Raw genomic sequence first — 57,671 nt, forward strand, 5'->3', positions numbered from 1 at the left:
TCCTGTCCTTGACCAAGCATTAGAAACCGCAGGTTTAGACTGGTCGGCCATTGATGGGGTGGCTGCCACCTGTGCACCCGGACTGGTAGGGGCGTTAATAACGGGTATTACCACAGCTAAAACCTTAGCCTTGGTGCATGATAAACCCTTTTTAGGGATTCATCACCTGGAAGGTCATATTTATGCCAGCTATTTAACCGAAACCAGTCTTCAGCCACCGTTTTTATGTCTGTTGGTATCGGGGGGTCATACCAGTTTAATTCATGTTAAAGATTGTGGGGTCTATCAAATCTTGGGACATACGATGGATGATGCCGCCGGGGAAGCCTTTGATAAAGTATCCCGGTTGTTAAATTTGGGCTATCCTGGGGGGCCAATTATTGACCAGTTAGCAACTCAAGGCAACCCCAAAGCCTTTGCCTTACCCGAAGGCAAGATTTCCCTCCCTAATGGGGGTTATCATCCCTATCATTCGAGTTTTAGCGGGTTAAAAACGGCGGTATTAAGGTTAGTTCAAACCTTAGAAAAAGAAAAAAGTACCTCGTTACCTGTTGCCGATATTGCGGCGAGTTTTCAAGATACCGTTGCTAAAATTTTAACAAAAAGGGCGATCGCTTGTGCCTTAGACTTTGGATTAGATACTATTGCTATTGGGGGAGGAGTGGCGGCAAATAGTGGGTTAAGAAAACATCTGCAAGAGGCGGCTAAAATCCACGATTTGCGGGTATTATTTCCGCCTTTAAAATATTGTACCGATAACGCCGCCATGATTGCTTGTGCGGCTTCAGACCATCTTAACCGAGGTCATATTTCACCCTTAACTTTAGGGGCGCATTCCCGAATGTCGTTGGAAGATGTGATGCTGTTATATAAAGGGTAATTATGAATTACGAATTATGAATTGGTGATGATGATGGATTTTTGTGATCTTATCCTTTAGAAATAGAGATCGAGGATTTTCCAATAAAAACATCATTTCCAAAAGATGTAGATTGTGTTTCTTCCTGGGATACTAACAAATCAAACCAGAATGTTGTTCCGATGCCCAACTCACTCATTAAATGAACTTGACTTCGATGTTTTTCAATAATATTTTTCACAATAGACAACCCTAAACCCGTTCCTTCTAGGGTATGAACGCGATTTTCTACACGGAAGAAACGAGTAAAAATAGCCTCTTGGTCTTCTAGTGAAATTCCGGTTCCCGTATCAGAAACTTCAGTTCTAATATAACGATTTTTAGGTCGATTTCCAGCTAAATGTAAATCTACAGGGCGAGGGGGAGGAGGGGAAATAATCCAGCCTCCTTTTTCAATTTCCTCTACTTCTTGATTTTTCTTGAGATTATCTTCTTCTAATAGATAAACTCTGATAATTACCCGGCCCCCCAAAGATGTAAATTTCAGCGCATTTCCGACTAAATTGGTTAAAACTTGCAACAATAAATCATAATTTCCGACAACTAAAGGTAAATCTGGTTCTATTTCTCGACTAAGTTCAATTCCTTTATCCTTAGCATTCAATTGATAGGTTCTCAAAGTCTGTTCTACCACTTGCGCCATATCAACGGGTTCAAAATTGTAGATACGACAGGATTCTAAGCGAGACAAATCTAACACATCATTAACTAAACGAGTTAAACGGTCTGTTTCATGGTTGGCGGTGGCTAAAAATTCCTGTCGTTCTTCTTCGGTTAAATCTTCTCCATAATCATGGAGGGTTTCAATAAAGGATTTAATATTAAATAACGGCGTTCTTAATTCATGGGAAATATTACTAATAAACTGACTCTTAGCATCATTTAACTCTACCTCACGAGTAATATCCTGAATGGTCATTGCAATCCCTTTTAAACTTTCCCGATAATTGTCTTCCCCAGGAGAATTTGACATCGGATTATAGTCATATAAAGTACATTCCTGAACGTTGGGACGTTCTGATAATTCACAAGTATTTTCCGCGTCGTGAATACAGCTATGACACAGGGGTTCAGCCCCAGGAGATTTATGTAATAAAACCGTGGTTAATAAAATTCGTAATGTCCGATTTGTGGGTTCTCCCAAGGAACAACGAAACTCTCCGCCATCTAAAGTTCCACTGGCAATTTTTTGTAAAGGTTCTGATAATTCTTCTGTAACCAAATTGGGTAAAAAGTTGAGAACATTATTACCAATAACCGTTGTACCTTCCCAGCTAAATAAACGTTTTGCGGTGGGATTAACTAAAATTAAATTCAGTTCAGCATCAATTAAAACGGCTCCATCGGCAATAGTTGAAACCAAGGTTTCTAACTTGGCTTTTTCTGCGGTTAGTTCTTCAATATTTTGTTCTTCAAAACTTTCTAGGCGTTCTGCCATTTCATTGAAACTGGAAATTAATTCCCCTAATTCTCCTCCAAAGGGTAAATCAACCCGTTGATTAAAATTTCCTACGGCAATATTTTTAACTCCTTGAACTAATTCTTTAATCGGTTGAGTAATAGTTAAAGCATTAAATACCGCCCCTAAAATTACCATCACCCATATTGAAACAAATACCGCTAAAGTTACATCCCTGGTTAAATTTGATGATACAACAACGGTAGGATTAGGATTAATTCCAATGGCTAAAATCCCTAAATAATTTCCATTGTGCATCATGGGAACAAAAACATCCGTCACCTCTCCAGCTGGAGTTAAATGTTGTCTTACCATCGGCAAATCCGCAAAATTTCCTGACTGCACACTGGCTAAAAAATTATCAGGTAACTGCATCCGCCGCCGTAGGGTTAAGGAATTTTGTACTGCCGAATCGGAAAAGGGTAAACCTAGATAAATTTCCCCCTCTTGATCCGCATATAACATATAACGGACACTAGATGTACTGGTGTAGAATTGACGGGAAAACCGTGCGACTTCATCCCTTTTTTCTTCAGCAATTAGGGGGGCGACATTGGCGGCTAATAGTAATCCTAAATCTCGACCGTAACGGGTATCGTTGATGCGAGCATCTTCTTGAATCGTGTTGACGGCCCAAAATGTTAAACTACTCATCAATAGAGAAACTACCAGGGTCGCCCCCGCCATTAACCGAGTTTGCAGGGTAAACTCTGACCACCATCTACCAATAATCTCAGCTATTTTTTTGAGGAGTCTCAGCATTTGTTGAGGATTAGGGGGTTGACGGTTGGGTAATTCTGTGTTCATCGGCAATACGGTAATGGTTTGATAATTCCTCCATGTACTATATTGGCCTGTAGAGACCCAGAGTTGTGTCTAACAAAAGCGTTAAGTTTTGTTAACACATACTATACATGGTAACAGGAGATGGGAAAAGCGGGGGAGCAGCAGTACAAGCGTCCTCCCTCGGTGACAATAACAGAACTTATGCAGGCGTAGTAGCGTCGCCCTGTTTGGGAAATTGCGTTTTGAAGTTTGATAGGAGTCACTTATTTTTAAAGATTAAATTGGCAATTAATTAGATTCATTTCGGCAGTGGAGTCAGCTTTAACAGGTAAGGAAAGCGAAATTAAGGTGGTTAAGAGGGAAAGGGAAAGAAGAAGGCGAGATTTAATAATTGCCATGGTTTGAGAGTTAATAATATTGGCATAAATGATATACTGATATAGCATAATTTACCAAAAAAATCTTAATCTTTTGGTTAACGGCAATATCCCTACAATCTCTAAAAAACTGATAACTGATAACTGATAACTGATTATGTCTCAAACTATTGTTGTTAAAATTGGTACATCGAGTTTAACCCAGTCGGCGACGGGACATTTAGCCCTATCGACTTTAGCCACATTAGTAGAAACTTTAACCCGACTACAAAAGCAGGGTTATCGAGTGGTTTTAGTGTCTTCGGGTGCGGTAGGAGTGGGATGCGATCGCTTAGGATTAACCGAACGTCCCCGCACCATTGCTTTAAAACAGGCCGTAGCCGCCGTCGGTCAAGGTCGTTTGATGCGGGTTTATGATGATTTATTTAGTACCTTAAAACAACCCATTGCTCAAGTTTTACTCACCAGGGGAGACTTAGTACAACGCAATGGTTATGTGAATGTTTATAATACGTTTCAACAACTTTTAAAATTAGGAGTAATTCCGATTGTTAATGAAAATGATACTGTTTCTGTCGATGAACTAAAATTCGGGGATAATGATACGCTTTCGGCTTTAGTTGCTAGTTTAGTGGAAGCGGATTGGTTATTTTTATTAACCGATGTAGATCGATTATATTCGGCCGATCCCCGTGAGAATCCCGATGCTCAACCGATTAGTTTAGTGACTAATATGGAACAATTAGAACAATTCCAAGTTAAAACGGGAGATTCTCGCAGTGGTTGGGGAACCGGAGGGATGATTACTAAAATTGAAGCCGCCAGAATTGCCACGGGGTCAGGGGTGAGAACAGTGATAACAGAGGGGAAATTCCCCCAAAATTTAGAAAAAATTCTGCAAGGGACGGAACTCATTGGCACGCAATTTGAACCCCAGAATAGACCCGTTAATGCTCGAAAACATTGGATTGCAAATGTATTAGTTCCTACGGGAAAAATATATTTAGATGCCGGGGCAATTCGAGCAATTTCTCACGGAGGAAAATCTCTATTGGCGGCGGGAATTACTCAAGTTGAAGGTGAATTTAATCTTCAGGATTCTGTCCAAATTTGTAATTTAGATGGACAGGAAATTGCTAGGGGATTAGTGAATTATAGTCAGGGAGAATTGCAAAAAATAAAAGGTTTACATTCGGATAAAATCCCTGAAATTTTGGGTTATGACGGAGCAGATACGGTAATTCATCGTGATAATTTAGTCGTATCATCTCCATTATCTATAACTTAAAACCCTGAGTTCAAATTCTCAGGAGGATTACCCGATCCCCGTTCCGATAGTTGAAGTGATTCATAATAAACTTCAAGACAGCTATCCCCTAAAATCTAATGAACTTACAGATAGCTCACCGGATTTCCAGATTTAGGATAAAATAGTAAAACCCTTAGCAATTGAAGATTTTTTGACCCCTTAAAACCTTAAATGACCCTAGCAGAATCTTGGACAAATCAGTGGCGTTTCCAACTGGAAAACGATTACCCTAACTCCAGTCAAGACAAACGAGAAAGTATCATTAATTGGTTACTGGGAGAGCATTTTACCAGCTTAGATTCCCTCCCTACTAACCAACAGGAACGAATCAAATTAGGGTTAAACTTTCGCTATCAAATTCTACAACAGCGCTATTTAGATACGCCTCCCGAAAAAGCCTATCGAAATTTAATGCAGCGATTAGGGAGTTTAATGATCCTACGCCAAAAGGTTCGTCTTTGGGTGTCAACCAGTCGCGATCGCCAGCGTCAAGTGGTGGATGTTTTACAAGAAGTGGTACAGGAAATGTTGAATAGCGATCGCTATTTACAACAACAAATTCAATGGATTTCTCAATGTACAAACGATCGCCAATTAAGTAATGCTTTACTATTCACAACATTAGAAGAATATTGTCTCCGTCCAATTCGGAATCAACCCCTATTAGTTTATAGATTTGTTAATTATTTACGTCGTTCTCAACGGGGCGGATTAACCCAAGTTCCCGCCGGAGAATGGATTAAACAATTATCCGATGAAATTCTATCCGATGAGACAGATGACACTATTAGTTTATTAGATAATCAAGCCATTTCTCAATACGAAGACGACCAATATTTTCAAACCCAACAAAACCAAAGGTTAAAAGTACAAGCAGAATTTGAAGACTATTTAATTAAAAATGTAGATTCAAAGGCGGCGGAATGGTTGCGACTGTATTTACAAGGATTATCCCAAGAAGCGATCGCTCAAAAGTTAAATTTACCGATTAAACAAATCTATCGACTCCGAGAAAAAGTTAGTTATCATGCAATTAAAAACTTTACCTTAAAACAGAATCCAGAATTAGTTACCAGTTGGTTAGGAACCTCTTTATCCGAACATCGTTTAGGATTAAATTCCGAACAATGGGAACAATTTTGGCAAAGTTTAAACGATAACCAACGTCAAATTATTGAACGATTAAAAGCCGGAGAAACTTTAGAAACTATTGCTGAAACCCTAAACTTAAAACTCACCCAAATTCAACAGGAATGGACTACAATCTATTTAATGGCTCAAGATATTAGAAATTAATTACGAATTGGGAATTGGGAATTGGGAAATATCTTCGTAAACAGCAGTCAGAGAACAAGAGAAATTAACACTGGTTAACTCTAGTTCTTGATTTCCTCGATAACTATAAAGCTCCCATCTCCCCTCTGCATTCCCTCGAAAACAATCAACACGCTGGCGGTTTTGACTAATTAATACATATTCTTGTAAGGTTTCTAATTCTTGATAGTCGATAAATTTATCCCCTCTATCAAAGGCTTCCGTCGAGGATGAAAGCACTTCAATAATTAAGCAAGGATAGCATTTAAAGTATTCAAAATTGGTATCGCGGGAGTCGCAAGTTACAATGATATCTGGATAGTAGAAAATATTTAAAGTTTCAATCCGGGCTTTCATATCTGCAACATAAACACGACACCCAGTTCCACGAATATGATTTCTTAGCATAGCCAGTAAGTTAGCGGTAATGGTGACGTGAGCATCACTCGCCCCAGCCATTTCATAAATTTGTCCCTGGATATATTCATGTTTAATCGGGCTATTCTTTTCGACTTCTAAGTATTCTTCCGGTGAAAGATAGGGATGAGCTTTGCTAAATGTCATAAATTAATCATCCTGAAAATCTAATTCTAACTGTATTTCTGTATTTTGAGTTTTGCTAGAATATTATTAATCATAGACGTTGTAGGTTCATGGTACTGATTATATACTTTTGTTGTAGTCCCAATAACACAAATTGCGTTAAAATAAGATTGAACAATACAGCAACCTCCCAAAAATTCCCTATTTCCAGTTTTGAAAACCTATGATTCCCCAAAAACTGACCCTAAAAAATTTCCTGAGTTATCGAGAAGCGACCCTAGATTTTAGTGGATTACATACCGCTTGTATTTGCGGTTCCAACGGGTCAGGAAAGTCATCTTTATTAGAAGCAATGGCTTGGGCAATTTGGGGGGAAAGTCGGGCAGAATCGAAGGATGATATTATCTATATGGGAGAATTAGAAACCCAGGTCGATTTTATATTTATTAGTCAGGGAAACTTATATCGGGTGATTCGTAACCGCCGCCGTGGTCAATCGGGAACCTTAGAATTTCAAGTAGCAACCACCGTTTTACAAGAAATTGAAGATTTAGATCAAATTAAGTTTCGCACCCTTACAGAAAAGGGAATAGCCCCCACTCAACAGAAAATTATAGACTACTTAAAACTAGATTATGATACCTTTACTAATTCCGCCTATTTGCGTCAGGGAAAAGCCGATGAATTTATGATCAAACGTCCCGCCGAACGTAAAGAAATTCTGGCTAATTTATTAAAATTAGATCAATATGATGGCTTATCAGATAAAGCCAAAGACTTAGCCAAAAGTTATAAATCCCAAGCGGAAATTTTAGAACAAACCTTAACCAGTAATCAAGTCCAAATCGACCAAAAAGGTCAACTGGAACAGGATATTATTCAACTACAAAATACCATTGATCAGATTCAGGAAAAACAAGCCCAAGATCGAGATCAATATCAACAACTACAAGCCCAACAACATCATCGTCAATCTTGGGAAAAGTTATTAACAGGACAACAACAACAGCATCAAACCTTTGCTCAAGACTATCGCAGATTACAACAGGAATTAGTTACTACTCAACAGCAACGTCAAGAATTAGAAGCAGTATTAAAACAAGAAACGGAAATTCAAACCGGATATAATAATTTTATCACCCTACAAACCACCGAAGAAACCCTATCGGTTCAATTTAAAATCTATCAAGATTCCCAACAACAACGCCAACAATTACAAGAACAACAACGCCAACATCTAAACACCTTACAACAGCAAATTCAAAGTCTACAAGCTCGTTTAGAAGCGTTAACCCAACAGGAACAAGATTACTTACAAATTTTAAGCCAAAAAACTGATATTGAAGCGGGATTAGAACAGTTACAAACCGCTCGTAATCGTTTGACTCAGTTTGATCAATTACAATTAGAAGTTACTCCCATTTTACAACAGCGTCAACGCTTACAAACGGAATTAGATCGGGCTCAATCTCGTCAACAAGCACGGTTAGACGAATTAAAAACCTCCGTCGGAAAATTGCAACGTACTATCAAACATCATCGCCCCCAATTAGAACAACAATCACAAACTATTGTTAATAAAATTATTGAACTGGATAAGAAAAAAGTTTATCAAATACGAGTTCGAGAAAAAGGACAGGAGCGCCATAATTTTATTGACCGTTTGAATACGGTTAAACGGGATTATGAAGAAAAATTAGTCGAACTAGATCAGAAGATCAAACTATTATCAAAATCGGAATCCGAGGAAACAGAAACCGCCGAATTACCGTTATTGCGATCGCAGTTTCCCCCTTGTCCTCTTTGCGATCGCCCCCTAGACGAACATCACTGGAATTTAGTTATTTCTAAACAGCAAAATCAACAACAGGAATTCAGAAATGAAATTTGGATGATCCATGAACAGTTAGTAGTTGCGGATCGAGAAATTAAGATTTTACAGGAAGAATATCGACAAATTCAAGAGGATTTATTACCCTATGAAGAATTGCGAGAACACCGAGGAAAAATTCAAGCTCAGTTAGAAGGATTAGATCAAGATGAACAGCAATTACAACAATTAATTTTAGAAGAAAAAGCCGTTCAAAATATTTTAGATACGGGTAATTATGCAACGGATTTATATGCAGAATTACAGGATCTAGAGCATAAATTAAGCCAACTCAATTATAATGAACAAAGCCATGCGTTAGCTAGGAATGAGGAAAAACGGTGGCGTTGGGCGGAAATTAAATATAGTCAAATTCGAGATGCTCAAGACAAATTAACCAAAATTAATACTCAAAAACCAGAATTAGAAACCAAAATTCAATCCTTAACCCAAAGTTTAACTGAAGAAAAAAACAACTCTAAAATTCAACAAAAAATTATAATTTTAGAGCAAAAAATTAACCAAATGGGTTATAATGTTGAGGAGCATAATCGCATCCGTACAGAATTGCGTCAAGCTCAAATTTGGTTAACTAGAACCGAACAATTAAACCAAGCCAAACAACAATATCCTATCCTGCAAAAACGCCTTCAAGAGTTAGAAACCATCACCCAAGAACGGGTAAAAAACCTACAAGCAATCCAAGGACAAATTGAACTATTACAAGAACAATTAAAAGAAACTCCCGACCCGACAGAATCATTAAAACAATTAGAGCAATTAATTCAACAACAACGACTAAAATTAGATCATTATTTAGGACAATTTGGCAGTTTACAACAACAACAAACTCAATTAGATAATTTAAACGCTCAACAAATCGAAATTAAAACCCAATTAGATACCACCCGCCGTCAATATCGAGTTTACGATGAATTAGCAAAAGCCTTTGGTAAAAATGGAATTCAAGCCCTAATGATTGAGAATGTTTTACCCCAATTAGAAGCAGAAACCAATCAAATTTTATCTCGATTATCCTCAAATCAACTCCATGTTCAATTTGTTACCCAACGTACTAGCGGACGGGGTAGTAAATCCTCAAAAAATGCTCCTAAAATGATTGAAACCTTAGAAATTCTAATCGCAGATGCGCGGGGAACTCGCTCCTATGAAACCTATTCTGGAGGGGAAGCCTTTAGAATTAATTTTGCCATTCGGTTAGCCTTAGCAAAACTATTAGCACAACGGGCGGGAACTTCTCTACAAATGTTAATTATTGATGAGGGATTTGGAACTCAAGACGCTGAAGGTTGCGATCGTTTAATTGCGGCTATTAATGCGATCGCTTCTGATTTTGCTTGTATTTTGACTGTCACCCATATTCCTAGTTTAAAAGAAGCTTTTCAAGCTAGAATTGAAGTTAATAAAACTAGCCAAGGTTCTCAAATTTATCTCTCAATTTAATTACATAACTAGCAAATCCTGAAAAAAGTGCTTGGAAATTTAGGTCAAGAATATGCAATTAATTTTGTTTAGGTACTTAACAAAACGAGGTTTTTATGACTTTGGATGACGAACTTAATACAACCCTACTCAGTTTCACTGACCTACAAGCGGAATTAAATTTACGTCATGCTCAAGACGCCCTCCGCGATATTGTAGACCATCTTGACTTAACTCCCACGGAAAGAGAAGGTTTAGAACCTGATATTGGGGGTTTGCAAAGAATGATGGATAAATTAGACCGTACCTGTGTACAAATTGCGGTATTTGGAATGGTTGGAAGGGGAAAATCTTCGGTATTAAATGCTTTATTAGGTCAAGAAGTATTTATTTCTGGCCCAATTCATGGTGTTACCCAAACCACTCAAATTCAGCCCTGGGAAATGACCGATAACCAAATATCTAATATTCCTACGGTTTCCTATAGAATTTGTCAAATTGAACTGATTGATACCCCAGGAATTGACGAGGTAGATGGGGAAACCCGCGAAAAAATTGCTCGTCAGGTAGCGCAACAAGTTGATTTATTATTATTTGTTATTGCTGGAGATATTACCCAAGTTGAATATGATGCGCTTTCGCAATTACGAGAAGCGGGAAAACCGATGTTATTAGTATTTAATAAAATTGATCAATATCCCGAAGCTGATCGACAGGCAATTTATGAAAAAATTAGAGATGAAAGAGTCAAAGAATTGTTGTCTCCCGATGAAATTGTGATGGCGGCGGCTTCTCCTTTAATCGCTAAAGCTATTCGTCGTCCCGATGGAACTTTAATCGCCGAAATTACTCGAGGAGAACCTCAAATTGAGGAATTAAAGTTAAAAATTTTAGAGATTTTGGATCGGGAAGGGAAATCATTAGTCGCCTTAAATACGATGTTATATGCCGGGGATGTGAATGAAAAATTAGTCCGGCGAAAAATGGAAATTCGAGAAGCAAGTGCTAATCGAGTAATTTGGAATGGGGTGATGACTAAATCAATTGCGATCGCCTTAAACCCAATGATGATGATTGATTTATTCAGTGGGGCGGTAATCGATGTGGCCTTAATATTGACCTTATCTAAACTTTATGGAATTTCCATGACTCAACAGGGGGCGGTAGAATTATTACAAAAAATTGCCCTAAGTATGGGAGGAATTACTGCTAGTGAATTAGTCGCAAATTTTGGTTTAAGTTCTTTAAAAAGTATATTAGGATTAACGGCCACAGCTACCGGGGGATTATCATTAATTCCCTATCTATCTGTTGCTATTCCCCAAGCTGCGATCGCCGGGGTTTCTGGTTATGCGATTGGACAGGTAACAAAAGCCTATTTAGCCAATGGTGCATCCTGGGGAGAAGAAGGGCCAAAAGCTGTGGTTCAAAATATTTTAGAAACCTTAGATGAAACTTCAATTATGAACCGAATTAAACAGGAATTATGGAAAAAAATTAATCTTCAAAAAAAAATTAAGGAAATTTAATTCTGTTGGGAATTAAAATTATATATTTTAGCATTTTCCCCAGTAGAGACTTTGCCTGTAACGTTTCTACTGGGGGGTTAGGGATTGTCCCTGATCGCTTACAATAATTAAAGGATTACGCAGATTAACACAGATTAAAATCCGTGAAATCCGTGAAATCCTCTTAAATCCGTGATCCCTATTCCCTTCTAATATGTCTTTGGATACTCCAATCTCTGAATCGATCATAACTAAATCCGAATCTCCTGTAATTTCACCTGAGATTGATCCTAATTTACAAGTTCGGTTTAAAACCGAAGCCGGACGATTATTGTTATTTTTACCACCGGAAAACAACCGTGAAGATATCGAGACCAATGCCAACCTTAATAATACCTGGACAGAACTCTGGCAACAGTTAAAACATCGCCTCAACGGGGGTGAACACGCAGAACAAGATTATACGGAAGTTTATCTAATGGCAGAAAATCGGTTATTAGATGGGCGTCAACTCCAAGATATTGCTGAGGCGCTAACGGAAGTTCAACTGCAACTGAAACGGGTTAAAACCAGTCGCCGTCAAACCGCAGTAGCAGCAGCTATGGCGGGCTATAGCGTCGATCAGGATGTGGAACGGGAAACCTTGGCTCAACCAGTGTTAGAGACGACTACAGCCCCCTTAGCAGAACCGTTATATTTGAAAATGACCGTGCGCTCTGGTGTGGATATTCGTCACCCAGGAACCATTGTAATTGTCGGGGATGTGAACCCGGGTAGTTCGGTGATTGCCGATGGCGATATTATTATTTGGGGACGGTTGCGGGGAAATGCCCACGCCGGGGCTAAAGGAAATCCCAATAGTTTAATTATGGCTTTGCAAATGGAACCTAAGTTAATTCGGATTGCGGATCAGGTGGCGCGGGGGCCAGAAATCACCCCAGAACATTTTTACCCGGAAGTCGCCTATATCAATACCACCGGGATTCGGATTAGTCCGGCGAAGGAAGTGGCCAAGGCTAGAGTGTTGACCCTGGATATAAATGGGTAATGGGTGATGGGTGATGCGCCAGGTGTCAATAAAATAGGTTATTCTGAACACCGGATCGATTATTGCTGAATACAAATTTTTAAAATATGAGTCGTGTTATTGTGATTACCTCTGGAAAAGGAGGGGTGGGAAAAACTACTTGTACCGCTAATGTGGGTATGAGTTTGGCAAAACGGGGCCACAGTGTTGTGGTAATTGATGCGGATTTTGGTCTGAGAAATTTAGACTTACTCTTGGGTTTAGAAAATCGGATTGTTTATACAGCAATGGAGGTTTTATCGGGGGAATGTCGCCTGGAACAAGCCTTAGTGAAAGATAAACGAGAATCCCGTTTAGTGTTATTACCTGCGGCTCAAAATCGGATGAAAGAGGCTGTTACCCCCGATCAAATGAAGCAATTAGTAGCGATGTTGGAAGGCAAATATGATTATATTATCATTGATTGTCCGGCGGGAATTGAACAGGGATTTCAAAATGCGATCGCCCCGGCAAAAGAAGCAATTATTGTCACCACTCCCGAAGTTTCAGCCGTTAGAGATGCGGATCGAGTGATTGGTTTATTAGAGGCAAATTCGGTTAAAAAAATTCGGTTATTAATTAATCGGATTAAGCCTTTAATGGTGGAAGCCAACGATATGATGTCGGTACAGGATGTGGAAGAGATTCTAGCAATTCCTTTAATTGGGGTGGTTCCCGATGATGAAAATGTGATTGTTTCCACCAATAAAGGAGAACCTTTAGTATTAGCAGAAAATCCTTCCCAAGCGGCGCAAGCGTTTACGAATGTGGTGCGTCGAATTGAAGGGGAAAAAGTCGCATTCCTTGACCTTAACCCCCGTCCAGAAGGGTTTTTCGCTAAACTGCGTCGTTTGCTTTCATCTAAAGTTCGCTAAAAGTATATCTTGAAATTGTTGATCTGACTGCTTCTGTATTTATCCTCCAAACCCCCATGAAAATTAATGAACTCATAGAAAGACTTTTTCCTCGAAATCATCAAACCAGTCGAGAGGAAGCTAAACAACGCTTGAAGTTGGTCTTAGCCCATGACCGGGCTGATCTATCGGCGGAAATGGTGGAAGCCATGCGAAAAGAAATCATGGAAGTGGTATCTCGTTATGTAGAAATAGATACCGATGATTCAGAATTTAACTTAGAAAGTGATAACCGAGCTACCGCATTAGTGGCTAATTTATTAATTCGTCGGGTTAAACAAAGGGGATTATTCATGGCTGAATCTCCTCCTCCAGAACTTAAAACTGAATCTCCTAAAGACGAGGAGACTGAGGAAACCTCACCCCAACCGTCCCCAACCCCAACCCCCAAACCATCTACTTCACTTAAATCCGAGTTAAAAGCTCCTCCTCCTCCACCGGAGAAAAGCACAGAAAATCCAGATTGACATCCACCCCACCGTAAAACGGGCAACAACCCAGTTTTTGTAATAGGATAGCTTGTATTAGAGTCCTAAAGGACTCACTACGGTTAATTAAGGGGGAGTTCGGGACTGACCATCAGGGTTAATACTTCGTCCCCAATGCCTTTTAATTTATGGAATTCTTGGCTGATAATTTCCCCCCGAGGGAGATAGTTAGCCACTTCCGTAGAGACTAAAATACTATTGGGATGGGCAACCTCCTGTAACCTGGCCGCCATATTCACCGCCGGGCCAATGGCGGTATAATCGGAACGATCTTGAGATCCGAACATCCCGACAACCGCCGTCCCAATATGAATTCCGCACCGGAAACGCACGGGGACAACCCCATTTTCCCCGACAATGCCCTGTTCTCGCCAGTGTTGATTTAACTTATCAAGCGATCGCAACATTTGCCTCGCTGAATTCACCGCCTGTTTTACCTGTTTTTCGGCCGATAACTCCTCCGGGGCGCCATATAAAGCCATCACCGCATCCCCGACAAACTTATCCACCGTCCCCCCATTAGCAAAAATCACCCGGGTCATCTCTGCTAAATACTCATTTAAAACCACTGCAATTCCCTGGGATTGTAACTGATTCGACATTTGGGTAAATCCGACAATATCACTAAATAAAATCGTAATTAACCGAGGTTCGGGACTCATATCCAAAGATAACTCCCCGGTTGCGGCTTTTTTAACCATGGTTTCGGGTAAAAATCGCTTCAATACTGACTCTGTTAAATATCTATTTAACTCAAATATACGCCTCTCATTCTCTTTTAAAGACTGTAAGTTTCTAACTTCTGCCAACAATTCCCGATCATTAAAGGGTTTTGATAAATAGGCATCTGCCCCCCGTTCCACCCCTTCTAAACGGGTATCTTCATCGGCTTTAGCCGTTAATAAAATCATCGGGGTTCCCTTCAATTGCGGGTTATTCCGAATTAACCGAATTAAATCTAACCCTGAGACTAAAGGCATCATTAAATCCGTAATAATCACTTCTGGGTGATATTTTTGGGCAATTTCAAACCCTTCCACCCCGTTACAAGCTACTACCACATTATAACCCGATTGACGCAGAATTTTGGAGACATAACGGCGTAAATCCGGGTTATCATCCACCACTAAAACTAAATTAGTCAGGGAACCATTTTCAGGTAAAATCATATTCTCCTGACGGGTTTCTTCCCCATCAAAATCATCTCCATCGGTTACATCCACATCAATATCGGCAAACTCCACCGATGCCCGACTTGAATTTAATTCAGCCTGAATTTCTAATATTTGTTCCCCTGGTAAATGGGAAGTTCCCTGTTGTAACCAAACCGTAAAAGTTGTGCCTCTCCCATACACGGATTCTACGGAAATTTGGCCTTTGTGCAGTTCGACTAATTCCTTAACTAAAGCCAACCCTAAACCCGAACCTTCATAGGAACGATTAGCCGAGCCTTCCGCTTGTCTAAACCGTTCAAATAAATAGGGAATTTGTTCCGGTTTAATCCCAATTCCAGTATCCGTAACCTGCAAACGACAATGATTTCCCATCGGTTCCACCCTGAGAGTAATTGTCCCTCCGGCGGGAGTAAACTTCATGGCATTAGACAATAAATTATAGATAATTTTATCAAACCGTTCTAAATCCAAATACAACAACGGACAATGGTTTAAATTAGTTTCCAGGTAAATTTCTTTCTTTTGACAATAGAGTTGAAAAGACTCAACGGTACTATGACAAAAAGCAATCAAATCACAGGGACGAAAACTTGGCTGCATTCGTCCAGCATCAAATCGTTGTAAATCCAATAATTGATTGACTAACCTCAATAGTCGTCGGGAATTTCTTAAAGCTATTTTTGCCTGTTCCTGGGGTAAATCCTGCTGTTGATTAATCGCCGATTCTAACGGCCCAATCATTAAAGTTAAAGGAGTACGAAACTCATGGGAAATATTCTGGAAAAATTCCGTTTTCACCCGGTCGGCTTCTAACAATCGTTGCGCCTGTTGTCGAGTTTTTTGATATAAACGAGCCTGTTGTACCGCCAGAGCAGCTTGTACGGCCACTACTTGGACTAAATTAATTTCCGACTCCTGCCATTTACGAATCCGATTATTTTGTCGCAGGGAAATACTACCAATAATCTGACCTTCTGACTGCAAAGGAACTAACATTAGGGCTTTAGAAGCAGAACGTAGGGGTAATTCAGCAATCTTACATTCCGGTTGCAGATCTAAGTTATCAATAACAACGGGTTGGCGGGTGCGTAAAAGTTTTTGTAATACTGGATTTTCTCGAATCGGAACGGCCGACTGAGGTAGGGTTTCTGGGGAGAGCTTAGGGGCGGGAGTAGACGCTTCCGATGACCATTCATCACTAACCATCGAAGCCTGTCGAGTTACATCATACAACCCCACACACTGAACATATTCATCATCCCTTGTCCAGAGGGATAAGGCACAGCCATCCACCTGTAGGGCTTCTCCCAATTGTTGGGTAATGGCGCCGAAAATTGTGCGCGGATCGAGACTCGAACGAATGGCCGATGTAATGGTATTAACTAGGGCCTCCCGTTTCGCCAGTTCCCGCACCTGTTCATAGGCCCGAGCTTGGGAAAGGGCGAGAGCCGCTTGGTCAGAAACCGTAATCACTAACTGCACTTCGTGGTCAAGCCAGATATGGGGTTCTTGGCAGTGATGCAGGGCTAAAACGGCCATTAAGTCCAGTTTGTAGAATAGGGGGACGACTAAACTTGACCGAATTTGAGTTTGATCGTAGGCCTGTTGACGTTCTGTTACCGATAAAATCCGTTCATCCCTAACTGCATCCTGAATCACTTCGACGTCTGTGGTTTCCCAGACTAATAATTGTAATAAATTCTTGGAAGGCTTTTGACTATCGGGGGTTTCTGTGGCATCTAGCCGTCCCGACTGATACATAAACCATTCATCCACCATTTGCCCGTCTTGAAACGGCCGCAGCAGGCAATAGCGGGCTTCAAACATTTGGCCAACGGTTTCCACGATCCGTTGCAGCATTTCCCGATAGTTGGGGGCGGAGCGAATGGTATTGGTAACGGCGTAGAGGAGGGATTCTTGTTGGAGGGCGCGTCGTAATTCTTCGGTACGGGATTTGAGAACCCCATGGGTTTCTAAGGCCTGTTTAACGATGGCTTTGAGTTCTTCCGCATCCCAAGGTTTGGTAACGTATTTAAAAACTTTACCGGAGTTAATTGCTTCGACTAAATCCTCGACGTCGGTATAACCGGTGAGGATAATTCTAATAATATCGGGATATTGGGCCGCGGTTAAACTCAGAAATTCCGTCCCGCTCATTTGCGGCATTCTTTGGTCGGAAATAATCACCGCCACGTCAGTCTCGGACGCTAAAATCTTTAGCGCCTCTGGCCCACCATCTGCTCGCAACACCCGGTATTCCCGATGAAAGGTGCGATACAGCAAATCTAGGTTATCGGGTTCGTCATCGACAACCAAGATCGTCGGCTTAGATTTTTTCTGGGAACTCATGCACCGGACTCCTGCTGCAAGGGATGTAGGGGGCAATGATCTGTAGAATTCACCAATTGGATGTTAACTCGGAGCCCCTATCTAATACGGGTTAAACCACAATCAGGGTATTGATGCACAATATTTATTGTACCCCTATACTTCTGGGCGCGGAATTCCCGTATTCTTTCAGAAAGTATAAAACTGTCACGATTACCCAAAAAAGGGGGATCGGAATTAATATTGCACTATTGATAAACTGTGAATCAATTGTTTTCCACTTCGAGATCTAACACATTTTTCTGGGGTTACGGAAATGGCATGGGTTCAAAAAACCTGCCCGAACAGGAAAATTCGCTACAAAAAGGGAGTTCTGTGGATTTTTCTAGTTTACAAATTCGGCCAGCAACCTCTGAGGACTTAACGGGATTAACGGATGTTTTGGCCGAGAGTTTTCATTCCCAGGAGGGACTTTTGGGCTGGATTTATCCGATTTTACGGTTAGGAATTTATGAGGATTCCCGTTATCGTTTATTGGCAAATACAGATCAATATTTGTGTTTAGTAGCTGTGGTTTCAGGGGTCAGGTCGTCTCAACCTTCGATTTTAGGAACCATAGAAATCGGTTTGCGATCGCGTTATCCTTGGCAATTATCTTTAACCTCTCGCTATTTGTATATTTCTAATTTAGCCGTTCATCCCCAATATCGCAAGCTAGGAATTGCCCAAAAATTACTCGCAAGTTGTGAACAAACAGCCCAACATTGGGGATTTTCTAATATTTATCTTCATGTCTTAGAAAATAATCATCAAGCCCGAGGTTTATATTATAAAATGGGTTATAGATTAATTGAGATTGATTCGGGTTGGAATTGCACATTATTAGGGCAGCCTCGACGTTTGTTTTTACAAAAACCGATTGGTAATGGGTAATAGGTAATAGGTAATGGGGAATGGGGAATAGGTAATAGGTAATAGGTTTTGGGTTTTGGGTTTTGGGTTTTGGGTAATAAGTACCTAAACAAAATTAATTACACATCTTCCACCCTGTTCCCTCCCCCCTAGCCCCCCGTACACGGGGGTTTGGGGGGGCTGTTCCGGTGTTCCCTCTCTCAACTAGGTAATTTATTTTGTGTAACTACTTAATAGGGAACCCTTGGTTAAGGCTCAATTTTGCGTTTTAAGCGTTCTCCTAATCTTAAAATTTGACAGGCTAAAATTGCCGCCCCAAACCCATTATCAATATTCACCACTCCTACCCCGGTGGCGCAGGAATTCAACATGGTTAATAAGGGGGCTAACCCGTTAAAATTGGCTCCATAACCGACGCTGGTGGGAACTGCAATCACCGGACAATCGGCTAATCCTCCAACTACAGTCGGTAAGGCTCCTTCCATTCCAGCGACGGCAATTAACACATCCGCATCGGCAATCATCGGCCAATTACTTAGTAACCGATGAATTCCGGCAACTCCTACATCCGATAACCGTTTTACCTCAAAACCAGATAAGGTAGCGGTGATGGCAGCTTCTTCGGCGACGGGTAAATCGGCGGTTCCGGCGGTTAAAATCGTGATTATTCCTGTAGAATTAGATCGGGGAATTTCATCCGGGTGAATAGCACAAATTTTAGCGATTTCGTAATATCTTAAATCGGGGATTTGGGCTTGTAATTGTTGATAAACATGGGGTTCAATTCGAGTTGCTATCACCACCGGATTTCGCTGACGCATTACCTCGATAATCTTAATAATTTGTTCCGGGGTTTTATTTAATCCCCAAATTACTTCGGGAAATCCGGTTCTTAATTTTCGATGATGGTCAATGCGGGCAAAATCTCCGACGGGTTCAAAATCAAAGTATTTGATTTTATCTAAGGCATCAGTCGGGGTAATTTCACCGGATGCAACGGATTCAAGTAACTGTTGTAATGCTTCAGGATTCATCAGAATTTAAACAGATTATTCAGCAATTTTGAGTTCATACAAATTCCAAAATCCTCCCCCTAATGGTGTGTATTCAACGCCTTCAACCCGATCTCGGATGGCTTCAAAGGCGAGGGGATTTACCATATATAATAGGGGCAGTTCTTCGGAAATAATTTTCTGCGCCTTTCCATAGAGTTCTTTCCGTTTTTTCGGATCAAATTCTTGGGAAGCTTTCACAAATAAATCATCTACTTGTTTTTCCCAATCGGAAACTTGCCAATCGGTAATCCCTGTTTCTCCGGGTTGGGGCCCCTGATTAAATGTGTGTAATCTTCCCTGCACTGACCAAATATTATAACCCCCGTGAGGTTCAATTCCTCCTCCACTGAATCCTCCTAAATAGGCATCCCAATTGCGAGAACTAGAAAGACGTTCGACTAAGGTATTAAAGCTGAGAAATAATAAATCAACTTCAATTCCAATTTTACCCAGATCTTGGTTAATTTGGGTAGCCATTTGTTCCCGAATTTTTTTCCCGGCACTGGTTAAGAGGGTAAAGCGAACAATATTACCGTCACTATCGAGTAATTGTCCTTGATCATTATACTTAAATCCCGCATCAATTAGCATTTTTCTGGCTTTTTCAGGATTGTGTGTATAGGTTTTTAATCCTTCTTCTGGGGATAAATAAAAGGGGCTTTGGACTGGAATGGGAGAATGTTGCAGTTCTCCTAATCCTAAATATAGATTATTTTTCATCACCTCCCGATTAATGGCATAATAAACCGCCTGTCGGAAGGCTTTATTATTAAACCATTTAGACTTAATTGGATCAACAAAGGGTTTCCCTTGAGCATTTTTTCCCCGATTCATATTCAATGACATGAACACGGTTCCCATATCGGGGCCAGAATTATAAATAGTATATTTCCCTCGTTTTTCTTCGGGTTTTAATAAGGGAAATGTTTCCGTTTGTATGGTTAAAGTATCTAAGGAACCGGAACGAAAATCCAATAATTGAGTATCGGTACTTTCAATAATTTGCCAGACAATTTCTTCAATATAGGGTTGGGGATTTCCCTGTTCGTCTTTTCGCCAATAATAGGGATTTCTTTCTAAAATTACCCGTTGATAAGGAGTATAACTTTTGATCCGATATTGACCATTTCCGACAATATCTTGGGGGTTGGTATCGGTTCCCCAAGTAGTTAAAAATTTGGGGTTTCCCTCACTATCGGTTTCGGTAATTGAATCTTTTAAAATATGGGCGGGTAAAATACTTAATCCGGCTACATATTGTAAAAAAGGTGCAAAGGGTTCAGCAACGGCAAACTCCACCCGACGATTATCTAATTTTTTTACCGTGGGAAAGCTGCGACTTTTTCCTACTCGTAAAATATCTTTAAAACTGCTGGGAATTTTATCGTTTAAATAAATATCGTTATAGGTAAAAATAATATCGTCAACGGTTAAGGGTTTTCCATCTGACCACTTCAACCCGTCTTTTAAAGTAATAATAATTTTTTGTTTATCATCAGAAATCTGCCAAGATTCGGCTAACCCCGATTTCGGCATTAATTCTCCGGTTACGGGGTCGTCCTGAATTAACGGGTCATACAAATAACCAAAGACGGTATAGGCCGATTGACTCAAGGGCGGATTAAAGGTGGCTGGGCCGCTGGGCGTGGCGACCACCAACCGAGACGGAATTTGGGATTGAGCGGTACTACAGGCACTCATAACCAGGGCTAAGAGGATGAATAAAGTCTTTTGGAACCAATGTCTTTTGAATGGAATCATGTTACAAAAACTAGCTAATTTCTATAGCAATCTTAAATCATTCTGTTTAAAAGCTTAGTATGCCTAAAATCGCATCCACCTCCTGTCCCCTGCTATAACGGGTGACTTCTATAGTAGGACTTACGCATGGGGCTCGAGAAACCGGGTTTTTTAGAACATAAGTGGGTAACAACGCAGTATTTTCGTAAAAAAACCCGGTTTCTTTGGTTGGGTGCGTAAGTCCTGTATAGAAAATTTTGGTAATTTATGCACGATAATGATTATCATTATATTCTATGAATCAACCTGTAATCATGGCCGTAGCAGGCCGGGCCGGAGTCGGCAAAACCACCTGGATTCGACAGCAAATAGCGACAGAATCCTTGCCAGTATTATATTTCAGCCCCGGAACAGGATCAGTCCCCATAGACCAAACCTGCATCTCTGCTGAATTTCCCCAAGTGAAAACCCTAAGTGACGCCCAAAAATCCCTACTCACCAAACACTTAATAAATGGTGGCGTAGCCTACATTGAATTGGGGTATTACCTGCAACTTGATGCCCTCAACAGCTTGTTAGAGGCTTTTCCCAGTCGCCGCGTCTGCATAGTACCGCCGAATACAAAAGACAGCGAGTGGCAAAATTGGGCCGATGAAACTGTCGAGGGAGTATCAATCAATCAGCAATGGGAACAACTATCAATTTGGCGATTACCCCTGCAAGGAAATGTCATTGACCCCGGAAGTCTCGATGTTTTTTGGTATCAAGAAATGACCGAAGGAGCCTATGGCAAAATTCACAGAGCCAAAGGCATTTTTGACATCGCTGATGGGCGCTCTTTTTGCTTAGATTTCGTTGCCGAACTTGCAGAAACCAAATATGAAGAATTGAATCTACCCCTCTGGCTAGAAGGCAAACCCCAACGCTTCAGCGGGATCGAAATTATCGGCGAAAACTTAGATGAAACCTCATTGCTGCAAACTTTAGAAGACTCCTGTTTGTCAGAAGCAGTAATCTTATATTACCAGCAACAAGTTAAAGATTCAATGTCATTATCAGCAGAGGAAGAAACAACATGAAAATTGCAGTTATGTCTTGCATTCATGGTAACTATGAAGCCTTGAATGCAGTTTTGACAGATATTGACCAACAGAAAGCTGATAGCATATTTTGTCTGGGAGATTTAGTTGGTTATGGCCCCCATCCTCACGCAGTTGTTGAGCAAATTCGCTCCTTAGATATTCCCACTTGTGCGGGATGTTGGGATGAAGATATTGTCGAAGGCTTAAACTCCTGTGAATGTAGTTATCCCTCAGTGTTAGCAGAAAAACGGGGCCAATTAGCTCACGAATGGACTAACCAGAATATCTACCCAGAAACGCGGGAATATTTAGCACAATTGCCCCATAGTTTAAAGAAAAATAACCTTTGTTTTGTTCATGGTAGCCCCCATACAGCCCATGAGTATTTATTGCCCGAATTAGATGCTTTCATCGCCTTAGAAAGAGTCTTATCTACTGGTGCTGATGTACTATTTTGCGGTCACACTCATGTGCCTTATGTCCGCACTTTAGATAGCGGTCAATTGCAGGTAAAAGTAACCGATGCTGACGGAAAAATAGATAATGTTTTGAGTTTTAATGCGCCTGTTTTAAAGATTGTTAATGTCGGTTCGGTTGGAGAACCCCGACATGGAAGACCAAATGCTACTTACGTTATTTACGATGAAGATACACAAAATGTGACATTAAGAGAGGTTGAATATGATTATCAAAAAACCTGTGCTGCGATTATCGAAAAAGGTTTACCGCCTATCTTTGCATGGCGTTTAGCCAGGGGTTTAGAATTTGCAGAAAGAGCCGACGATCCTACTCATGTTTGTGCAAGATAGGTAATGGGTAATAGGTAATAGGTAATGGCTAATAGGTAATAGGTAATGGCTAATAGGTAATAGGTAATAGGTAATGGCTAATGGCTAATGGCTAATGGCTAATGGCTAATGGCTAATGGCTAATGGCTAATGGCTAATGGCTAATGGCTAATGGCTAATGGCTAATGGCTAATGGCTAGACTTGTAGGGTGCGTCAGACTTAAGTTTCTTGCTATAAACTTGCGTTTTGGTACTAACGCACCCTAATAATACTACAAATTTCACCAAAAAGCAAATCGAAATGTGGGCAATTTTAAGCGGAATTGAAGGAAATCTGAAAGCTTACGAAGCTGTACTTGATGATATTAAGCGGCAACGAGTTAGGGTCGAAGAACTGTATATTCTTGGTGACTTAGTTGGGATTAATCCCGACTGCGATAAATTAGTAGAGCGTTTACAAAAACCGCGTCAAGGTGAATTATTACCTCAAGTTTGTACGGGATGGTGGGAGGAACAATGCTTCATTTTACACGCTATTGGTGCTACTAGCGAACCGACTGAGTTAATTGAGCAATATGATCAAAATACAGTTAAGTTACTTTGGGATTCTGTCTCACGCAAATCTGTAGAATGGCTGAGGTCTTTGAATTTTGGTTTTCACGAACTTGACTGCTTGTTAATTCATGGTAGTACGGCTGGTGCGGCGGATAAATTAACTCCAGAAACCCCGGCTTTTGTGATGCTAGATCGCCTAATTCGCGCTGATGTAAATAACTTGTTTTGTGGTCGATCTGGTTTAACTTTCCAGTATCAATTACAAGGGGGTTCGATTAATAATACTGTGCAAACTCTCGATTCTCAAAACTCTCCTCAAACTGTTACTGTCACGGCACGTCAAGTTATTGGAGTTGGTAATGTTGGTCGCAAACCCGGAGTTGCAACCTACACTTTATATAATCCTGAGTGCGATCGCGTTCAATTTAAGACAGTGCATTATGGAGCAAAAAAGGGCTTTCAATTATTGGATTAGCCTTTTAATTGAAATTATTTGATGGAATTTTATTTGCGATCGCTATTAGTTCCACGAGGATTTGTTGATCGGCGATCGCCCATAAGTCCTGTAAGTAAAAATTTTTGTGGGCTAGGACTTGCGCTTCAGGGTAATTTTAGGGCATAATGAGAATGATTATCATATTCAATCAGATGTGATTGTCTTTATCGCAGCTGTCTTTGAGTTATGGGGTGCGATCGACCATTGCTTTGACAGCAACACCTCTACAATAGGACTTACACATGGGGCCCGAGAAACCGGGTTTTTTAGAGAATATGTGGGTCACAACGAAGTATTTTCGTAAAAAACCCGGTTTCTTTGGTTGGGTGCGTAAGTCCTGTAAAATTAACCAATGAGGAACCATGGCCAATCTCAATGTAGAAACCCCAGATTTTGTATTAAATATTCCCAAAAGAGGAATGCCCGTAACTATAATTACAGGCTTTCTTGGCAGTGGCAAAACTACCTTGCTCAATCAAATTCTCAAAAATAAGCAAGACTTAAAAATTGCAGTTTTAGTTAATGAGTTTGGGGATATTAACATTGATTCCCAATTACTTATTTCTACCGACGACGACATGGTAGAATTGAGTAACGGCTGTATTTGCTGCACAATTAATGATGGATTGCTTGATGCAGTTTACAGAGTCTTAGAGCGAGAAGACCGCATTGATTATATGGTGATTGAAACCACTGGAGTTGCCGATCCGCTACCGATTATTTTAACATTTGTCGGTACGGAGTTGCGGGATTTGACTAACTTAGATTCTGTTCTCACAGTTATTGATGCTGAAACCTTTACTCCCGAACATTTCGACAGTGAAGCCGCTTTTAAACAAATAGTATTTGGCGATATTATTCTGCTCAACAAAACTGATTTGGCCACCCCAGAAAAAGTCAAAGAATTAGAAGATTATATTCGCACAGTCAAAGATGGGGCGAGGATTCTGCACTCTCAACATGGTGAAGTTCCTTTGCCGTTAATTTTGGGGTTAGGATTAGCAGAAATAGATCTTTACATTAACAGGTTGAATGAGGATAAACATGACCACAAACATGACCACGAACATGATCACGAACATGATCACGAACATGATCACAAGCATGAACATCATCACTCCAAACACTTAGAAAATGATGGATTTATTTCGTTTTCTTTCCAAAGCGATCGCCCTTTTTCCATTAATAAATTCCAAGAGTTTTTAACGGAGAAGTTGCCTAACGATGTATTTCGAGCTAAAGGCATTCTCTGGTTTGCCGAAAGCGATTTACGACATTTATTTCAACTCAGTGGAAAACGATTTAGCTTAGATGGTGACGATTGGGGTAAATCCCCCAGTAATCAGATAGTCTTCATCGGTCGTAACTTAGATTTGGCAAAATTACAGCAACAAATTGCTGAATGTGTTGCTTAAAAAGTAATCTCCAAAAAACAAACACACCCGAACTACTTTCACGGAAACAACCATGACTTCAGAACTTAAATTTCCACTGATAGACTCTAGCATTTCTGTCAAAACTCAAGGAGAACCAGTAGTTTCTGAAGCTGAAATGATCCAAGCTGTAAGAACGTTATTACTAGGTTTAGGAGAAAACCCCGATCGGGAAGGATTACTGGATACGCCTAAGCGAGTTGTGAAAGCGTTGAAGTTCTTAACTCAAGGCTATAATCAATCTTTAGATGAACTTCTAAATGGGGCAGTATTCACCGAAAATACTGACGAAATGGTATTAGTTCGGGATATTGACATTTTCAGTTCTTGCGAACATCATATCTTGCCAATTATCGGTCGTGCCCATGTTGCTTACATTCCTAATGGCAAAGTAATTGGTTTGTCTAAAATTGCCAGAATTTGCGAAATGTATGGACGACGTTTACAAGTTCAAGAACGGTTGACAGCACAAATTGCTGATGCACTTCAAGGACTATTAAAACCCCAAGGAGTTGCCGTTGTAATTGAAGCAACTCATATGTGTATGGTGATGCGTGGTGTACAAAAACCTGGATCTTGGACAGTGACAAGTGCGATGCGCGGTGCATTCTCAGAAGATCCTAAAACTCGCCAGGAATTTATGAGTTTAATCCAACATAAATCTAATTTTTAGGGGGTCAATTTTCCCCGGTAGAGACTAAGCATGGCTAGTCTCTACAGAGGGGTTAGAAAATTCCGAGAATTTCAGTTTTCTGGCTGACTTTAAACTTTAACAGGACTTACGCACCCAACCAAAGAAACCGGGTTTTTTTACGAATTAGTATTTCTTTGTTTGTCATTGAAATTCCCACGATATAACTATTCCCAGGAATTTTAATTCACTTTTTCTAATAAGGCTACTGCATAAGCCGCAATTCCTTCTTCTCGACCCACCGGGCCTAATTTTTCATTGGTGGTGGCTTTGACACCAATTTGATCGGAATTTAGGTTTAAGGTGGTGGCAAGGCGATCGCAGATTGCGCTAATATGGGGTTTTAATTTCGGACGTTCTGCGACAATTACAGAATCAATATTTCCGATTTTCCAACCTCGATCTAATATTAGTTGATTCACCTGTTTTAACAGGACTAAACTATCCGCCCCCGCCCATTTTTCATCGGTTGGGGGGAAATAATGCCCAATATCTCCTAAACTTAACGCCCCTAACATCGCATCCATAATGGCATGGGTTAAGACATCCGCATCACTATGTCCTAATAGTCCGAATTCATGATCAATTTTAATCCCACCTAAAATTAATGCCCGTCCGGGGACTAATTTATGAATATCATAACCATTACCAATGCGAATATTCATGGATCTTTTTTCTAATTGAAATCAACACAGTTTTTTATTATAGGGTAAGTCTAAATAGATTTAACAAATTGAATAGACTTAACAGACTTAACAGAAGTACGCGGAGATTGGGAAGCCGCCACACAAAAAAAAGTAAATAAAATTAAAAATATACTAAGTACATAACCTAGACCCATCATGGCATAGGAATTAGTCGTACCATTACGGAAATATTTGAACAGTAAGACATTAGGAAGCAAGGTTTTCATGATAGTAACCTCCAGGGGATTAACCTTAATAATACTTGACACTCAAACCGCGAGAATCTTAGCACGCTATTGACCTTATCAGGTGATTTTAGCGTTGTTTTAGTAGATGACTCTCTGGGATGATTTTAATTTTGATGGGAGTTCGTTTAGATTAAACGAAATGGAAGGAAAACAGTATTGATGACTACTGGTACTTTTCGAGTGTTGTTTTGTACCTATCGACGGTGAGCGAACTGGCACTGTAGAACTTACAAGACCATCATACCACAATAATCGTCTATTCACACCATCAAATCTGACAACCTCGATACGGGTAACTATATCTGTTCTATTCATTCACCAAAAAGGATTCAAAATCCGGTACATTTACCCAAGTTCCAGTTGCATTGGATTCCTGGGTTAAATCCATTAAAAGTTGGGAATAAACCCCTTCTTTAAGCGAAGGTGTTAAACTTGTTCCCTGTTCAATTCCGGTTATCCATTGGTCAATCACTCGTAGCAAAGGAGCAATCCGGCCATCGGGATAAATTCGGGTAAATTCTAATACTTTGGGGATAGGAATTTCGGTTAAAGGTTGCCCCTTTTGGCTTCCCCATAATCGAAATCCATGCACATAATCCTGTTGATTATCACTACCTAAAATTAATGTGCCTTCACTGCCATAAATTTCTAGCCAATGTCCCCGTCCTTGGTAAGTAACAGAACTTAAACAAACTTGACAGGGAGTGCCATCATTCAGTTCTAAAATTAGGGTACAAATATCATCAGCATCAACAACTTTTAATTCTCCTCCAGCTTCCGGGTCTGGACGCAAGGAAATAGAAGTATTCAGTTGTCCACAGAGGCGTTTAATGGAACCAAATAACCAAGAAATATAATCAAAACTATGGGAGCCAATTGCCCCTAATACCCCGCCTCCTTTGTCTTTTTGAGCATACCAATTCCAGGGACGAGTTTCATCGGCACGGCTAGAAACTAACCAATCAATTTTGATTAATCTTTTTTGACCTACATAATTTTCTGCTAATAGTTGAGATAAATGTTGCCAAGCTGGAATAAACCGAAATTCAAAATCTAGGCTAGTAATACAGCCTTTAGATTGGGCGAGGTGATAGAGATATTTTGCTTCTTGAACTGTTAAGTTTGTGGGTTTTTCTAATAATAGATGTTTCCCGGCATTTAGGGCGATTTTAGCCATATCAAAATGCAAAAAAGGCGGGGTGGAAATGGCAACTCCTTGAACTTCAGGTAAAGCACAAATCTCCTCAATACTATTACAAGCATGGGGAATATTATGGCTGGAGGCGATCGCTTTGGCTTTGTCTAAATCTCGATGATAAACCGCAACTACTTGGGTTTTAGGATGGTCTTGAAAGGCAGGAATATGAACTTTTTTACCAAATCCTGTTCCAATTATGGCGATGCCAATTTTTTTGTCGGTTGTCATGGTTTCTCCTGATGAAAAAAGTTTTAGACCCGCGTTAAATGCAATTTTTGTCTACCTTAAATTAAAAATATTGAGATAATTCTAACATAAAGAGGAATGGTTAATAGAAGTGGGAAATCGCCAGTGGGTTTTTTTAACCAAAGATGAAAAAATTGGTTATCGCACCTCTCAACTTTTGAGTATTGCTCAAGCAAATGTGAGGGTATTTGTTTTAGCTTCAACAAATTTGTCGGGAGATGCGATCGCTTTAACTTTTGTAAAAACCTTACCCAAAATGACAAAATTTGCTTTAAATAATCATCCTCCTTTTATTGCTAAAGTTTATCGATCCGGGCGAGTAATTTCTTGGAGAAATAATACAGAAATACTCCTAAGAATATAGTTATAAATTAACTCAGATTAAAAGCGGTTCGTGATTTTATTTTCTACCCATTCTATCACCTGTTTTCCTAAATAAACCCCATCCAATAAATCAATTTCTCGAATCCCCGTTGGACTGGTAACATTAACTTCTGTTAAATAACCTCCAATAATATCAATTCCCACAAAATATAAACCATCAGCAACTAATTTAGATGCTAATTTTTGACAAATCTCCCGTTCTCGATCCGTAATTTCGGTTTTAGCAACCCGTCCACCCACAGCCATATTTCCTCTAAATTCCTGACCCGTAGGAATCCGATTAACCGCTCCAATCGGTTCACCATTTAACACAATAATTCGTTTATCTCCGTCTTTTGCTTCTGGTAAAAAGGTCTGAATCATCACCGGATATATACCCTGTTGAGTGCTAATTTCAATTAGAGAATTAAGATTGCGATCGCTCCCTTCCAAAAATAAAATGCCCTCTCCTGCTTTTCCACCTAAAGGTTTTAAAACCGCCGCTCCTTGACGTTCAACAAACTCCCTAATTACCTGTTTATCGCGGCTAACAATGGTTGTTGGAATGCAATCTTTAAATTGCAGGGCGTACATTTTTTCGTTCGCTGTTCTTAACCCGTGAGGAGAATTAACTACTAAAGTTTTTTCGGGATTAATATAGTCTAAAAGATAGGTAGCATACAGATAGGGAATCGTGACTGGTGGGTCAGTTCGCATGAACACCGAATCCATATTTTCCAAGGGTTGAAGTATTGATTGACCCACCGAAAACCAGGGTTCCTCAACTCTCCATCTATCCTGATCTCTAATAATAGGAGTCAGATTAACCGGGGTTAAAAGTGCCCAGGTTTGACCGTCAATTACATTTAATTGGTGAGCTTGTGTCACCCAAACTTCATGTCCTAAAAGTTGCGCTGCTTCCATTAAAGCAACACTGCTATCATGACTTGGATTTAATTTTTCGATGGGGTCAATAATGAAAGCAAATTTCATCTTTATTTACAATTAACAGTTAACAAATCAAACAAAATATGGTATAATAAATCCTGGCATTTAAAACCGACCGAGAATAAATTAGGAGTGTTTTATTTTGCCAGGATTGAGACTAGAATTAACCCAGTAAAGGATTAAGTTTCCCTTGACTATCTAAGGCATGAAGATCATCACATCCCCCAATATATTGATCATCAATAAAAATTTGGGGAACTGAACGGTGACCATTAGCCCGTCGTGCCATTTGATCTCGTGCTACTTCATCCCCATCAATGCTATATTCGGTGAAGTCTACGCCTTTGCTTTTCAGCAATCCTTTAGCTCGGATACAGAAGGGACAGGTTCTCCAAGTGTAAATTTCAATGTTTGCTGCCATAGAGGGTTGGTGGAAATTGAATCGTTTTTCCTTATGTTAATATAAAATCAAAAATTGATCTATTTTATTCTGAATACTCAGACTAAACCCACCCAGACTGTCCTGATTTAAGTAAAGCAAAATGTCAACTTATTTTTCTGTAATTGCGCCTCAACCTCGAATTGCTGTTCCCACTTCCGATCCTTATAATCCAGATTATATTGTACAACCCGGGACGGGTTTAGATGGTGTTGTTAAGATTCAAGATATTCATGGTAGAAGTTGTACAGGCTCATTATTAATTACGGGTAATCATATTTTAACCGCCGCCCATTGTGTCACCGATAAATTGGGGCAACCAGATTATTCTTCCCCCTCAGAATATACCGTTTATTTTAACTTACCATCGGGTCAAATAGCAATTCCGGTTTCTCAAATTTATATTTATCCCGATTGGAATCATGATTTTAATTTTAACAATGATATTGCTATTTTAGAACTGGCTAAACCCGCACCCCAAGAGGCAAATCGCTATGAGATTTATACCAGGTTTGATGAGGTGGGTCAAGTGATGCAAAAAGTAGGTTATGGTGTTCCTGCGACGGGTAATTCAGGACAAAATAGCTATTCTGATCCGGTTCCAACTAAGCGTATAGGAAAAAATCGTTATGATGCTTTGGGGGAGTTATTTAATAGCACTCCTTACCATTATAATAATCAACCTGGCAAACAATTAGTTTATGATTTTGATAATGGTTTAGCCCAAAATGATGCCTTTGGAAAAGAATTTGGGATTAATGATTTAGGATTGGGAGCCGAAGAAATTAATATTAGTCCTGGAGATTCGGGAGGCCCAGGTTTTATTGATGGCAAAATTGCTAGTCTAACCTCCACGGGTTTTACCCCAGCGATGTCGGGTATTGATGTTACCAATAAATTAGATGAGAGCTTTGGGGAATATGCTTCCGATATCCGAGTTTCGGTTTATGCAGATTGGATTAATCAAATTATTAATCCTTTTCCCTATAATGGAAATGATAATATTATTGGCACAATTAATAACGATTTTCTCTATGGATATCAAGGGGATGATACAATTAAAGGTTTAGAGGGAGATGATAATATTTTTGGGGGAAAAGGTTCTGATGATCTCTATGGAGATGAAGGTAATGATACCCTCTATGGAAATTTAGGATTTGATATTATTTGGGGTGGATTAGGGAATGATTTTTTAGCTGGAGGTCAGGATTATGATTATCTATATGGAGAAGCCGGAAATGATACCTTAACGGGAGATTTAGGAACTGATTATTTAACCGGAGGAACAGGATCGGATCTATTTATTCTTTCCTTAGTAACCTCTGGTTCGGATGAACTTTTAGCAGATTCTATCATGGATTTTGAACCCGGTATTGATAAAATTGGTTTAACCCAAGGCTTGACCGAAGCAAATTTAATCTTGGAACCTTCAACCAGTTCCTCCTCTGACACAGTAATTCGTGTTGTGGGGTCAAATCAAGTTCTCGGAACAGTTTATGATATTTCCCCTCAACAACTTCGAGGTTATTTTATTTCCGTTTAACTTGACCTCCCGTGCTAACCTTGCGGATGAAACTATATTTTTTAATGGATTACAACAATGGAAGAAGTGAGTTCTGCGGTTAAACGACTTTATGACACCTATCCCTTTCCCCCTGACCCCCTACTGGATGAACCGCCCCCTGGATATAACTGGCGCTGGTCTTGGCCAGTAGCCTATAGTTTTTGTACGGGTCAGAAGCCCCAAAATCTTGATATCCGTATTTTAGATGCAGGTTGTGGTACGGGTTCGAGTACGGAGTATTTAATTCAACTTAACCCAGAAGCCTCGGTTCTTGGGATTGACCTGAGTGAAGGGGCGATTCAAACAGCAATAGAACGCTGTCGTCGGTCTGGAATTTCTACCCCCGGAACCCCCGCCCCGGAATTTGGCCGTTTAAGTCTTTATGATGTAGGACAGTTGGAGGGACAGTTTGATTTTATTAACTGTGTTGGGGTTTTACACCATTTACCCGATCCAATTCGAGGGATTCAAACCTTAGCATTAAAGTTAGCTCCTGGGGGGTTAATGCACATTTTTGTCTATGCTGAATTGGGACGCTGGGAAATTCAGTTAATGCAAAAAGCGATCGCCCTTTTACAAGCAGAAAAACGGGGAGATTATCAGGACGGGGTGAAAATTGGTCGTCAGATTTTTGAAGCTCTACCGGAAAAAAATCGCCTAGTTACTTATGAATCTAAACGTTGGGGATTGGAAAATCAGCGAGACGAATGTTTTGCAGATATGTATGTTCATCCTCAAGAAATTGACTACAATATTGATAATTTATTTGAGTTAATTGATGCTTCGGGGTTGGAATTTATTGGTTTTTCTAATCCTAATTATTGGAATTTAGAACGCTTAATTGGGAACTCACCGGAGTTGCTAGAACGGGCAAATCAATTGAGCGATCGCCAGCGCTATCGTTTAGTTGAACTCCTTGATCCTGAAATCAGTCATTATGAATTTTTCCTGGGACGTTCCCCCTTACCCCTGAATAAATGGTCAAATGATCAGGAATTATTAGCTGCTATTCCTGAACGTAGTCCTTGTATGAATGGCTGGCCGAGTCAAAATTTATTTGACTATAATTATCAAATTGTGAGTTTATCCGATGCGGAATTTGAGTTTCTCAAAGCCTGTGATCAAAATTCCGAATCTCCTTTAACCGTTGGGGAAATTTTAACTCAAATCTCTTTTGATTTAGAGGGGGTGCGATCGCTTTTCAATCGACAGTTAATTCTATTATCAATCAAGCGGAATTAACCCGAAAGTCAACAGCGATTTAACAACCGTTTCCAAACCTGATTTGATCTGGGGTTTGGAAACGAAACTACTCCTACAAAATAGGCATAGAAGCAGCCAGAGTACATTTATCTGAATAACAGTTATGGAACGCATACCAGAACCGGAAGTCATGGATAATTGGGAAGAAGCCAGGGAATATGATGCCATGGATTTTACCCAAGTGAATCAAGAATTTACAGAATTAGCGATAGAATTAGGGCCAGAAACCGGATTAATATTAGATGCGGGAACCGGGACAGCCCGAATTCCGATTTTAATTGCTCAAAGGCGATCGCAATGGCAAATTACCGGAATTGATTTATCGGCAAATATGCTATTCATCGGGAATCAAAATGTTGAACAAGCAGGGTTAGAGCAGCAAATTAAATTAGAACAAATCGACTCCAAGCAGTTACCCTATCCCGATGCTACCTTTGATATGGTGATTTCTAATAGTATTGTTCACCATTTAACCAATCCTCTGCTATTTTTTCAAGAGATTCAGCGATTATTAAAACCTCAAGGGGGAATATTTCTGAGGGATTTAACTCGTCCGAGTTCTGAAACAGAACTTAATAGTTTAGTTGAACAATATGCACGAGATTGTAATGAACATCAGAAAAAATTATTTAGAGATTCCTTAAATGCGGCTTATACTTTAGATGAAATTATTAATTTTATAGAATCTGTGGGTTTAGAAAATATGAGAATTTATCAATCTTCCGACCGCCATTGGACAGCAGAACGTTCCTATCGCCCTCCGAAATAGTAGTAATAGTATAATCCCAGAAACTCGAACCAACGAAGATGAAGTCCAACAAATTAGGGGATAGTGACTTACTGGTAAGCGAGATATTGGGAGGAGTTAAGGGATCTACCCTCTATTGAAACCGAACGGAAATAGCAGGAGGAATCCCTAATTTGATATCAATAATGATATCTTTAAAGAGCGAAATATAAACGCTTTCAAGTTTATCATTACATTTTTTTGCTAATAAAATAGCATTGAGAACAGCTACGAGGAGTTTATTATTATTGTTTTCTGACTTAATCTGCTCAATCATCTCATTTTTGATATTATCAATTGATCCCCGCAAAGAAGTTTTAATTTGTGGCAAGACTCCGGCTTCAATACTAAAACTATCTACTTTCAATCCTAATTGTTCTGCATAAGGGAGAAATTTTTGATATTCCTCAAGAATTAGATTAATTTTTTCTTGAGCGACAGCAGCCATTTCTGTCGTCTGTTCTTGAACCTGATCTATAACTTTGCCTTGAATTTGTAGGGCTTGTTCAGAGATATTTTGAACCGCTTTTACTTGATTTTTATTTAAAAAATAAACCAGTAAAACTAGAATGACTACAACCAAGAGAAATAGCCAGTTAGAGGAGATAGATGGTAAAGCATCTAATTGACTTAAAACCGGGGGTAAATTAGCCACAGAGAAGATGGGCGAGAAAAATTCAATAGGTGTCATTGTCTTATCTTTAAAGTGCCTATGGTTTAAGGGTCTGATTTGCTAAAAATGTAATTTTAGCATATAATAAAAAAACGTCAACTGGGTTATTTACTGCTTGGCCGAGTTGATTCTTAATAAATCGTGACAGAGTTTTATGAGCCAAATAAAAACAACCATAGAGGTAAAGTTAATAATAATAGCGTAGAACCCATTGCTAAATTAGTAACGGCTAATTCTCGATCTAAATTAAAGGCTTCGGCTAATACCAAAGTTGCAAAAGCCGGAGGAGTTGCCATTTGTAAGACCAAAACTAATAAAGGAGATCCTTTTAATCCTAATAGTGTTAATCCATAACCTAAAACTAAAGGCACAATTAACATTTTAATCGCTAAACTCACAGAAGCAGGTCGGAAATGATGCCAAGAATTAAGCTGACTTAAACGCATTCCCATTAACACTAAAGTTAAGGCTACACTTCCCCAAGCAATGCCGCGTAAACCCTGTTCCATCGGATTTGGTAAAGGAATATTCCGCACCATTAAACCAATTACCATACTAATTAAAGCCGGATTAGTTAATGACACCCCAACTAATTGCCAAGGATCTTGTCTTCCCATACCAAACCTAGCAGCTAAAGCCACCCCCAACCCATAGGCTCCAATCACCGTTCCCAAGCCATCATAAAATATAGCCCAACCAAAATATTTCGGGCCGACTAATGCTAAACTTACAGGGAAACCAATATATCCCGTATTTCCCACCATAGCCGCCAATAAAAAACTCCCTTGACCGGGGAGAGATTGGGGTAAAATATCCCATTGTGGAGTGCGGCTTTGCCAGTATAACCCTATCCCAGCTAACCCCGCACCGAGGAAAATAGCAGCCCAAGCCACTAAGGGAGCAATCCAAATTGAACCCGATAAATCAGCTTTTCTTAAAAAGGCAATAATGGCAATCGGAACCACACCCCAATATAAAATTTTACCTAAATAATAGGGAACAATTTCGGGTAATTTTCGACCCAAAATCCATCCGATTAAAATGCCCCCAACCAGCCATTGATAAAGCGTTAAAAGTTGACTTATAGAATTAGACATAAAGATTAAGTTAAAGTGTTGACCCTTGGCTGTTGACAGACAAGTGCTTGTGATGGATGACTAAATAGGGGATTATCTAATAAAATCGAGACTTTCATGGATGTCAGGAGTCAAACCGTTGAAGAATTCTAGTCTGCCGAAACAGGCCCAAACCTTAGCCGATGGCGTAACAGAAGATATTCCAGAGGCGATACGAGATATTCCCTCGCTTCCGGTGGTTTCCTCTGGCTCCTCTGGGAAGCCGGGGCTATTCTGGAAAATGCTAGGGTTAGCCGTGGTAGCCTTCTGTACCGCCTTAGTTATGAATTATCAATTTGGAATTCTGGCTCCTCGGTCTGATATTCCCGTAGCCCAAACCCCAATTTCTGTGGTTACGCCCTCACCTTCTGCGTCTTTGTCTTCAACTCCCCCGCCAACGAGTTCCCCAACCCCAACCCCAACTCCGACCCTTCCCGAGACTTTATTGGGTCATCTCCCCTATCAAGAAGCCCCGGAATCAGAGTTAAAAAGTATTACGGCCGATGGGGGGCATCGGTTACGCAAAGCTGCCGCCAAAGCCTATCAAGAAATGGAACAGGATGCCAGAGCTAGTGGGGTCAGTTTAGTTCCGATTTCAACCTTTCGCAGTGTTAAAGACCAGGAAACGATCTTTTTTGAAATCAAAGCCCAACGGGGACAAATGGCAACTAAACGGGCAGAGGTCAGTGCTCCTCCGGGTTATAGTGAACATCATACGGGTTATGCCATTGATATTGGAGATGGGGGCAGACCCTCTACGGATTTGAATGTCAGTTTTGAAGAAACCCCGGCGTTTCAATGGTTAAAAGATCATGCCGCTTTTCATAGTTTTGAGTTATCCTTTCCTAAAGACAATCCCCAAGGAGTGAGTTATGAACCTTGGCATTGGCGTTTTGTGGGCGATCGCGATAGTTTGGAAACTTTTTACAAAGCCAGAAACCGGAAGGAAAATTGATGAGAACTACCAGTTTAAATCTAATTGCCATTAGTGTTTTCTGTATGACTCTATCGGTGTTATTAAGTCCGGTATTAAATATTTCGCCCTTGATTCCGGCGGGGATTACTTTTTTTTTATTGGGGGTTGCCACTTTAGATGTTTTTCAGTTTCAAGGTCAGGGGGCGAGTTTATTAATAGATGGGTTAGCAGGAACTTCCGCATCAACTCAGGAGCGAATTTTACACCATGAAGCGGGACATTTTTTGGTAGCCTATTTGATGGAAATTCCTATTCAGGGATATGCCTTAAATGGCTGGGAAGCCTTTAAACAAGGATTTAAAGCTCAAGGGGGGGTGCAGTTTGCTGATCAACTTTTATGGGAACAATTGCAACAGGGTCAGATTTCTGCTCAGGTTTTAGATCGTTATTGTGCAGTTTGGATGGCGGGAATTGCCGCAGAAACTTTAATATTTAAAAAAGCCGAAGGAGGACGGGAAGATCGAAATAAAATTATAGCAATTTGGACTCAGCTACAACGCCCTTTAAGTGAAGCTAAAATTAAGGAGCGTTGGGCAATATTACAGGCTAAAACATTAATTGAAACTCACAAAGTGGCTTATTTGGGTTTAGTGGAAGCGATGAGAAATCGGGCTTCTGTAGAAGATTGTTGTCTAGGAATAGAACAGCAAAAGCAATAATATAGAAAATAGTTCGACGGGATAACTGCCGATTATTCAAGCAAAAGGGAAAATTCTATGACCTTTGAACAAATCTATCAATTTTTCCAAGAACCGCCACCTATCTATCTTAATAAAGAACTGGCGGTTTGCTATATTTTATCTGTATTTCTCCAAAGGGACTCCTATGGAACTGAACTAATTGAACAACTGGAGCAGGAATATTCTAACTATAGATTATCCGATACGGTTCTTTACAGCGCCCTCAAGTTTTTGGAAAAACAAGGAACAATTACGGGATACTGGCAAAAGGTTGAAGGTCGGGGACGACCTCGCCGGATGTATCAAATTCTGCCGGAACATCAACCCCAAGCCCAAGAATTAGCCGGACTTTGGTACGAATACACTTCTAGCCAAGGTAAACTACAAATCAATGAATAACCTTTAAAACTAGACTGACTTCATTTCCTATGACTCCCGTAATCCCTTCTACTTTTGTGTTGACTCTGTTAATGGTTATTGGCTTATTCTTTTTTGTTCGAGCTTCAACTAAAGATCGGATAGAACAGGAAAAACTGATTGCCGAACAGGAAGCAGACTCCTTGCTCACACAAATCCAGCAGCATTTTGCCTCCCGAGCCTATCGGATTACGGCGTTAAATCGGGAAGCCAATCAAATCACCTTTGAGGGGTTAGTCCGTCCCAGTTGGTTTTTAGCTATCTTCCTCACCCTATTAACCGCCGTGGGACTGTTATGTTTGGGGTTAGTCCTATCTATGGCTATGCCCAACCTAGGCAAACTGTTTTGGGGACTGGTGTTACTTTCGCCCCTGGCCGGTTGGTTCTATTGGAAAGGCTCCGGGCGTCCAGAACAGGTCTATCTCAAGCTAGATGCCGTCATTGATCAGGGTGAACAAACTCAAAGTTTGATTACCGTAACTGCCCACCGAGACGAACTGGCGACGCTCAAACAAGCCCTTAACCTAAAACCCTGCGAATAATTTTAGTTACCATCAGGTTCAAAACCGCAAACACGACAAGGATGCCAACGGTCTTGAATCTTTATTCAGGATATAATTGCCAAAATTAGAACAATTTTGATTCGTGGCACTGGGGTTGGGAGTAATTCCACCTTGCCAGTAAGAATAAAGAGAAATTCATCCCAACCAGCACCCGGAATCAACTGACTAATTTTTTTCCCTCGCGCCTGCCTTATCAGAGTTAAGGAGTGAAGCTCATGTTAATCATGGCTCTCATCAGGTGTCACGGCTCAAGAAAAGTTCTGGATTTGACATCCACCCCGCCGTAAACGGAAGGGGATTACTCACCACGCCACCTTTTCAGGATGGTCGCTGAATGGGGTTGACGCTTCGCAGACTGTTGCTACCTTGGCGGTAGTCTTACACGGTCTCCACGTCCGTTTTAAGTCTCGGAATGCCCTCCCGCGACTTAAGTTTAACCTCGTTCACTAAGTTAAACTTTTTGTTCGATTTGTTAATTAATGCGTTCAAGGAAAGTCGTCCTAGAAGGACGAGGTTTTAAACCCATTTTTCTGATAAAACCCTTTCACTAAGAAGATGGGATGTTGCAGACAACATCTCGATTTCAAACCCCCTTAGCTGGGGAAGCAGAGGAAACCAATGTGGCCTTCTCCACAAGCTGTTTTAAACTGGGGAATAAAAAGTGATTCTCCTCAACGTACTGGGCTCCAAATAGACCCTTTTCAGCCCAGAAGTATCGATCCGTGGTATGCTCATTTCGTTTTACAAGAAGCAAAGCCGGAGGAATAATTCCTTCAGCATGGATAAACTTACGAGCGGCCGTTACGGGTTTATCTTCGCCACTTGAAATGCTATATTGAGGCACACATTCTAAAATCCTACGTCCTTCTTGTCTGCGACGGCTTTTACGCTTACGTCTTCTAGCCAACTTGTTGACCTCCTTTTTAAGCAGGCGGGTTGTAAATATAGCTACAAAATCCGAGGGAATTATATCTGTTCTAGTTCAAAATATCAAGCTATTTTAATAGATTGACACAAATTGATAAAGAAGGGGATCAGGAGTAGGGGATCGGGAGGCAGGGGAGGCAGGGGGAGCAGGGGAGGTAAACCCTTTTTATTACCCATTACCAATTACCAATTACCTGTTGAATTCCATGCTCACAGCCAGTGCTGAATTTGTCCAACTGTGCCGCACCCAACTGTCGTTAACCGCGAGTTTGGGCGCTTCCTTGAGTGTAGTCTATTTAGCTGAGGCGTGGGTAGATGAAGAACATAAAAAATTGATTCCCATTGCCACCTATCCTGAAACATCCCCGGATGATTTGGATATTCCGGGTTTGATGGGTCTGCCCGAAACCTTAACCCCTATTTCACCCATGCTATTAACCACGGAAGTCACCGGGAAAACAAAAGTCTTAATGCCTGCGGTGGAAATGGATGATTTTTCGGAAACAGAAGTGGAAGCAGAAGCTCCTTGGCAACAACGGAGTCAAAAGGTTTTAGCATTAATTCAAGAGGATGTGGTTTTGGGATTTTTGGTGACTGGACGCAATGACCGACCCTGGAGCCCGGAGGAATATGCTCAACTCCAAGCGATTGCCCATACCTTAGCCCTTGGCTGTATTTTAGATCAACGCGCCCAATGGTTCCAGCAACAAATAGACCGACAACAACAACTGCAAGGACAGCAAGCCGATACACTGCATAATATATTCCATCAACTTAAAAGCCCTTTAACGGCTGTTCGTACCTTTGGTAAATTATTATTAAAGCGACTATTACCCGAAGATAAAAATTATCCTATTGCTAATAGTATTTTAAGGGAGAGCGATCGGATTCAAGAATTATTAGCACAGGCGGATCAAACCTTAGAACAGACCCAAAGCTTCTTGAGTTTGCCTCTAACGGTGGAAGTTGCCACATCCACGGCCGAAACTTCCCTATTCTCGAATTCAGTCTTACCCTTGTTACCTGCTTGTGATCAACTTGAACCCCTATTATTGTCGGAGGTATTATCCCCTTTAATTGTATCGTCTGAGGCGATCGCCCAGGAACGACAATTGGAATTTGAAGTTGACATACCTGAAAACCTGCCCCCCATAAAAGGGAATGCTAAAGCTCTGCGGGAAGTTCTGAGTAATCTTCTCGATAATGCCTTAAAATATACTCCTGCTGGGGGAAAACTCTATATTCGAGTTCAACTGGCTTCTCCTTCCCCAGTCGGAGGAAAAACCCTAAACTCTCAAGTGGGTATTGGTATTAGTGATACTGGCCCAGGAATTCCCCCAGAAGATTTGGAGCATCTGTTTGAACGTCACTATCGCGGTGTTCAGGTTAATTCTGAAATTCCGGGGACGGGTTTGGGGTTAGCGATCGCTAAAGCCTTTGTACAACAGATGCAAGGAGAAATTCAAGTCTTCTCTCCTGTCCATCCGGCTTGGGTATCCGAGGATAGGGCTTGTACTGATAATACTTCGCCTGGAACGACATTTATAGTTTGGGTGCGGGTGGCAATCCCGGATCAAGAATTGAACTTAATTTGATAGAATCGTTCTTTCTCAACCAATCTTTCCGTCATCCCAAGGGATATTCAAACCTAGAGGGTAAAATCTTTTTTCCCCATTACCCATTACCCATTACCCATTACCTATTCCTCGCTATAAAAAAACATGACTTCATCCAGTAGCCCTGATAATAGTATTGATCAACCCATGACTCCCTCCACTGGATCAGAGGATAGTTTAAATAAGCCTATCCCTTATATTGTTCAGAAAGATATAACTGATCGTGCTATTGAGCGAAAAATCCTTTGTCGGGTGTTGAGTCAAGCCCATATTGATGTTTCAATTCGTTGGTCAACCGCCCATCTTTATATCGGGATTCCCAGTACAATTTTAGCTGCCATTGCTAGTGTACAAGCTATTAATAGTTTAGGGGGAGAGTATCAATTATTATCTGTAGTGATTGCGGTTTTAGTGGCAATTCTTGCCCCCTTATTGACTTTTTTAGATCCTAATGGTAGGGCTAATAATCATTTGAATGCTTCTAGGATTTATGAACAAATGGCAGATCAATATGACTCTTTTATTCTCAAATGTCGATTAGAACCCCGCTCTATTAAAGAAGAATTTGATGATTTAACTCAGCTTAATTTTACTTATAGTGAAAGTAAAAAGAACCTGCCTGCTTGTCCAGAATGGGCCTATCAAAAAGCGATAAATACTAATAATTCAGTACAAAAACTTATGCCAGGTGCTATAAAAAAAATTGAAAAGCAGTAAAAACAGTTATTCAGTAGAGACGTGCCATGGCAAGTCTCTACAAGTCTATAAACTTTTTAACTGATAACTGATAACTGATGACTGATTTAGATGGATTAGAAATTACCCCAGGAGAACTGAAACATTGGAGTGGGATTAACGAAAATTTGCTGTATAGACCAGGGACAGCTAAAAAACTTATTGGGGAAGGATTAAAAACCTTAGTCATTGCTGGATTATTATTAATTAGTTATTGGATTTGGAGTTTAATTTTTCCAGAACTTGCCTTAATTTTCATTATAATTTACTTAATCCTGATCATTTTATTAGTTCTTGAGGATATGATTAAAATTTGGCTAACCTTAAATCGTCCTCAGTGTGTTAAACTATTGAATCAAGTAGATAATTATAATAGTATTGTTAAAGCCTTAAACATTTATCATCAAATCGAAGCAACGGAACATCCCCAAGCAAAATTAGATAATCAAGATGCTATTATTCACGCTTTAAAATTAATTAGAATAGAATTAATCCGAGGATTAAAAATAGAACGAATCTTAAAAAAAAATAAAAAATTTATCGAGAAAAATCCAGAACTTTTTGATCTAAATTTCACATCCTTAACCGTATTACAAACTGAAAAACCGACAACAGAACAAGGAAGACTCCTGTATCAAGCCTTTGAAATAGCCTCCGAAGTTCATCAACTGTTAAAACAACTTCAGGATTAACAAAATTCCTATTAAGTGCTAGGCTTTTTTTAACATAGTCTTAACAAATTTTTATAGGAACTCCAATGCGACCTAAAATTATTGTTCTCGATGATGACCCCACAGGTTCTCAAACCGTCCATAGTTGCTTACTTCTGACCCAGTGGGATGTCGATACCCTGCGAACTGGACTGGCTGACCAATCTCCGATTTTCTTTATTCTAACCAATACCAGAGCCCTAACCCCAGACCAAGCCACCGCCGTCACCCGTGAAGTCACCCAAAATCTGAAACTAGCCCTCGCCGCCGAGTCCATCACCGACTTTCTGGTGGTCAGTCGTTCCGATTCTACCCTGCGAGGTCACTATCCCGTAGAAACCGATGTAATTGCGGATGAACTTGGCCCCTTTGATGCCCATTTTCTAGTTCCGGCTTTTTTTGAAGGCGGAAGAATTACCCGCAATAGTATTCATTATTTAATTATTGATGGTGTAGAAACCCCGGTTCATTTAACCGAATTTGCTAAGGATTCTGTTTTCGCTTATCAACATAGTTATTTACCCGATTATGTCACCGAAAAAACCAAAGGTTTGATTCCTTCGGAAAAAGTAGAACAATTTTTGTTATCGGATATGCGGGTAGGAACTTTACCTCGGTTAATGGATTTAACCGGGAATCAATGTGTGGTGGTTGATGGGGAAAATCAAGGAGATTTTGATCAATTTGCCTCGGATATTATTACCGCAGCTAGTCAGGGAAAACGCTTTTTGTTCCGCAGTGCGGCGAGTATTTTAACCTCTTTAGCTGCTTTAGGAAAGCAACCGATTCCCGCCGAAGAAATGGCAAAATATACCCGAAATGGTAAACCGGGTGTGGTGATTATGGGTTCCTATGTTAAGAAATCTACCCAACAATTAGAACAACTATTACAAGCACCTGGAATAGTCGGAATTGAGGTAGATGTTTCCCATTTATTAGAAGAAAGTGAGACTCAAAGACAGGAATTATTACAACAAATTTTAGACCAAATTTATGCTATTCATAATGCAGGTCAAACCCCGGTTATTTATACCAGTCGTCAAGAATTACAATTTGATACGGTAGAAATTAGGTTAGCCTTTGGGAGTAAAGTTTCAGACTTACTGATGGATATTGTCAGAGGTTTACCGCCGGATATTGGATTTTTAATTAGTAAAGGTGGAATTACTTCTAATGATGTTTTGAGTAAAGGATTATCATTAAAAACAGCCCGATTATTGGGTCAAGTATTAGCAGGATGTTCAATGGTTAAAACCGCTTCTAATCATCCCCTCTATCCTAATTTACCTGTGGTTTTATTCCCTGGAAATGTTGGAGATGCTAAGGGTTTAGCCACGGTTTATCAGCGATTAAGTCAACCTCAAACCTAATATGAAATCCTGAAATATTTACGATATATCCGTCCTTTTCGATAGATTTAGGGGGATATATATAGCTCATAATTGTATATATATCCTATTCCCTTAAATTATGTGCTTTCGATGGAGTGCGTAAGTACCAACACAGGAACCCCAGAAACTTTAGTTGAGTAGAGCGTAAAGTTTATGTTATAATCACTAGAGATAATAATATTTATATATTCTTGATTTTATGTTTGAACAATTCCAAGTAAAATTTTTTGAAATTTTTACAGGTTCTAATTTTTATCAAGAGAAAACTTACCTAGAATATATTGCTAATCCTCAGCAAAATGATGAAGATAATATTGTTGATTCCAAAATTATTGAACCTTTACTTATACAAGCATTAGGTTTTGAGTTGGGGAATATTTCTAAAAACCAAACAAATCGTGAGAGTAAAGATAATACACGCCCTGATTTTCAAGTTGAATTATCTCAAGGTAACATTCGATGTTTTTTAGTAGAAGACAAAAATACTGCTTATAATTTAAGTAAACCAGAACCCCTAAAACAGTTATCTGACTATGCTCGGAGTCGAGGTTATCAATTAGGATTAGTTTGTAATGGACGTTTATTATTAGGGTGGGATTTATCAAATCCTAATTCTCCTAATCCTATTTTACATTTAGATATTCAAGAAATTGTAGAAACTTATTCTGAATCTAAAACGGGGATTGAAGCTTTAAATACTCATCAAATTCAATCCTTAAAAGGTTTATTTCGTCGGTTTCATCGAAGCAATTTTGAAGGGATTGAAAAACTAATTCAAGATATTTCTAAACCTGAATCTGAATGGAAGTTATCAGCTTATTCTCAAGATAGAAATGAAAATTTTGATGAATTACTAATTAATGATTTACGAGAATCGATCAATCTTTTAGAAGAAGATGTTTTATATCAACTTGATTTATGGTTTGAAGAATATGATGAATTTTGCCAAGCTAAATATTTACCCAATGGTAATGGAAATGGTTCTAGTGATGCCGATGAGTTGGAAACAGCACCCAAAATAGTAATTAAATTAAGAAAAGAAATTTTGAATTATTTTAGAGCTTCTGGTGCGGGTTTATTAGAATTAGATGATTATTCATGGGCAGAAGAAAAGTTAATAGAATTTGCAGATAATCCGCGCGGTTCAATTCAACAATTAGGGGATAAATTTTTACAGCGTCTCAAAAAAGCAGAGACTAAACAACAAGCTAGAAAATCCCAAAAAAATCAAAACGCAGAAATTTATGAACAGTTAGATTTACTTTCTCCCTTGTCAAAAGTTAAACAACAAGAGTTAGGAATTAAAATTACTCCCCAAGCTAAAATTACTAAACTTGATCCTAAATTAGTCGAAAAGTTAAAAGATTATGATCGTTTAGTCTTAGACTGGAAAGCATGGGAAGCTCAACAACGTTTAAATTATGATCATGCTATTAAAACCCATCAATATTATACAACCTGGAAAAATTTAATTACAAAAACCGTACTTCAAGGATCTGATGAAGCAAAATTAAAAAGTGAATTTGCACGTCAAACCGCTTATGTTTATGTCATTCGTTTATTAATTGTTAGAATCTGTGAAGATAAGGGATTAATTAACCGTAAATTTTCCAATGGTGGGTTTAAAAATTGGAGAGAAAACGTTATTCCACAATATTTAGACTTAGCAGAAGGTGCGGGGATGGGTTATTTATTAGAAATGTCTTATCGGTCTGCACAAAATATTTATGCTCATTTTTTCAGTCAAGAAGATTTATTTAATTGGTATCGCCTCAGTCAAAATACCCTAATTAAAATTTTACATATTCTTAATCGGTTTAATTTGGCAGAAATTGATAGTGACATTATTGGTATGGTTTATGGTCGATATGTGATGGAAGGTAAACATGAGCAAGGGAGATATTTTACCCCTAAAAATGTTGTTGAATATATGTTAGATACTCTGGGTTATACTTCTAATAATCCTGAGATTAGAGATAAAACTTTATTAGATTTAGCGGGGGGTTCAGGAAGTTTTTTAGTTCATGCTGCCCGAAGATTAATTAATTCCTATCGCAATAAACAGGAAAAAATCCCGATTGAAAATATACCTTTAATTATTCAACAGGTCAAAAATTCTCTATTTTGTATGGATATTAACCCTTTTGCTTGCTATTTAGCAGAAACAAACTTATTAATTCAGGTGATCGATTTGTTAAAACAAGCGAAAGATCAGGGAAGATTGCCCGACTGCACAATTGATCGATTTAATGTTTATAATACCGATTCTTTATTACTTCCTAAGCGGGAGAATATTCGGACTCCTTTGTTAAATCCTATTATCAATTTAGAACTTTTAATAGTAGATAAAATTAAAACTAAATCTGAAGAATTTTCAGAAGGGTTTGATTTTGTTGTGGGAAATCCCCCCTATGTGCGTGCAGATGAACCCGGTATGGAAAATTACCGTCGAGAAATTGAACAAACAGGGAGATTTGAAACTCTACATGAAAAGTGGGATTTATTTGTTCCCTTTGTTGAACTTTCTTGTAAGTTAACTAAGAATAATGGAAAAATCGGTTTAATTGTTTCTAGGGCAATTCAAACGAATAATTATGCCGAACTTTTGAGAAACTTTATGACAGAAAATCTTAAAATTATTCAAGTTGACTTTTTTAATAATGTTCGCTTATTTACCGATGCTATGGTCAATAATACAATTTTCTTTTTGGAAAATGTGAAACCTGAATCTTTAACCCAAGTCAAACGAGTTTTACACTCTAACACATTAGAACAGATTGAACCATTAGAACCTTTATCTCAACAAAACTATCAAGGTCAAGTGTTTAGACAGTTTATAAATACTCAAAATTTAGAAAATGTTATAGATTTAGAGAAAATTTGTTATTGTACTAAAGCAATGGTTTTGCATTCTGAATCAGGATTATTTAAGAAAGATGATCTGTTATCTCTTAGTTCGTCAAAAGAACACACAAAGAAATATATAGATGGTGAAAATATTATTAGAAACTTTGCTATTGATAAAATTAGATACTTAGAATGGGGAACAGAAAGAGTGCCAAGTCAAGTGAGCAGAGCTACTATTCCTGAACTTTACGATTATCCTAAAATTCTGTTTGGTATGACTTCTTATCCAACTTATGATAGAGGTCTTAGTCACGGCGATGGTTTTTATGTTCCCGATAGCGTGAGATTTTGTATTAAGTGGGATACAGTTTTTAAAATTAAACGTTTAGCAAATGAACCGCGACAAATGTATGAATTTTCCAAAAAGCAGCAACGAATTTTAGGAGAGGGTAAAGGAAAAAAAGTTAAAATTTATGAGTATGCTCAACAACAAGCCAATTTTTCTAAAAACTTTGATCTCAGATATATTGTTGCTATCCTTGCTTCTGATTTTGGGAAACGGTTATTACTAGAAAATAATCGAGATGAAAATATTATGAGAGCAGGTAGTGATGAAAAACCTGCAAAAAGTAGAATTTATCCCGATGATTTAAAGGAATTTCCGATTAAAAATATTCCTTTTAAACAGCAAAAACCTTTAATTAATTGTGTTGATATTCTAGTTGAGGGTAACTGGGAAATTTATCAATATTGTCAAGAAGGACATCAAATCAAGTTTGATTATGACCCAAAAGAACCTCAAATAAAAATTAATTTTTTGCGTGTATTTGAACAGTTAAATCTTCCGACATGGAGTTTTTTAAATGCAGAACCTCAGCGAGTTGAAGTGATTGGCGATCGCCATCAACCCATCACTAAAGTTAAAGTTAATGGCGATCAGTTATATTTAGGAAAAATGCCCTTGCTGCGTTCAGATAGTCCCCTAGTTTTAGAATATCTTAAATCCTATCTTCCCCAATTTGAACAACAAGGATTAACTTGGACTGATTTGCTATCGTCTGGGAAAATCCCCAAAGAAGATGCAGGAATAGAAGCTATTTTTGCAGAGTGTGATCGTCTTAGAGAAACGATTAACCGGAAAATAGAAACTCTCCGCCAAACCTATCAAGAACTTAATCAAAAGGTTAATCAACTTTACCTAGTATGAACAGAAGAATTAACAACCTATTAGGAATCAACCTTGTAAACGGATGGGTTTTGTTCCTCCAATATAGCAATCCTAAATAGGTTGTAACATTTCAATACTGATATGAAACGGCCAGAAGTATTACCCCAGATCTCTCCCCCCCAAGCCCCCTTGGGGGGGCTGTTCCGGTGTTCCCTTTTGATCAGGGATTTTAAACACAACTCAAATAGGATTGCTATATAAGCTTTTTATCAAGGTAAAGTTTTAAAAATCAAAATAAATATATGGTAAACCCCCTGCGGGTGCTAATAACCAAACGGTGAAGAAACTCAAGGGAACTAAAGCTAATTTTACTGTCCAATTTAATTCTAATTTTAACCCTCGATTTAATAGATTTGTAATTGCCATTAATCCAAAAACAGAGGATAATAAAATCACTAGATGGTGTCTTTCTAAACCCAAGGCTTCAACATAAACTTTATGGGCAAACTGGACATCGGCGGTATGACCCCATAACCGATTGATGACTAACCAAGAATCTTGTAAATTAGGGAGTCGGAAAAAAATCCAAGTCGTAAATACCATCAATTGAGTGATTAACCAAGCGATTAAAATTCCGGGTAAACTATTCCAAATCCAAGTAATTGATAATTGTTTAGATAGCACTTCGGTGAGACGATTAACTACTAATGCTAATCCATGTAATCCCCCCCAAATTATAAATCCCCAGGCGGCACCGTGCCAAATTCCTGCGATTAACATAACTAGAATTAAATTCAAACAGGTGCGGAATAATCCCACCCGAGAACCCCCCAAAGGAAAATATAAATAATTGCGTAACCAATCCCCTAATGTGATGTGCCAACGACGCCAAAAATCTCCGATACTGGTGCTAAAATAGGGGGAATCAAAGTTAATTGGTAAAGTCAATCCTAACAGTAATGCTGTGCCTCTTGCTAGGTCTACATAACCGCTAAAATCCAGGTATAATTGCAAGCCATAGGCGAAAATTGCTAACCATAAATCCCCACTCCCAGCCCGTTGTAAATTACTGAAACTTAAATCTACTAAAATTCCAATATTATCGGCAAAAAGCCCTTTTTTGATGGCACCTCTGGCTAGTAACCAAAGTCCATCTGCAATTTGTTCGGGAATGGGGAATTTTAGGGTTTTAAACTGATTATTTAAGTGATGATAACGGGTAATTGGCCCTGATATTAGTTTGGCAAAAAATAATTTATAGGCGGTAAATTCTAGTAGGGAAGTTGCTGCGGGCGCGCCTCGATAAACATCGACTAAATAGGCGATTAATTCAAAGCAGAAAAAACTTAATCCTAATGGGGCAATAACATATTGATCGATCCAACTTCCGGTATTAATAATAATAGGAATATTCCAGAGTGTTCCTAGAGTATTGAAAATAAAAGGTAAATATTTGAACCCAACTAGAATTAAGATATTAATGATAATTCCTAATATGAGTAAAAAAGTGCGACGACGATTCCAAGAAATATGGGGGATTTCCCATTCTTGAGGTTCGACAATTGTTAAGGCTAAACCAAAATTAAAGACTGTCCAAAGTAGGAGTAAGGGGATATATTGAATTTGTAAGGTAGAATAGAAAAGCAAACTTGAGATTAATAGGATAAAAAGTCGCCAAGATTTCCAAGGAATAATCCAATATAACCCCAATAAAATCAATAAAAATATTCCGTAGGTAACTGAAATAAATGTCATAAATAAGGAATTAAAATCAAAATCTCGATAAAAACTAAACTCAAAAATACCCAGATTGCAATGTTTAGAGAAAGACGGGCATTAAAAAGTTTAAAAAATAATTTTAGTTGTTCATACATCAATGGATCACTCCTACAAATATCTTTTTTTAGATCAATAATCATTCAAGTCCCCTCTCCCTCAATCCAGAATCTCATCTCAGGTAATTCGTAAAATAGATAAAATTGCTATATTATTAAGACCTGTATATTTAAAAGTGTAGAACCTATGCACTCTTAGTGGATATTTTATCTAAAAAACTCATGTTTGGGAACCCTAAACTAATGTTAAACTAGATTCAGCTAAAATTAGGATAACTTTAATTAAAATAATTCTCAGGCTGAATACAACAGAGGTTAACTGATGACCATAGAGCCAAATTCATCCCCATCTCAAGGACTGGAGCATATCCCCGAAACCCTTAATGGTGCGACGCATAAACCCACCCTTGAGCCTTCAGAAGCGGAAACCCCAACGCAGGCGATCCAACTCTCCCCCGTGGACTCTTGGGAAATCGAAACTGAAAACTCGACTTTGAACGATCGACCGAATCAGGTATCGGGTTCGGTCGTGGTGCTATCGGCGATGGCATTGATGATTTTAGGGTTAGGAATTGATAATATTGTATTAGGATATGCAAGTGCTTTCGCCACATTAGCCTTATCTTTGCGGTTAGTTTGGTCGAATTGGGGAAAAGTTTGGGAAACATTAATTCCCCCGAGTTGGCGCAACTTAATTATTGCTTGTGTTGGGATTTTAGGCTCCTTAATTGGCTTAGTTATTTTTAGTAATGCGAATACTCCCAATGAAGTAAGTAATATTACAATTAATTGGGATGCTATTGGTGCTTTGGGGGATTTAGGTGGAGCATTAGGTCAAATTTTAATTGCTATTATTGCCGTTTATGTGGCTTGGAGACAGTATATTATTTCTCGGGATTTAACTATTCAACAAAACCGAATTACTCAACAACAAACCATTGATGCTTATTTTCAAGGAGTTTCTGATTTAGCTTTAGGAGAACAGGGATTATTAGAAGATTGGCCGCAGGAAAGAGTGATTGCAGAAGGACGAACCTCAGCGATTGTTAAAAGTGTGGATGCGGAAGGGAAAGCTAAAATTCTCCGGTTTTTATCTCAAGCTAGATTAATTACTCCTTTACAACGCGATCGCCATCTAGGACGTCCGATGTTAGATGGTAATGGAAATTATGCCGAAGATCGCGCCCATGGGGTGCGGGTGATTGATTTGGGGGCGATGTTAGCGGGAGCAGATTTATCTGAAACTGACCTGCGACGGACGGATTTAACGGATACTAATTTAGTCAAAGCTAATTTAACTGGATGTAATTTAGTCCGCGCTAATTTAGCCCGTTCTATTCTTTATGAAGCCGATTTATCCCGGACAAATTTACGTTCTATTAAACTATTTTATGGCCCTGTAGAAACAGCTTCCCCTCGCAGTCGCACATTAATTCCTAATTTTGAAACCGGAGAATATACGGGGGCTGTGGTAGAAAATGCTGACTTTACTGGCGTTGATAATTTATCAGAAGAAAATCGTTATTATTGTTGTGCATGGTGCGGTTCTAAATCTCGAAAAACTATCCCCGGAGGGTGCGAAGGTATTCCTAATAAGTTAGATCGTTGATTTTTTTATTTATTCTGCCATAAAAATTTGCTCCACTGTCAAATTGAGATCGGGAAATAGTTGAGAAATAATCCTTTGTTGACCTGTAAAAATAGTATTCTGGTAACTTCCATTCATCAGAAAATTGATCATAACTTGTTCTATTAAAGGATCAATAATCCAATATTCAGCAATCCCAAATTCCTCATATTCAGTCATCTTTTTAACATAATCTCGGTTTTCGTTATCTTCCCCTGGACTCACAACTTCTACCACTAATAAAGCCGGAACTTCGAGAATCGCTGATTTTTTAAAATGTCGTAACCGTCGCCAATCTTCTGCTTGAATAATAGCAATATCCGGTTGTCGGGAGCGACTTAATCTAGTTCGTATCCCCACATCTCCCTGTTTCACTTTCCAATCTAACCCTAGTCTTTTAATTTCCGCTTTGAAACTATCATAAAGCAATTCGATAATATCAGAATGAATGGGACTCGCAGGTGTCATCGGAATTAACACCCCATCTTCAAGTTCATAACGATTATCTGTTCCGTCATCGTAGGTTAGATACTCCTCAAACGTTAACTTTACAGGGGTTTGTGTCATGTTGTCACCTCAACTTTACAATAGCCCTATTAATTATTAAGTATAACGTTGTTGGGCTTCAGCCCCTAAGTGCTGAGAGTGCTAAAGCACAACAACAAACTATCTTTTGATTAATTTTTTACCCTTCTTTCTCCATAGCGTAATAACATATTAATACTCGCCAAACGATTTCCCCAACTAGAGACTTGATAGGGACGTTCTAAGGCTTGTAAACGCATAGAAATTTGGAATTGTTTTTGGAAAGTTGCTAACTTTTCTTGAGCGATTCCTAAAGTTTGAGTAGAAGGATTATCCTCTAACTGTTTTAGGGTTTGTGCTAACTCCTCCGCTTGAATACTCAAAGATTTTAATTCCTCATCTCGTATCCAAAGTTGTTCATTTCCTAACAGAAAACTCCATTCCCTTTTTAATGCTAAATAGCGATCATGCGCCGCAGCAAAGGGCTGGCGATAGGGAATGGGAGGTTGAGTTTTCGAGGAATTATTTTGAGTTCTATGCAAATAGTTTTGGAGATTATTACCAATACTTTCAGCAGCAAAAATTGAATATCCTCCTGTTGGTAAATCCCGTAAGGATTGTAATTGATCAATCGCCACAATTTCAGGTAGATTTAGTAACTTAATTGATGGACTAATTAACGCCGACCCTAACCGTTGTTCCTGGGTTAAGGGCTGAGTAATTCGTTGTAAACGGTTGGTATCCATTGCATAGGTCATCGGAACAATTAAATCCACATAACCGTTTTTCGCCCAAACTTCCCATTGTTGTTGAATTTTCATAATCCTTTCCTGTTCAGGATTAGAAAACACCGCCACTGATAAAATTACATTAGGTTTTTGTTGCTTCAAAAATTGCGAAACTTCTGCAACGAAGGAGGTTATTTGTTCGGTTTTAAATTGCTTCCATTGATTCCATAATTGATTGTTTTTGGGAGTAATATTAACCGGATCAACTCCTGTTAATTGTTGAAATTGTTCCCGTCCCGCTTTCCCATATCCATAGGTGTAACTTCCGCTTGGATCTTGGAACGGATAGCGAATATAATCTAATTGCAACCCATCGACATTATAGGCAGTAATTTCATTAATTAAACGCATTAAATACGCCCTAGCTTCCCGGTTGGCGGGATCAAGATAAACTTTGCGATCGCGGGTATTTCTTAACTCTCCATAATTATTAATATTGATCCAATCAGGATGGGCTTGAATTACCGGACTTAAAAAACTACTGGGTTGTCCTAACAGTTCATTATGACGATCATTTCCTACCGCAAATACCCAGATCCAAGCGTGTAATTCCATACCCCGTTGGTGAGCTAATTTCACCGCCGCTTCTAATGGGTTCCAACCTTGTATTAATGGGTTTTGCGCGGGCGCAATTCGACTGGGATAAATCGGATAACCTGCATTAATTGTTTCAAAATAAACCGTATTAATTCCCGCCGAAGCTAACCGATCAAAAACCTGCGCCAGTCCCGCTTCATTTTTGGCTTTAACAATAGTTCCTCGGTCTAACCAAACTGCCCGAATTTCCGCCCCTAATCGTTCTCCTTCCGTGGGATAATGTTGCCATAATTGTTGACGAATTTCTAACCATTGCTGGCGAGCTTCTGACCAATTTTGCTGTGCGACTAATTCGGGAAAATTCTTAATTACTTCTCTAGCTTTAGTAATAATTTGATCGGATTGTTTAAAATTAGCACTGGCTAGACTTCCTCCAGTTCCTGCTGTTAATTGAGTGGAAGCAACCTGTAAATTAATCGGAATATTACCGGAATTTGAGGCAATTAAAGCATTTTCAAAACGTCCTAATAAATCTACTAATTCCTGACGCATTGCAATGGCAGTTAATTCCTCAATAGGTTGATTTCCTTGCTGCACTTCTAAACCCGCCGGGGCAATTTGTTCGGAAGGGTCAATAAAACCACTCGGAACCGTCGGAGTATTGGGTAATGTCCGAGTTGCCGTTAGGCTGGTGGCGGGGGGCGTAGTTGAACGCGGGGGGGAAACCGGAGTCTGGGGAAGTATCGCAGGTGTCACCGGACGTGGAGATGGGACAGTAGCCGTTGGTTGTACCCTTGGTGTCGTGGGCAGGGGTACAGGAATGGGGTTAGCTGGACGAGTGGCTGTTACTGGGGCTGTAAAAGCCGGAAGGGTGGCCGTTACTGGGGGCGGTGTAGGGGCCGGACGGGTGGCCGTTACTGGGGCTGTAAAAGCCGGAAGGGTGGCCGTTGCTGGGGACGGTGTAGGGGCTGGGACGGGGATGGTCACGGTGGCGACGGGAGTTGTTGTCGGGTTTCCAGCCAAACCATGACGACTGAGCGCCGCTTGTAACCAAGCAATATCAACCTCCACCGAGGATTGATTTCCCCAGCGCCAGCCTAAATAGGTGGCTTTTTGAGTAGTAATAACGGCGGGAGAACTACCACTAGCTTCCCAAATTCCGGCGGTATAACTTTCTAAGGTAGTGGGAATTAAAACCCCCCCGTCAACGGCGTTAGCATTGGCTTGAATTGGCCCCCAAGTTGTTAGGGAAGCGCAGAGGGGATCTTGAGTTCGACAGCGATTTTTTGCAATTTGGGGTTTAGCGGGAACTGTGAGGGGAAAAGCCCAATAGGAACCTAAAATTGATCGCAACAATTGACGAACTAACGGGGTAGATTTTTCTCCGACTGGGCCGCTGGCAATTACCTGTCCGCCTTGTTTTGCCCACTCTTGCAGAACCTTGGCTTGTTCGGTTTTAATAACAGTTATATTAGGGATAAATAAAATTCTAATTCCCTGAAGATCAGTGAGGCTTTTGATATTGTTTAAATCCAGGGTTTGATAGGATATTCGACTGGCTTTTAAGCGTTGTTCAATGCTATTCCAGTCCGTGGTTTGTTCAGAATCACGAATTACCCCTAATGGGGCATTTATTTGGCTTAAGGAAGTTAGGGGAATTGATAATTGTAAGATTGTACTGGCAAGAGTTCCAAGGATAATCTGTTGGAAAAATGTTTGCGATCGCCGTTGCACCATTGGTTTATATTAGTTTTTTAATGATAAAATTAATTCAGGTGAGTTAGCATAAATAGAGGGAATTGTCAAGTCTTTTTTTAGGCTAAACCTAAAATTCTGCCAAATTCTCTGTCTTTTCAACTCCACACCCCTAAAATTGGACGAGGAGCATATAAATCCTAACTATTCTACCATCGATTTCCTCCAATTTCTCCCATCCGCCATAAATCCCCTAAGCTATAATTTTCTAGCCATTTTTTCAACTTTTTAGGTTCTAATCGTCTCATTCGGCTTCCTCTTTCATCTCGTTCACAGACGAGAATAGATTCGGGAATTTCACTTAAAGCGGATATCAAAGCTTTGATTTTCCCACACCATTTGTGCCAATGATCACATTTAGTGGCTGTAAATCAATTATTTCTTCTGATGAACCATAGGAGAGAAGGTTCTGAATTGTTAGCGAATTAATAAATTTATAGCCTTCCATAGAGAAAGTTTTGAATACTCCTTAAAGTTTATTTAATATAACTGTAAGACGCAATATTGTACCCCAACATCAAAAATACGAGTCCCTCCCCCTTCAGCAATGGTTTGTCGTAATGCGTCTGCATCGGTAATAGCCACCCCAGCCAAATAGTTAATCCCCATATCCGCTAACTCTGATAGCCAGGGAGTCGTAGACCCCATTAACACCAGTGTGAGCATCCTCGCTCACTAGGGTAATAAGGTTTAAATGCGTAACAGCTTATTACTGCAACCGCTCAATTAAACGATCGCCCACTCGCAGCGCATTAGCAATAATTGTCAAAGCCGGACTAACCCCAGCATTAGATGGGAAGAAACTACCATCTACCACATAGAGATTATCGAGATCGTGAGCGCGACAGTTGGGGTCTAATACCGAAGTTTGAGGATCATCGCCAAAACAACAAGTACCACACTGATTGGCCATCACCTGAATCGGCACTTCACCACGGGGATGTAATACCCCCTGTTGAAAGCCTTCCAGTTGTTTTTCAATAGTTTTTAAAACTTCAGTCCAGCGATAAATTAAGCGATCATGTGCCTCGTTGTTGTTGGCACTATAGTCAATAAATAGTTTTCCCCCTTCAAACCGGACTCGGTTATTGGGATCGGGTAAATCTTCCGTTTGCGCCCACCAACCAATAGAATGGGTTGCCAACTGCTTTAATCCAAAACCGGGCATAAATTTTGCCAGCAGGGAAAACATCGGTGGAGCTTCGGCGAAAATTATATCGGTCAGCAGTCCTCCCGAGTTTTGAATATGCCCCATCGGATAAGGGAAATCGTCATCGCCCCAATAGAAATCATTCACACAGACTGTCTTTTGAAACGCTCCAGAATTGGGTTTGGTACTCAGTTGTACTACTACGGTCATCAGGCTTTTCATTAAATTCCGCCCCACCAGACCCGAACTATTGGCCAAACCGTTGGGATGGCGATCGCTCACCGAACGCAACAACAACGCCGCCGAGTTCACCGCACCGCAGGCCAACACCACAATATCCCCTAGAAACAGATGGGATTGTCCATCGATCTCAGCTTGCACCCCTTTCACCACCCGACCCGATGGATTTATGTGCAGACGAACCACCTTCGCCCCGGTTTTCAGGGTAACATTAGGATGGGTTAAGGCGGGAGCAATGCCACTAACTTCCGAATCGTTGGTAGGATCGTCATCCTGGCGGGTAAGAGCTAAAGGCAAAGGAGCAGGATGAAGACCAAGTTTAGCGATCGCTTTATAGATTTGGGCAACTTGGGGTTCGGTAGCCACTGCTGGGAAGGGATAATCGGCACTCCGGGGAGGTTCGGTCGGATCGTCATTTGCCTGACCATGAACCTTATACAGCGTTTCAGCTTCTGTATAATAGGGTTCAAAATCCGAGTATTTCAAACACCATTCTGGGGAAATACCTCCTTGATGCTGGACAGTTTCAAAATCCCCTTCCCGAAATCGCAGTAAGGCGGCGCCATAGATTTTGGTATTACCACCAACTGCATAATTCATTTGGGGCGAAAACGGTTCTCCGAAACTGTCATACCACTGTTCCGTGGCATGATAGCGTTCCCGCTTGAAGATATCGACATTACTGCGATTCTGTTCTTCCAGGGGCATAAAATCCCCCCGCTCCAAAATCAAGATTTTCTTCCCTGTCGAGGCTAACTTATAGGCGAGAGTTCCTCCCCCCGCGCCTGTACCAATAATAATTAGATCGTAGTTTTGATCGTCAATAATCATGATATTTACGGTAGTTAGGTTCTTACACTGATAACTAATAATGCGGATATGTCAAAAACAGAAATAACCATCACTGCCAAACGTAAATCAGGATAAACAAAATAATCCAGATCACATCAACAAAGTGCCAAAAAATGGAGGTTGCTGCCACCCCAAATTCGCCTTTGTCGTAATTCCCAGGAATAAAAGATCGCCCCAACATAATTGTCTGTAATAGCACTCCTGTGAACACATGAAGACCATGAAATCCGGTCAGCAAATAAAAACTGCCCCCAAATACGCCATCGGTAAAACCAAAGGGGAGACTACGCCATTCCACCGCCTGACCATACAAGAAATAACTGCCCATGATCATTGTCAACAGCCAGAATGCTCGAAAACCCCAGAGATTCTTAACGTGCAGAAAACGTTCAGCAATATAGATCACAAAACTACTAGAAACCAACACCACTGTATTAATAGCTGGTTCGCGGATTTCTAGCCCTGTAAAACCGATAGGCAACCACTCTAAAGCGGTAGTTTTATAAACAATATATCCCGTAAAAAAGCTAAGAAAAATTACACTTTCCGAC

At 39.7% G+C, this 57,671-nt stretch carries 50 protein-coding genes (2 of these 50 cut by a window edge); 28 read left to right on the plus strand and 22 right to left on the minus strand.

Annotated elements, in window-relative coordinates; genetic code table 11:
* Positions 1–880, plus strand: the 3' portion of a protein-coding gene (tsaD, locus tag NMG88_RS19105; RefSeq protein ID WP_026798128.1) for a tRNA (adenosine(37)-N6)-threonylcarbamoyltransferase complex transferase subunit TsaD. It extends 167 nt beyond the left edge of the window; 880 of the gene's 1,047 nt are visible here — the last part of the coding sequence; its start codon lies beyond the left edge, outside the window; it ends in the stop codon at positions 878–880.
* Between the two features lie 49 nt (positions 881–929).
* On the opposite strand, the gene NMG88_RS19110 is transcribed toward tsaD, so the two are convergent.
* A complete protein-coding gene (locus tag NMG88_RS19110; RefSeq protein ID WP_042157868.1) occupies positions 930–3,140 on the minus strand; it encodes an ATP-binding protein in 2,211 nt (736 codons plus the stop codon).
* Between the two features lie 293 nt (positions 3,141–3,433).
* Positions 3,434–3,610: a hypothetical protein gene (locus NMG88_RS19115; RefSeq protein ID WP_155806180.1), complete on the minus strand. Its 177-nt coding sequence runs from the start codon at positions 3,608–3,610 to the stop codon at positions 3,434–3,436.
* An 88-nt stretch (positions 3,611–3,698) separates the two neighbouring features.
* Between NMG88_RS19115 and proB the strand changes: the two genes are divergently transcribed.
* Together proB and NMG88_RS19125 are read left to right on the plus strand one after the other, a co-directional pair.
* Positions 3,699–4,829 (plus strand): glutamate 5-kinase, encoded by a 1,131-nt coding sequence (gene proB, locus NMG88_RS19120; protein ID WP_026785994.1) that lies wholly within the window; start codon positions 3,699–3,701, stop codon positions 4,827–4,829.
* Between the two features lie 192 nt (positions 4,830–5,021).
* On the plus strand, positions 5,022–6,146 hold the full coding sequence (locus NMG88_RS19125; protein WP_227351225.1) for a HetZ-related protein 2: 1,125 nt from the start codon (positions 5,022–5,024) through the stop codon (positions 6,144–6,146).
* Here NMG88_RS19125 and NMG88_RS19130 read toward each other — a convergent pair whose 3' ends face one another.
* Positions 6,147–6,728, minus strand: coding sequence for a Uma2 family endonuclease (locus NMG88_RS19130; protein ID WP_254035706.1), 582 nt, complete (start codon positions 6,726–6,728; stop codon positions 6,147–6,149). It lies immediately after the preceding gene.
* A gap of 202 nt (positions 6,729–6,930) precedes the next feature.
* Between NMG88_RS19130 and sbcC the strand changes: the two genes are divergently transcribed.
* The 5 genes from sbcC to minE all read left to right on the plus strand — a co-directional run bounded on the left by sbcC (position 6,931) and on the right by minE (position 13,975).
* A complete protein-coding gene (sbcC, locus tag NMG88_RS19135) occupies positions 6,931–10,041 on the plus strand; it encodes an exonuclease subunit SbcC (protein WP_254035707.1) in 3,111 nt (1,036 codons plus the stop codon).
* 95 nt (positions 10,042–10,136) lie between these two features.
* The gene (locus NMG88_RS19140; RefSeq protein ID WP_042156260.1) at positions 10,137–11,549 is read left to right on the plus strand and encodes a GTP-binding protein; all 1,413 of its coding nucleotides are present in this window, start codon (positions 10,137–10,139) and stop codon (positions 11,547–11,549) included.
* A gap of 193 nt (positions 11,550–11,742) precedes the next feature.
* Positions 11,743–12,576 (plus strand): septum site-determining protein MinC, encoded by an 834-nt coding sequence (gene minC / locus NMG88_RS19145; protein WP_042156258.1) that lies wholly within the window; start codon positions 11,743–11,745, stop codon positions 12,574–12,576.
* An 86-nt stretch (positions 12,577–12,662) separates the two neighbouring features.
* Positions 12,663–13,469: a septum site-determining protein MinD gene (gene minD, locus NMG88_RS19150; RefSeq protein WP_042156256.1), complete on the plus strand. Its 807-nt coding sequence runs from the start codon at positions 12,663–12,665 to the stop codon at positions 13,467–13,469.
* A gap of 56 nt (positions 13,470–13,525) precedes the next feature.
* Entirely contained in the window at positions 13,526–13,975 is a 450-nt protein-coding gene (gene minE / locus NMG88_RS22750) for a cell division topological specificity factor MinE (RefSeq protein ID WP_026785988.1), read from the plus strand.
* Between the two features lie 83 nt (positions 13,976–14,058).
* On the opposite strand, the gene NMG88_RS19160 is transcribed toward minE, so the two are convergent.
* On the minus strand, positions 14,059–17,520 hold the full coding sequence (locus tag NMG88_RS19160) for a response regulator (RefSeq protein WP_227351224.1): 3,462 nt from the start codon (positions 17,518–17,520) through the stop codon (positions 14,059–14,061).
* A 300-nt stretch (positions 17,521–17,820) separates the two neighbouring features.
* Here NMG88_RS19160 and NMG88_RS19165 point away from each other — a divergent pair, with 300 nt between their 5' ends.
* Positions 17,821–18,432 carry a GNAT family N-acetyltransferase gene (locus NMG88_RS19165; protein WP_026798133.1) on the plus strand — a complete coding sequence of 204 codons (612 nt, stop codon included), beginning with the start codon at positions 17,821–17,823 and terminating at the stop codon, positions 18,430–18,432.
* A 227-nt stretch (positions 18,433–18,659) separates the two neighbouring features.
* On the opposite strand, the gene larB is transcribed toward NMG88_RS19165, so the two are convergent.
* Positions 18,660–19,445: a nickel pincer cofactor biosynthesis protein LarB gene (gene larB, locus NMG88_RS19170; protein ID WP_235751954.1), complete on the minus strand. Its 786-nt coding sequence runs from the start codon at positions 19,443–19,445 to the stop codon at positions 18,660–18,662.
* Between the two features lie 15 nt (positions 19,446–19,460).
* A complete protein-coding gene (locus tag NMG88_RS19175) occupies positions 19,461–21,227 on the minus strand; it encodes an ABC transporter substrate-binding protein (protein ID WP_235766073.1) in 1,767 nt (588 codons plus the stop codon).
* Positions 21,228–21,502: 275 nt separating this feature from the next.
* On the opposite strand from NMG88_RS19175, the gene NMG88_RS19180 reads away from it, so the two are divergent.
* The 5 genes from NMG88_RS19180 (at position 21,503) to folE (ending at position 26,233) form a co-directional block, all read left to right on the plus strand.
* Positions 21,503–22,285, plus strand: a complete 783-nt coding sequence (locus tag NMG88_RS19180; RefSeq protein WP_254035708.1) for a GTP-binding protein — start codon at positions 21,503–21,505, stop codon at positions 22,283–22,285.
* Positions 22,282–23,097, plus strand: coding sequence for a metallophosphoesterase family protein (locus NMG88_RS19185; RefSeq protein WP_026798137.1), 816 nt, complete (start codon positions 22,282–22,284; stop codon positions 23,095–23,097). Before NMG88_RS19180 ends, NMG88_RS19185 begins: the two co-directional genes overlap by 4 nt.
* Before the next feature lie 280 nt (positions 23,098–23,377).
* Entirely contained in the window at positions 23,378–24,106 is a 729-nt protein-coding gene (locus NMG88_RS19190; RefSeq protein WP_235752157.1) for a metallophosphatase, read from the plus strand.
* Positions 24,107–24,489: 383 nt separating this feature from the next.
* On the plus strand, positions 24,490–25,542 hold the full coding sequence (locus NMG88_RS19195; RefSeq protein ID WP_235751957.1) for a CobW family GTP-binding protein: 1,053 nt from the start codon (positions 24,490–24,492) through the stop codon (positions 25,540–25,542).
* Between the two features lie 52 nt (positions 25,543–25,594).
* Positions 25,595–26,233, plus strand: coding sequence for a GTP cyclohydrolase I FolE (gene folE / locus NMG88_RS19200; protein WP_042156242.1), 639 nt, complete (start codon positions 25,595–25,597; stop codon positions 26,231–26,233).
* Between the two features lie 200 nt (positions 26,234–26,433).
* Here folE and ispF read toward each other — a convergent pair whose 3' ends face one another.
* From ispF to NMG88_RS19215, 3 genes are all read right to left on the minus strand, one after another.
* Positions 26,434–26,916, minus strand: coding sequence for a 2-C-methyl-D-erythritol 2,4-cyclodiphosphate synthase (ispF, locus tag NMG88_RS19205; protein ID WP_026798142.1), 483 nt, complete (start codon positions 26,914–26,916; stop codon positions 26,434–26,436).
* A 50-nt stretch (positions 26,917–26,966) separates the two neighbouring features.
* Positions 26,967–27,164 (minus strand): hypothetical protein, encoded by a 198-nt coding sequence (locus NMG88_RS19210; RefSeq protein ID WP_144390496.1) that lies wholly within the window; start codon positions 27,162–27,164, stop codon positions 26,967–26,969.
* Positions 27,165–27,492: 328 nt separating this feature from the next.
* Positions 27,493–28,611, minus strand: coding sequence for a Gfo/Idh/MocA family protein (locus tag NMG88_RS19215; protein ID WP_026798144.1), 1,119 nt, complete (start codon positions 28,609–28,611; stop codon positions 27,493–27,495).
* A gap of 103 nt (positions 28,612–28,714) precedes the next feature.
* Between NMG88_RS19215 and NMG88_RS19220 the strand changes: the two genes are divergently transcribed.
* On the plus strand, positions 28,715–28,993 hold the full coding sequence (locus NMG88_RS19220; RefSeq protein WP_227351529.1) for a hypothetical protein: 279 nt from the start codon (positions 28,715–28,717) through the stop codon (positions 28,991–28,993).
* A 17-nt stretch (positions 28,994–29,010) separates the two neighbouring features.
* Here NMG88_RS19220 and gshB read toward each other — a convergent pair whose 3' ends face one another.
* On the minus strand, positions 29,011–29,985 hold the full coding sequence (gene gshB / locus NMG88_RS19225) for a glutathione synthase (protein WP_026795713.1): 975 nt from the start codon (positions 29,983–29,985) through the stop codon (positions 29,011–29,013).
* Between the two features lie 118 nt (positions 29,986–30,103).
* Complete coding sequence (gene grxC / locus NMG88_RS19230; protein ID WP_026798146.1) at positions 30,104–30,361, minus strand: glutaredoxin 3; 258 nt, start codon at positions 30,359–30,361, stop codon at positions 30,104–30,106.
* Positions 30,362–30,482: 121 nt separating this feature from the next.
* On the opposite strand from grxC, the gene NMG88_RS19235 reads away from it, so the two are divergent.
* The 3 genes from NMG88_RS19235 to NMG88_RS19245 all read left to right on the plus strand — a co-directional run bounded on the left by NMG88_RS19235 (position 30,483) and on the right by NMG88_RS19245 (position 33,975).
* A complete protein-coding gene (locus tag NMG88_RS19235) occupies positions 30,483–31,922 on the plus strand; it encodes a trypsin-like serine protease (protein ID WP_052369670.1) in 1,440 nt (479 codons plus the stop codon).
* A 57-nt stretch (positions 31,923–31,979) separates the two neighbouring features.
* Positions 31,980–33,185: a class I SAM-dependent methyltransferase gene (locus tag NMG88_RS19240; protein WP_193372713.1), complete on the plus strand. Its 1,206-nt coding sequence runs from the start codon at positions 31,980–31,982 to the stop codon at positions 33,183–33,185.
* A gap of 124 nt (positions 33,186–33,309) precedes the next feature.
* Positions 33,310–33,975, plus strand: a complete 666-nt coding sequence (locus NMG88_RS19245; protein ID WP_227351215.1) for a class I SAM-dependent methyltransferase — start codon at positions 33,310–33,312, stop codon at positions 33,973–33,975.
* Between the two features lie 112 nt (positions 33,976–34,087).
* Here NMG88_RS19245 and NMG88_RS19250 read toward each other — a convergent pair whose 3' ends face one another.
* A complete protein-coding gene (locus NMG88_RS19250) occupies positions 34,088–34,684 on the minus strand; it encodes a hypothetical protein (protein ID WP_227351214.1) in 597 nt (198 codons plus the stop codon).
* Between the two features lie 134 nt (positions 34,685–34,818).
* Positions 34,819–35,763, minus strand: a complete 945-nt coding sequence (locus tag NMG88_RS19255) for an AEC family transporter (RefSeq protein WP_042156235.1) — start codon at positions 35,761–35,763, stop codon at positions 34,819–34,821.
* 118 nt (positions 35,764–35,881) lie between these two features.
* Here NMG88_RS19255 and NMG88_RS19260 point away from each other — a divergent pair, with 118 nt between their 5' ends.
* The 4 genes from NMG88_RS19260 to NMG88_RS19275 are packed head-to-tail and all read left to right on the plus strand — an operon-like array spanning position 35,882 to position 38,396.
* Positions 35,882–36,736, plus strand: coding sequence for a M15 family metallopeptidase (locus NMG88_RS19260; protein WP_042157849.1), 855 nt, complete (start codon positions 35,882–35,884; stop codon positions 36,734–36,736).
* On the plus strand, positions 36,736–37,416 hold the full coding sequence (locus NMG88_RS19265; protein ID WP_042156233.1) for a hypothetical protein: 681 nt from the start codon (positions 36,736–36,738) through the stop codon (positions 37,414–37,416). Before NMG88_RS19260 ends, NMG88_RS19265 begins: the two co-directional genes overlap by 1 nt.
* Positions 37,417–37,473: 57 nt before the next feature.
* The gene (locus tag NMG88_RS19270) at positions 37,474–37,836 is read left to right on the plus strand and encodes a PadR family transcriptional regulator (protein WP_042156231.1); all 363 of its coding nucleotides are present in this window, start codon (positions 37,474–37,476) and stop codon (positions 37,834–37,836) included.
* Positions 37,837–37,865: 29 nt separating this feature from the next.
* Entirely contained in the window at positions 37,866–38,396 is a 531-nt protein-coding gene (locus NMG88_RS19275) for a cofactor assembly of complex C subunit B (protein WP_026798149.1), read from the plus strand.
* 604 nt (positions 38,397–39,000) lie between these two features.
* Here the strand turns inward: NMG88_RS19275 and NMG88_RS19280 are convergent.
* Positions 39,001–39,324, minus strand: a complete 324-nt coding sequence (locus NMG88_RS19280) for a DUF3155 domain-containing protein (protein WP_026785969.1) — start codon at positions 39,322–39,324, stop codon at positions 39,001–39,003.
* 226 nt (positions 39,325–39,550) lie between these two features.
* Here NMG88_RS19280 and NMG88_RS19285 point away from each other — a divergent pair, with 226 nt between their 5' ends.
* The 5 genes from NMG88_RS19285 (at position 39,551) to NMG88_RS19305 (ending at position 47,850) form a co-directional block, all read left to right on the plus strand.
* A complete protein-coding gene (locus NMG88_RS19285) occupies positions 39,551–40,939 on the plus strand; it encodes a sensor histidine kinase (RefSeq protein ID WP_227381192.1) in 1,389 nt (462 codons plus the stop codon).
* 126 nt (positions 40,940–41,065) lie between these two features.
* The gene (locus NMG88_RS19290) at positions 41,066–41,677 is read left to right on the plus strand and encodes an SLATT domain-containing protein (protein WP_144390495.1); all 612 of its coding nucleotides are present in this window, start codon (positions 41,066–41,068) and stop codon (positions 41,675–41,677) included.
* A 77-nt stretch (positions 41,678–41,754) separates the two neighbouring features.
* Positions 41,755–42,387 (plus strand): hypothetical protein, encoded by a 633-nt coding sequence (locus NMG88_RS19295; protein WP_042156227.1) that lies wholly within the window; start codon positions 41,755–41,757, stop codon positions 42,385–42,387.
* Positions 42,388–42,452: 65 nt separating this feature from the next.
* A complete protein-coding gene (locus NMG88_RS19300) occupies positions 42,453–43,775 on the plus strand; it encodes a four-carbon acid sugar kinase family protein (protein ID WP_042156224.1) in 1,323 nt (440 codons plus the stop codon).
* 220 nt (positions 43,776–43,995) lie between these two features.
* Positions 43,996–47,850 (plus strand): Eco57I restriction-modification methylase domain-containing protein, encoded by a 3,855-nt coding sequence (locus tag NMG88_RS19305; RefSeq protein ID WP_254035709.1) that lies wholly within the window; start codon positions 43,996–43,998, stop codon positions 47,848–47,850.
* Positions 47,851–48,093: 243 nt separating this feature from the next.
* Here the strand turns inward: NMG88_RS19305 and NMG88_RS19310 are convergent, their stop codons facing one another.
* Positions 48,094–49,566, minus strand: coding sequence for an MBOAT family O-acyltransferase (locus NMG88_RS19310; RefSeq protein ID WP_227364800.1), 1,473 nt, complete (start codon positions 49,564–49,566; stop codon positions 48,094–48,096).
* Positions 49,567–49,968: 402 nt separating this feature from the next.
* Here NMG88_RS19310 and NMG88_RS19315 point away from each other — a divergent pair, with 402 nt between their 5' ends.
* Entirely contained in the window at positions 49,969–51,255 is a 1,287-nt protein-coding gene (locus NMG88_RS19315; protein ID WP_042156219.1) for a pentapeptide repeat-containing protein, read from the plus strand.
* Between the two features lie 9 nt (positions 51,256–51,264).
* On the opposite strand, the gene NMG88_RS19320 is transcribed toward NMG88_RS19315, so the two are convergent.
* From NMG88_RS19320 to NMG88_RS19345, 7 genes are all read right to left on the minus strand, one after another.
* The gene (locus NMG88_RS19320) at positions 51,265–51,840 is read right to left on the minus strand and encodes a Uma2 family endonuclease (protein ID WP_227351208.1); all 576 of its coding nucleotides are present in this window, start codon (positions 51,838–51,840) and stop codon (positions 51,265–51,267) included.
* A 110-nt stretch (positions 51,841–51,950) separates the two neighbouring features.
* Positions 51,951–54,860, minus strand: coding sequence for a glycoside hydrolase family 10-like protein (locus NMG88_RS19325; protein WP_254035710.1), 2,910 nt, complete (start codon positions 54,858–54,860; stop codon positions 51,951–51,953).
* Between the two features lie 167 nt (positions 54,861–55,027).
* Positions 55,028–55,195 (minus strand): hypothetical protein, encoded by a 168-nt coding sequence (locus NMG88_RS19330; protein ID WP_227381197.1) that lies wholly within the window; start codon positions 55,193–55,195, stop codon positions 55,028–55,030.
* Entirely contained in the window at positions 55,192–55,326 is a 135-nt protein-coding gene (locus NMG88_RS22755) for an AAA family ATPase (RefSeq protein ID WP_376786989.1), read from the minus strand. Before NMG88_RS22755 ends, NMG88_RS19330 begins: the two co-directional genes overlap by 4 nt.
* Before the next feature lie 32 nt (positions 55,327–55,358).
* Positions 55,359–55,544, minus strand: coding sequence for a Rossmann-like domain-containing protein (locus NMG88_RS19335; protein WP_026785960.1), 186 nt, complete (start codon positions 55,542–55,544; stop codon positions 55,359–55,361).
* Between the two features lie 43 nt (positions 55,545–55,587).
* Positions 55,588–57,099 carry a GMC oxidoreductase gene (locus tag NMG88_RS19340; RefSeq protein WP_254035711.1) on the minus strand — a complete coding sequence of 504 codons (1,512 nt, stop codon included), beginning with the start codon at positions 57,097–57,099 and terminating at the stop codon, positions 55,588–55,590.
* A 70-nt stretch (positions 57,100–57,169) separates the two neighbouring features.
* On the minus strand, positions 57,170–57,671 hold the 3' portion of the coding sequence (locus tag NMG88_RS19345) for a cytochrome c oxidase subunit 3 (RefSeq protein WP_254035712.1). The gene runs 125 nt beyond the window's last position; only the last 502 of its 627 coding nucleotides appear in the window; the start codon falls outside the window, past its right edge; its stop codon occupies positions 57,170–57,172.

The organism is Planktothrix agardhii (assembly GCF_904830935.1).
Taxonomy (GTDB): domain Bacteria; phylum Cyanobacteriota; class Cyanobacteriia; order Cyanobacteriales; family Microcoleaceae; genus Planktothrix; species Planktothrix agardhii.

Excerpts from the sequence above, each read along its gene's own strand:
- NMG88_RS19110 (WP_042157868.1), bottom strand. The coding sequence starts at position 3,140 with ATGCTGAGACTCCTCAAAAAAATAGCTGAGATTATTGGTAGATGGTGG.
- NMG88_RS19115 (WP_155806180.1), bottom strand. The coding sequence starts at position 3,610 with ATGCTATATCAGTATATCATTTATGCCAATATTATTAACTCTCAAACC.
- proB (WP_026785994.1), top strand. The coding sequence starts at position 3,699 with ATGTCTCAAACTATTGTTGTTAAAATTGGTACATCGAGTTTAACCCAG.
- NMG88_RS19125 (WP_227351225.1), top strand. The coding sequence starts at position 5,022 with ATGACCCTAGCAGAATCTTGGACAAATCAGTGGCGTTTCCAACTGGAA.
- NMG88_RS19130 (WP_254035706.1), bottom strand. The coding sequence starts at position 6,728 with ATGACATTTAGCAAAGCTCATCCCTATCTTTCACCGGAAGAATACTTA.
- sbcC (WP_254035707.1), top strand. The coding sequence starts at position 6,931 with ATGATTCCCCAAAAACTGACCCTAAAAAATTTCCTGAGTTATCGAGAA.
- NMG88_RS19140 (WP_042156260.1), top strand. The coding sequence starts at position 10,137 with ATGACTTTGGATGACGAACTTAATACAACCCTACTCAGTTTCACTGAC.
- minC (WP_042156258.1), top strand. The coding sequence starts at position 11,743 with ATGTCTTTGGATACTCCAATCTCTGAATCGATCATAACTAAATCCGAA.
- minD (WP_042156256.1), top strand. The coding sequence starts at position 12,663 with ATGAGTCGTGTTATTGTGATTACCTCTGGAAAAGGAGGGGTGGGAAAA.
- minE (WP_026785988.1), top strand. The coding sequence starts at position 13,526 with ATGAAAATTAATGAACTCATAGAAAGACTTTTTCCTCGAAATCATCAA.
- NMG88_RS19160 (WP_227351224.1), bottom strand. The coding sequence starts at position 17,520 with ATGAGTTCCCAGAAAAAATCTAAGCCGACGATCTTGGTTGTCGATGAC.
- NMG88_RS19165 (WP_026798133.1), top strand. The coding sequence starts at position 17,821 with ATGGGTTCAAAAAACCTGCCCGAACAGGAAAATTCGCTACAAAAAGGG.
- larB (WP_235751954.1), bottom strand. The coding sequence starts at position 19,445 with ATGAATCCTGAAGCATTACAACAGTTACTTGAATCCGTTGCATCCGGT.
- NMG88_RS19175 (WP_235766073.1), bottom strand. The coding sequence starts at position 21,227 with ATGATTCCATTCAAAAGACATTGGTTCCAAAAGACTTTATTCATCCTC.
- NMG88_RS19180 (WP_254035708.1), top strand. The coding sequence starts at position 21,503 with ATGAATCAACCTGTAATCATGGCCGTAGCAGGCCGGGCCGGAGTCGGC.
- NMG88_RS19185 (WP_026798137.1), top strand. The coding sequence starts at position 22,282 with ATGAAAATTGCAGTTATGTCTTGCATTCATGGTAACTATGAAGCCTTG.
- NMG88_RS19190 (WP_235752157.1), top strand. The coding sequence starts at position 23,378 with ATGTGGGCAATTTTAAGCGGAATTGAAGGAAATCTGAAAGCTTACGAA.
- NMG88_RS19195 (WP_235751957.1), top strand. The coding sequence starts at position 24,490 with ATGGCCAATCTCAATGTAGAAACCCCAGATTTTGTATTAAATATTCCC.
- folE (WP_042156242.1), top strand. The coding sequence starts at position 25,595 with ATGACTTCAGAACTTAAATTTCCACTGATAGACTCTAGCATTTCTGTC.
- ispF (WP_026798142.1), bottom strand. The coding sequence starts at position 26,916 with ATGAATATTCGCATTGGTAATGGTTATGATATTCATAAATTAGTCCCC.
- NMG88_RS19210 (WP_144390496.1), bottom strand. The coding sequence starts at position 27,164 with ATGAAAACCTTGCTTCCTAATGTCTTACTGTTCAAATATTTCCGTAAT.
- NMG88_RS19215 (WP_026798144.1), bottom strand. The coding sequence starts at position 28,611 with ATGACAACCGACAAAAAAATTGGCATCGCCATAATTGGAACAGGATTT.
- gshB (WP_026795713.1), bottom strand. The coding sequence starts at position 29,985 with ATGAAATTTGCTTTCATTATTGACCCCATCGAAAAATTAAATCCAAGT.
- grxC (WP_026798146.1), bottom strand. The coding sequence starts at position 30,361 with ATGGCAGCAAACATTGAAATTTACACTTGGAGAACCTGTCCCTTCTGT.
- NMG88_RS19235 (WP_052369670.1), top strand. The coding sequence starts at position 30,483 with ATGTCAACTTATTTTTCTGTAATTGCGCCTCAACCTCGAATTGCTGTT.
- NMG88_RS19240 (WP_193372713.1), top strand. The coding sequence starts at position 31,980 with ATGGAAGAAGTGAGTTCTGCGGTTAAACGACTTTATGACACCTATCCC.
- NMG88_RS19245 (WP_227351215.1), top strand. The coding sequence starts at position 33,310 with ATGGAACGCATACCAGAACCGGAAGTCATGGATAATTGGGAAGAAGCC.
- NMG88_RS19250 (WP_227351214.1), bottom strand. The coding sequence starts at position 34,684 with ATGACACCTATTGAATTTTTCTCGCCCATCTTCTCTGTGGCTAATTTA.
- NMG88_RS19255 (WP_042156235.1), bottom strand. The coding sequence starts at position 35,763 with ATGTCTAATTCTATAAGTCAACTTTTAACGCTTTATCAATGGCTGGTT.
- NMG88_RS19265 (WP_042156233.1), top strand. The coding sequence starts at position 36,736 with ATGAGAACTACCAGTTTAAATCTAATTGCCATTAGTGTTTTCTGTATG.
- NMG88_RS19270 (WP_042156231.1), top strand. The coding sequence starts at position 37,474 with ATGACCTTTGAACAAATCTATCAATTTTTCCAAGAACCGCCACCTATC.
- NMG88_RS19275 (WP_026798149.1), top strand. The coding sequence starts at position 37,866 with ATGACTCCCGTAATCCCTTCTACTTTTGTGTTGACTCTGTTAATGGTT.
- NMG88_RS19285 (WP_227381192.1), top strand. The coding sequence starts at position 39,551 with ATGCTCACAGCCAGTGCTGAATTTGTCCAACTGTGCCGCACCCAACTG.
- NMG88_RS19290 (WP_144390495.1), top strand. The coding sequence starts at position 41,066 with ATGACTTCATCCAGTAGCCCTGATAATAGTATTGATCAACCCATGACT.
- NMG88_RS19295 (WP_042156227.1), top strand. The coding sequence starts at position 41,755 with ATGACTGATTTAGATGGATTAGAAATTACCCCAGGAGAACTGAAACAT.
- NMG88_RS19300 (WP_042156224.1), top strand. The coding sequence starts at position 42,453 with ATGCGACCTAAAATTATTGTTCTCGATGATGACCCCACAGGTTCTCAA.
- NMG88_RS19305 (WP_254035709.1), top strand. The coding sequence starts at position 43,996 with ATGTTTGAACAATTCCAAGTAAAATTTTTTGAAATTTTTACAGGTTCT.
- NMG88_RS19310 (WP_227364800.1), bottom strand. The coding sequence starts at position 49,566 with ATGACATTTATTTCAGTTACCTACGGAATATTTTTATTGATTTTATTG.
- NMG88_RS19315 (WP_042156219.1), top strand. The coding sequence starts at position 49,969 with ATGACCATAGAGCCAAATTCATCCCCATCTCAAGGACTGGAGCATATC.
- NMG88_RS19320 (WP_227351208.1), bottom strand. The coding sequence starts at position 51,840 with ATGACACAAACCCCTGTAAAGTTAACGTTTGAGGAGTATCTAACCTAC.
- NMG88_RS19325 (WP_254035710.1), bottom strand. The coding sequence starts at position 54,860 with ATGGTGCAACGGCGATCGCAAACATTTTTCCAACAGATTATCCTTGGA.
- NMG88_RS22755 (WP_376786989.1), bottom strand. The coding sequence starts at position 55,326 with ATGGAAGGCTATAAATTTATTAATTCGCTAACAATTCAGAACCTTCTC.
- NMG88_RS19335 (WP_026785960.1), bottom strand. The coding sequence starts at position 55,544 with ATGCTCACACTGGTGTTAATGGGGTCTACGACTCCCTGGCTATCAGAG.
- NMG88_RS19340 (WP_254035711.1), bottom strand. The coding sequence starts at position 57,099 with ATGATTATTGACGATCAAAACTACGATCTAATTATTATTGGTACAGGC.